The 57,671-nt window shown below is 68.7% G+C and carries 51 protein-coding genes (1 of these 51 running past the window's edge); 26 read left to right on the top strand and 25 right to left on the bottom strand.

Annotated elements, in window-relative coordinates; all coding sequences use genetic code 11:
• A protein-coding gene (locus P0W64_RS00260) for a hypothetical protein (RefSeq protein WP_275478042.1) crosses the window boundary here: on the top strand, positions 1–392 show its 3' portion. Its footprint begins 298 nt before the window's first position; only the last 392 of its 690 coding nucleotides appear in the window; its start codon lies beyond the left edge, outside the window; the stop codon is at positions 390–392.
• A gap of 226 nt (positions 393–618) precedes the next feature.
• Here the strand turns inward: P0W64_RS00260 and P0W64_RS00255 are convergent, their stop codons facing one another.
• On the bottom strand, positions 619–1,332 hold the full coding sequence (locus P0W64_RS00255) for an MspA family porin (protein WP_275478041.1): 714 nt from the start codon (positions 1,330–1,332) through the stop codon (positions 619–621).
• 73 nt (positions 1,333–1,405) lie between these two features.
• A complete protein-coding gene (locus P0W64_RS00250; RefSeq protein WP_275478040.1) occupies positions 1,406–2,089 on the bottom strand; it encodes an MspA family porin in 684 nt (227 codons plus the stop codon).
• Between the two features lie 396 nt (positions 2,090–2,485).
• Here P0W64_RS00250 and P0W64_RS00245 point away from each other — a divergent pair, with 396 nt between their 5' ends.
• Positions 2,486–3,520, top strand: a complete 1,035-nt coding sequence (locus P0W64_RS00245) for an AraC family transcriptional regulator (RefSeq protein WP_275478039.1) — start codon at positions 2,486–2,488, stop codon at positions 3,518–3,520.
• Between the two features lie 86 nt (positions 3,521–3,606).
• Here the strand turns inward: P0W64_RS00245 and P0W64_RS00240 are convergent, their stop codons facing one another.
• Entirely contained in the window at positions 3,607–4,500 is an 894-nt protein-coding gene (locus P0W64_RS00240) for a MerR family transcriptional regulator (RefSeq protein WP_275478038.1), read from the bottom strand.
• A 126-nt stretch (positions 4,501–4,626) separates the two neighbouring features.
• Between P0W64_RS00240 and P0W64_RS00235 the strand changes: the two genes are divergently transcribed.
• From P0W64_RS00235 to eutC, 4 genes are all read left to right on the top strand, one after another.
• Positions 4,627–5,241 carry a TetR/AcrR family transcriptional regulator gene (locus P0W64_RS00235; RefSeq protein WP_275478037.1) on the top strand — a complete coding sequence of 205 codons (615 nt, stop codon included), beginning with the start codon at positions 4,627–4,629 and terminating at the stop codon, positions 5,239–5,241.
• 100 nt (positions 5,242–5,341) lie between these two features.
• Positions 5,342–6,790, top strand: a complete 1,449-nt coding sequence (gene eat / locus P0W64_RS00230; protein ID WP_275478036.1) for an ethanolamine permease — start codon at positions 5,342–5,344, stop codon at positions 6,788–6,790.
• Positions 6,787–8,202 carry an ethanolamine ammonia-lyase subunit EutB gene (locus P0W64_RS00225; protein WP_275478035.1) on the top strand — a complete coding sequence of 472 codons (1,416 nt, stop codon included), beginning with the start codon at positions 6,787–6,789 and terminating at the stop codon, positions 8,200–8,202. Before eat ends, P0W64_RS00225 begins: the two co-directional genes overlap by 4 nt.
• Entirely contained in the window at positions 8,199–8,966 is a 768-nt protein-coding gene (eutC, locus tag P0W64_RS00220; RefSeq protein ID WP_275478034.1) for an ethanolamine ammonia-lyase subunit EutC, read from the top strand. Before P0W64_RS00225 ends, eutC begins: the two co-directional genes overlap by 4 nt.
• Before the next feature lie 50 nt (positions 8,967–9,016).
• On the opposite strand, the gene P0W64_RS00215 is transcribed toward eutC, so the two are convergent.
• Together P0W64_RS00215 and P0W64_RS00210 are read right to left on the bottom strand one after the other, a co-directional pair.
• Positions 9,017–11,107: a M13 family metallopeptidase gene (locus tag P0W64_RS00215; protein ID WP_275478033.1), complete on the bottom strand. Its 2,091-nt coding sequence runs from the start codon at positions 11,105–11,107 to the stop codon at positions 9,017–9,019.
• 14 nt (positions 11,108–11,121) lie between these two features.
• A complete protein-coding gene (locus P0W64_RS00210; protein WP_275478032.1) occupies positions 11,122–12,069 on the bottom strand; it encodes an EamA family transporter in 948 nt (315 codons plus the stop codon).
• A 139-nt stretch (positions 12,070–12,208) separates the two neighbouring features.
• Between P0W64_RS00210 and P0W64_RS00205 the strand changes: the two genes are divergently transcribed.
• Positions 12,209–12,430 (top strand): hypothetical protein, encoded by a 222-nt coding sequence (locus P0W64_RS00205; protein WP_275478031.1) that lies wholly within the window; start codon positions 12,209–12,211, stop codon positions 12,428–12,430.
• Between the two features lie 44 nt (positions 12,431–12,474).
• On the opposite strand, the gene P0W64_RS00200 is transcribed toward P0W64_RS00205, so the two are convergent.
• Positions 12,475–14,169: a DEAD/DEAH box helicase gene (locus P0W64_RS00200; protein WP_275478030.1), complete on the bottom strand. Its 1,695-nt coding sequence runs from the start codon at positions 14,167–14,169 to the stop codon at positions 12,475–12,477.
• Between the two features lie 115 nt (positions 14,170–14,284).
• On the opposite strand from P0W64_RS00200, the gene P0W64_RS00195 reads away from it, so the two are divergent.
• Positions 14,285–15,436 (top strand): YihY/virulence factor BrkB family protein, encoded by a 1,152-nt coding sequence (locus P0W64_RS00195; protein ID WP_275478029.1) that lies wholly within the window; start codon positions 14,285–14,287, stop codon positions 15,434–15,436.
• Here the strand turns inward: P0W64_RS00195 and P0W64_RS00190 are convergent, their stop codons facing one another.
• Positions 15,437–15,667: a DUF3039 domain-containing protein gene (locus tag P0W64_RS00190; protein WP_275478028.1), complete on the bottom strand. Its 231-nt coding sequence runs from the start codon at positions 15,665–15,667 to the stop codon at positions 15,437–15,439.
• A 38-nt stretch (positions 15,668–15,705) separates the two neighbouring features.
• Between P0W64_RS00190 and P0W64_RS00185 the strand changes: the two genes are divergently transcribed.
• The 3 genes from P0W64_RS00185 (at position 15,706) to P0W64_RS00175 (ending at position 18,625) form a co-directional block, all read left to right on the top strand.
• Positions 15,706–16,032: a DUF3099 domain-containing protein gene (locus P0W64_RS00185; RefSeq protein WP_275478027.1), complete on the top strand. Its 327-nt coding sequence runs from the start codon at positions 15,706–15,708 to the stop codon at positions 16,030–16,032.
• Positions 16,032–17,519, top strand: coding sequence for a methyltransferase (locus P0W64_RS00180; RefSeq protein ID WP_275478026.1), 1,488 nt, complete (start codon positions 16,032–16,034; stop codon positions 17,517–17,519). Before P0W64_RS00185 ends, P0W64_RS00180 begins: the two co-directional genes overlap by 1 nt.
• A gap of 137 nt (positions 17,520–17,656) precedes the next feature.
• A complete protein-coding gene (locus tag P0W64_RS00175; protein ID WP_275478025.1) occupies positions 17,657–18,625 on the top strand; it encodes a sigma-70 family RNA polymerase sigma factor in 969 nt (322 codons plus the stop codon).
• Positions 18,626–18,769: 144 nt separating this feature from the next.
• Here P0W64_RS00175 and P0W64_RS00170 read toward each other — a convergent pair whose 3' ends face one another.
• Positions 18,770–21,442, bottom strand: a complete 2,673-nt coding sequence (locus P0W64_RS00170; protein WP_275478262.1) for a bifunctional GNAT family N-acetyltransferase/acetate--CoA ligase family protein — start codon at positions 21,440–21,442, stop codon at positions 18,770–18,772.
• A 4-nt stretch (positions 21,443–21,446) separates the two neighbouring features.
• On the bottom strand, positions 21,447–22,688 hold the full coding sequence (locus tag P0W64_RS00165) for an acetoin utilization protein AcuC (RefSeq protein WP_275478024.1): 1,242 nt from the start codon (positions 22,686–22,688) through the stop codon (positions 21,447–21,449).
• Positions 22,689–22,792: 104 nt separating this feature from the next.
• On the opposite strand from P0W64_RS00165, the gene P0W64_RS00160 reads away from it, so the two are divergent.
• Both P0W64_RS00160 and galE read left to right on the top strand, forming a co-directional pair.
• On the top strand, positions 22,793–23,476 hold the full coding sequence (locus tag P0W64_RS00160; protein ID WP_275478023.1) for a metal-dependent transcriptional regulator: 684 nt from the start codon (positions 22,793–22,795) through the stop codon (positions 23,474–23,476).
• Positions 23,477–23,557: 81 nt separating this feature from the next.
• Positions 23,558–24,553, top strand: coding sequence for a UDP-glucose 4-epimerase GalE (gene galE / locus P0W64_RS00155; protein WP_275478022.1), 996 nt, complete (start codon positions 23,558–23,560; stop codon positions 24,551–24,553).
• 21 nt (positions 24,554–24,574) lie between these two features.
• Here galE and P0W64_RS00150 read toward each other — a convergent pair whose 3' ends face one another.
• The gene (locus tag P0W64_RS00150) at positions 24,575–25,723 is read right to left on the bottom strand and encodes a DUF4192 domain-containing protein (protein WP_275478021.1); all 1,149 of its coding nucleotides are present in this window, start codon (positions 25,721–25,723) and stop codon (positions 24,575–24,577) included.
• A gap of 231 nt (positions 25,724–25,954) precedes the next feature.
• On the opposite strand from P0W64_RS00150, the gene sthA reads away from it, so the two are divergent.
• Positions 25,955–27,367 carry a Si-specific NAD(P)(+) transhydrogenase gene (sthA, locus tag P0W64_RS00145; protein WP_275478020.1) on the top strand — a complete coding sequence of 471 codons (1,413 nt, stop codon included), beginning with the start codon at positions 25,955–25,957 and terminating at the stop codon, positions 27,365–27,367.
• An 88-nt stretch (positions 27,368–27,455) separates the two neighbouring features.
• Positions 27,456–29,348 (top strand): amino acid transporter, encoded by a 1,893-nt coding sequence (locus P0W64_RS00140; protein ID WP_275478261.1) that lies wholly within the window; start codon positions 27,456–27,458, stop codon positions 29,346–29,348.
• Between the two features lies 1 nt (position 29,349).
• Here P0W64_RS00140 and P0W64_RS00135 read toward each other — a convergent pair whose 3' ends face one another.
• On the bottom strand, positions 29,350–30,156 hold the full coding sequence (locus tag P0W64_RS00135) for an alpha/beta hydrolase family protein (protein WP_275478019.1): 807 nt from the start codon (positions 30,154–30,156) through the stop codon (positions 29,350–29,352).
• Positions 30,157–30,230: 74 nt separating this feature from the next.
• Between P0W64_RS00135 and P0W64_RS00130 the strand changes: the two genes are divergently transcribed.
• The 4 genes from P0W64_RS00130 (at position 30,231) to P0W64_RS00115 (ending at position 35,348) form a co-directional block, all read left to right on the top strand.
• Positions 30,231–30,734, top strand: a complete 504-nt coding sequence (locus P0W64_RS00130; protein WP_275478018.1) for a MarR family transcriptional regulator — start codon at positions 30,231–30,233, stop codon at positions 30,732–30,734.
• An 80-nt stretch (positions 30,735–30,814) separates the two neighbouring features.
• Positions 30,815–31,750: a PAC2 family protein gene (locus tag P0W64_RS00125; RefSeq protein WP_275478017.1), complete on the top strand. Its 936-nt coding sequence runs from the start codon at positions 30,815–30,817 to the stop codon at positions 31,748–31,750.
• Positions 31,751–31,773: 23 nt separating this feature from the next.
• Complete coding sequence (locus tag P0W64_RS00120) at positions 31,774–32,760, top strand: alpha/beta hydrolase (protein ID WP_275478016.1); 987 nt, start codon at positions 31,774–31,776, stop codon at positions 32,758–32,760.
• Between the two features lie 92 nt (positions 32,761–32,852).
• On the top strand, positions 32,853–35,348 hold the full coding sequence (locus P0W64_RS00115) for a DEAD/DEAH box helicase (protein ID WP_275478015.1): 2,496 nt from the start codon (positions 32,853–32,855) through the stop codon (positions 35,346–35,348).
• Between the two features lie 9 nt (positions 35,349–35,357).
• On the opposite strand, the gene P0W64_RS00110 is transcribed toward P0W64_RS00115, so the two are convergent.
• The gene (locus tag P0W64_RS00110; protein ID WP_275478014.1) at positions 35,358–35,756 is read right to left on the bottom strand and encodes a DUF5997 family protein; all 399 of its coding nucleotides are present in this window, start codon (positions 35,754–35,756) and stop codon (positions 35,358–35,360) included.
• 33 nt (positions 35,757–35,789) lie between these two features.
• Between P0W64_RS00110 and P0W64_RS00105 the strand changes: the two genes are divergently transcribed.
• On the top strand, positions 35,790–36,500 hold the full coding sequence (locus P0W64_RS00105) for a LysR substrate-binding domain-containing protein (protein WP_275478013.1): 711 nt from the start codon (positions 35,790–35,792) through the stop codon (positions 36,498–36,500).
• A gap of 98 nt (positions 36,501–36,598) precedes the next feature.
• Here the strand turns inward: P0W64_RS00105 and P0W64_RS00100 are convergent, their stop codons facing one another.
• On the bottom strand, positions 36,599–37,516 hold the full coding sequence (locus P0W64_RS00100) for a hydrogen peroxide-inducible genes activator (protein WP_275478012.1): 918 nt from the start codon (positions 37,514–37,516) through the stop codon (positions 36,599–36,601).
• Positions 37,517–37,652: 136 nt separating this feature from the next.
• Between P0W64_RS00100 and P0W64_RS00095 the strand changes: the two genes are divergently transcribed.
• The 3 genes from P0W64_RS00095 (at position 37,653) to P0W64_RS22525 (ending at position 40,103) form a co-directional block, all read left to right on the top strand.
• The gene (locus tag P0W64_RS00095) at positions 37,653–38,240 is read left to right on the top strand and encodes a peroxiredoxin (RefSeq protein ID WP_275478011.1); all 588 of its coding nucleotides are present in this window, start codon (positions 37,653–37,655) and stop codon (positions 38,238–38,240) included.
• A 3-nt stretch (positions 38,241–38,243) separates the two neighbouring features.
• The gene (locus tag P0W64_RS00090) at positions 38,244–38,783 is read left to right on the top strand and encodes a carboxymuconolactone decarboxylase family protein (protein WP_275478010.1); all 540 of its coding nucleotides are present in this window, start codon (positions 38,244–38,246) and stop codon (positions 38,781–38,783) included.
• Positions 38,784–38,894: 111 nt separating this feature from the next.
• Positions 38,895–40,103 (top strand): TerD family protein, encoded by a 1,209-nt coding sequence (locus P0W64_RS22525; protein WP_343232826.1) that lies wholly within the window; start codon positions 38,895–38,897, stop codon positions 40,101–40,103.
• Between the two features lie 12 nt (positions 40,104–40,115).
• Here P0W64_RS22525 and P0W64_RS00075 read toward each other — a convergent pair whose 3' ends face one another.
• The 5 genes from P0W64_RS00075 to P0W64_RS00055 form a co-directional block, all read right to left on the bottom strand.
• Positions 40,116–40,979 carry an RNA polymerase sigma-70 factor gene (locus P0W64_RS00075; protein ID WP_275478009.1) on the bottom strand — a complete coding sequence of 288 codons (864 nt, stop codon included), beginning with the start codon at positions 40,977–40,979 and terminating at the stop codon, positions 40,116–40,118.
• Between the two features lies 1 nt (position 40,980).
• Positions 40,981–42,018 carry an FAD-dependent oxidoreductase gene (locus tag P0W64_RS00070; protein ID WP_275478008.1) on the bottom strand — a complete coding sequence of 346 codons (1,038 nt, stop codon included), beginning with the start codon at positions 42,016–42,018 and terminating at the stop codon, positions 40,981–40,983.
• A gap of 93 nt (positions 42,019–42,111) precedes the next feature.
• Positions 42,112–43,734: a cation acetate symporter gene (locus tag P0W64_RS00065; protein ID WP_275478007.1), complete on the bottom strand. Its 1,623-nt coding sequence runs from the start codon at positions 43,732–43,734 to the stop codon at positions 42,112–42,114.
• Positions 43,731–44,105 (bottom strand): DUF485 domain-containing protein, encoded by a 375-nt coding sequence (locus P0W64_RS00060; protein WP_275478006.1) that lies wholly within the window; start codon positions 44,103–44,105, stop codon positions 43,731–43,733. Before P0W64_RS00060 ends, P0W64_RS00065 begins: the two co-directional genes overlap by 4 nt.
• Positions 44,106–44,207: 102 nt before the next feature.
• On the bottom strand, positions 44,208–45,443 hold the full coding sequence (locus P0W64_RS00055) for an aminotransferase class III-fold pyridoxal phosphate-dependent enzyme (protein ID WP_275478005.1): 1,236 nt from the start codon (positions 45,441–45,443) through the stop codon (positions 44,208–44,210).
• A gap of 88 nt (positions 45,444–45,531) precedes the next feature.
• On the opposite strand from P0W64_RS00055, the gene hrpA reads away from it, so the two are divergent.
• Entirely contained in the window at positions 45,532–49,440 is a 3,909-nt protein-coding gene (hrpA, locus tag P0W64_RS00050) for an ATP-dependent RNA helicase HrpA (protein ID WP_275478259.1), read from the top strand.
• A gap of 34 nt (positions 49,441–49,474) precedes the next feature.
• On the opposite strand, the gene nrdR is transcribed toward hrpA, so the two are convergent.
• Both nrdR and P0W64_RS00040 read right to left on the bottom strand, forming a co-directional pair.
• Entirely contained in the window at positions 49,475–49,933 is a 459-nt protein-coding gene (gene nrdR, locus P0W64_RS00045; RefSeq protein WP_275478258.1) for a transcriptional regulator NrdR, read from the bottom strand.
• Between the two features lie 147 nt (positions 49,934–50,080).
• Positions 50,081–50,743 (bottom strand): hypothetical protein, encoded by a 663-nt coding sequence (locus tag P0W64_RS00040; RefSeq protein WP_275478004.1) that lies wholly within the window; start codon positions 50,741–50,743, stop codon positions 50,081–50,083.
• A gap of 260 nt (positions 50,744–51,003) precedes the next feature.
• Here P0W64_RS00040 and lexA point away from each other — a divergent pair, with 260 nt between their 5' ends.
• Positions 51,004–51,714, top strand: a complete 711-nt coding sequence (gene lexA, locus P0W64_RS00035; RefSeq protein WP_275478003.1) for a transcriptional repressor LexA — start codon at positions 51,004–51,006, stop codon at positions 51,712–51,714.
• Here the strand turns inward: lexA and P0W64_RS00030 are convergent.
• Positions 51,698–52,615 carry a DMT family transporter gene (locus tag P0W64_RS00030; RefSeq protein ID WP_275478002.1) on the bottom strand — a complete coding sequence of 306 codons (918 nt, stop codon included), beginning with the start codon at positions 52,613–52,615 and terminating at the stop codon, positions 51,698–51,700. The genes lexA and P0W64_RS00030 overlap by 17 nt on opposite strands.
• A 120-nt stretch (positions 52,616–52,735) precedes the next feature.
• Between P0W64_RS00030 and P0W64_RS00025 the strand changes: the two genes are divergently transcribed.
• Positions 52,736–53,581 carry a LysR family transcriptional regulator gene (locus P0W64_RS00025; RefSeq protein WP_275478001.1) on the top strand — a complete coding sequence of 282 codons (846 nt, stop codon included), beginning with the start codon at positions 52,736–52,738 and terminating at the stop codon, positions 53,579–53,581.
• A gap of 11 nt (positions 53,582–53,592) precedes the next feature.
• Here the strand turns inward: P0W64_RS00025 and hflX are convergent, their stop codons facing one another.
• From hflX to P0W64_RS00005, 4 genes are all read right to left on the bottom strand, one after another.
• Positions 53,593–55,020 (bottom strand): GTPase HflX, encoded by a 1,428-nt coding sequence (gene hflX, locus P0W64_RS00020; RefSeq protein ID WP_275478000.1) that lies wholly within the window; start codon positions 55,018–55,020, stop codon positions 53,593–53,595.
• Positions 55,021–55,081: 61 nt separating this feature from the next.
• Positions 55,082–56,002 (bottom strand): diaminopimelate epimerase, encoded by a 921-nt coding sequence (dapF, locus tag P0W64_RS00015; RefSeq protein WP_275477999.1) that lies wholly within the window; start codon positions 56,000–56,002, stop codon positions 55,082–55,084.
• A 2-nt stretch (positions 56,003–56,004) separates the two neighbouring features.
• Positions 56,005–56,922 carry a tRNA (adenosine(37)-N6)-dimethylallyltransferase MiaA gene (gene miaA / locus P0W64_RS00010; protein WP_275477998.1) on the bottom strand — a complete coding sequence of 306 codons (918 nt, stop codon included), beginning with the start codon at positions 56,920–56,922 and terminating at the stop codon, positions 56,005–56,007.
• Positions 56,919–57,536, bottom strand: a complete 618-nt coding sequence (locus P0W64_RS00005; protein ID WP_275477997.1) for a hypothetical protein — start codon at positions 57,534–57,536, stop codon at positions 56,919–56,921. The genes miaA and P0W64_RS00005 overlap by 4 nt, the downstream gene beginning before the upstream one ends.
• Between the last annotated feature and the right edge of the window lie 135 nt (positions 57,537–57,671).

The following is a 57,671-nucleotide window of genomic DNA, read 5'->3' as shown; positions in this document are numbered from 1 at the left end:
TGTTGCTCGACGCCGATGACGAGGCGGCGTTGCTCGACGCTCGGTTGGCAGAGCCGGTCGACCCGTTCGACCTGGCCGTACTGTTCGACGAGCCGTTGTCGCCGGCGTTGCGCGCGGGAGCGGATCTGGGCGCGGCACGATTCACATCGCTAGAAGACGATCCCTGCGCGCGGGATGCCGACGAACCTGGATTCGATGAATTCGATCTCGCACCGCTTCCGGTCGCTCCCTGCGACGAGCCCGACGCTCGGCTATGGGAACCCGCCGACGAGCTCGATGCACCGGCCGCTCCAGTTCCCCCGCCGGCACCATTGGTCCCGCTACTGTGCCGCGGACCGGCGGCCGCTGGGTTGTCCGGGTCGAGACCACCCGTAGGGATACCGCCGGCGTGAGCGGTTCCCACGCCCAGCCAGACCGAACCGAGCATGACCGCCGCTACCGCCGGCCCCACCATGCGAGTCCTCGATACCGACGCCGGAGATTGGCTGTGCCGCCAAGTACGCTGCCACGAAGTCATGACCTTGCCTTCCGTTCTTTGTTCTGCTCGAGTGGTTATCCGGGTCTTACGAGGTGGAGGCGGGACGGTCGCGGCTGACCGGGAGCGAACGCCGGTCGCCGTCAGCCGAGGGTGAAGGGCTTACCCCAGAGCACCGCGGTGCCCTCGGCGTTGCCCACCTGGCCGGTCACGTAGGCGTAGAAGCGCGCCTGCGCGTAGCCGGCGCAGCCGTCCGTGCCGATGGTGGTGTCGGACCAGCTCAGCGAGCCGGAATCGCCGTCGAAGCCGAACGACTGGGACGGCGCCTGCCAGCCGTTACCGCCGCCGGTGGACGGGCTGAACTCAGCGCCCGCCTTGGGCCACTTAGGCTTGTCGAGGGTCAGCGCCTGGGTGCCGATCGTGCCGGCCGAGAGGTTGATCTCCCCGCCGGTCGTGCCGGCCACGGACGGCGAGAGGGTCGGCGACGTCCCGATCGTGACTCCCGAGTTGCCCGCCGCGCCGAGACTGATGCCGGTCTTGCCGACGGCGACCTGGCAGCCGACGACATAGCCGGCCTGGATCGAGCCGTTACCCGGCTCCTTACCCTTGATCGTCGCACGCACAGTGCCGGACACCCACGCATTGCGAGTGGTCGGCAACGCCACCATGCCCGGCGACAACTTCGCCGACTGACCGGTCGCAACGATCGTGATCGCGCCGGAACCGACGCGCTGGGTGACCTTGCCATTGGGCAGGGGAATGAACGTATCGGCCTGGGCCGTACCGGCCGCCACGCACGCGAGAGCGGTGCCGGCCGCCGCAGCAGCGACAGAGCCGCGGATGAGCGTCTTCTTCATGGGTCTCCTCTATCGGGTGGTGCGCCCGCACAACACGACACGGGCGAAAGATCTTTCGTCGTCGGGCTGTAGATCAGCCGAGGCTGAACGGCTTGCCGTACAGGTAGCCCTCGACACGGTTGCTGCCCTTGAGCTCCACCCACGTCACGACACGGGCCTGCGCGTACCCGCTGCAGTTGCCGTAGTTCACGTCGTAGTCCTTCACCGACACCGAATACGTGCCGTCCTTCTTGATCGCGATGTTGTCCAACACCGACGCCCACGGGTACTGCCCGGCATTGCCGGTGACACCCGAGGTGGTACCGGGCGACAACGGAATCGACAGGCCACCGTTCACACCACCCAGCGACACACCCGCCGACGGGGTTCCTCCACCGAGCAGGTTGCCGGTACCGGCATTAGCGCCGGGGCCGGTCACGCCGAGCGACACACCGATCGCGCCCGGGAACTGGCACCCCGACATCAGCGACAGGTTCAGCGTGCCGTTCACATCCTTACCGGCACCCTTGACATCCACCCAACCGGTCGACGTCACCCAGGTGGTGCGCGTCTGCGCCGTCGCCAGCGAAGGCAGGATCTTCGCGTGATTGTTCGTCGAACGCAACGTCACACTGAACTTGCCCGCCGTCGCGACCTTCCTCGTACCGTTCGGCAGCGGCACGTACACATCCGCATGCGCCACACCCGCCGTCGATGCCATCGCCGCGGCCACCACGATGCTGCTCACCGCGGCACGCGCCACTCGTCGTGCCCTCATCGAATTCCTCCATCCTGGTAGCGATCCCGGTCGTGTACGACCGGAACGCGACCTCCTCACGCGATTCTCGAAAGCAAATTTATGAGAGGCAGGCCACCGTGCGCTATCCCCTAAGCGACAGGTCTTATCCGGCTAGCGACGGCTGGCATAGGCACCTGCTTAAGAGGACGCTGATGGCGCCCGTAGGGGCTCGCAGAGCAATACTGGAGGTCAGAGAGGTCTCATGTAAGAGAATCGTACGATTGGTAACAAATCAGACATTTGGATGGATTGCATCACTCGTTTCTGTTTACACTTCACTGGCCTGAATTCCAGAAGGTGCCGCAGCCCGCTCGGCGCGAGCCTGCCGCAGTGCGATCCGATGCGGATCCGTGCCAGCTAGTGACGGGAGACGCGATGTCGGATACCACGGCACCCACGCCGCTTGTCGGGCACGAACGACTGCACGGCGCCGACATCCCGGAATTCCAGCGCACGGTGTCGGATCTGCTCGCCCCGCACCGGTTGCGCCGCAGGCGCACCGCTGAGGAGTTCGTCGGCGACGTCAGAGCGGCGCGTGTCGCGGACCTCGACCTCGTGTATCTGTCGCAGGGCGCAGCGGTCGACGTGCAGCTCCTCGAGCCCGTGGACTACTACGACGTCATCGTGCCCGTGATCGGTACCAGCAGCATCGCCGTCGACACCGACGATGCAAGCGACGGCACCGCGATCGGTCTACACAACGCAGCGATCCTCAGCCCCGGTATGCGCGCGAACATCCGCATGCACAGCGACGCCGCACACCTCCACATTCGGATCGGCACAGCGACGATGACCAGGCGCCTCTCATCGCTCCTGGGGCGCCCTGTCGAATCGGTGCCGGTGTTCGATGTCTCCCTGGGGCTCTCCACCCCCGCGGCCGCGTCGTGGAGCCGGCTACTTCGAAACGGTCTCGACGACCTCGACTCGGGAGTGCTCTCACATCCGTTGTCATCGGCCAGCTGGCGGGACCACCTCCTGACGGGCCTATTGGTCGGGCACCGCAACAGCTGCACCGAACAGCTGGATCGCACTGCGGCACAGCCCGGTTCGAGTCGCATCATCGCAGAGGTCCTCGGCTTCTGCGAAGCCAACATCGCCGCGCGGATCACATTGGCCGATCTCGCAGAATACGCCGGTACGACCGAACGCTCCCTGCAGCGTCTCTTCCGCGATCAATTGAACTCGTCGCCTATGCGAAGCCTTCAGGAGATGCGCCTGTCCAAGGTCCATGAGGAACTTCGCCTCCTCGATCACCACGCCGCCACGCCGTCCGTTACCGACGTGGCGTGGCGGTGGGGGTTCACCCACCTGTCGCGGTTCGCCGCCGCCTACCGTGCACGGTACGGCGAGAACCCGTCGGAGACACTGCGATCCTCGGTCCGGCAGCGAACGGGCGACGAAACACCCTGATCTGCTGCGCTCCCGCCGAGTGCATGCCGACAGCCGGTGCGGCGGGTATCCGGGTCCCGCCGCACCGCTCCGACAATGCCTCGGCCTCACGCAGAATGCGCGCGGAGCGCAGCGATCGCCCACTCGGCGCTGGCCACGGAGAACGTCGACTCGCGTGGCGGCCACCCGTTGAGTAGGCCCAGCAGCGCCCAGTAACGCTCGACCCGACGGTCACTGAACGTCGCCATCTGCTCCGCCAGAGCCGCGCGATCCGTGCCCGCAGGCACGATGCCGTCGAGAATCGTGGCGGCTTCAGCGGAATCCGGGGCCAGGCCCCGCGCCTCCGCGGCCGCTGCAGGCTCGAGGTCCACCATCACCGGCGCCTCGGTCCGGGCACCCTCGACCGCCATCTGACGGCAGCGGGCGCGGAAACCGGGATCGGCGACCAGCGCCGCCAACTCGATCCATGCCTCCACCTGCGCCGTAGTCGGCTCGTCCGGCAGCTCTGCCGGCATCGATCGCATACCGTTCGCGATATGCGCTCCGGGGGCATCGGCCGGAATGCCCGCGAAGGCCTCGTCGACGAACTCGTCGATCACTCGCTGCCGTTCCGCCGCGGAGACGTTCGCCATCTCGTTCATGATTCTCAACTCCTCTGTCGTGCTTCCACTTCGTGCAACCGCCCGGAGCACGGCGCGCCGCGTGCGCAACGTGCGGATCTCGGCGTCGAGGGCCAGCGCGTGCGCCGCGGCGACGTCGGCAAGGGTCTCCTGCCGGGCCAACACCTCGCGCACCGTAGGCAACCCGATGCCGAGCTCACGCAACGTCCGCACGAGATCCAGGCGCGCGGCAGCCTCGGCGTCGAAGAGCCGGTAGCCACCCGCGGTACGCTCCCGGACCGGCACCAGGCCCTCGTCGGCCCAGAACCTGACCGTCTTCACGCTCACGCCGGTGCGCCCGGCGAGGTCTCCGATGCTGAACAGTTCGTCTCGGTCGGTCACGACTACAGCGTGCAGTCTCCCGCCGCTGGAGAGTCAACACACCGGTCCCGCCGGATCTACGGTGCTGATCCCAAGGACATGCGAAGATCGAGTAATGTCCCATTTCCTCTCCTACAATCTGGACTCGTGACACGTCCAGGCGCCGCGCTCCCAGAGCTACTGAACAGGGCATTCGAGCAACGAGCAGCGGTATCGGACCAGGATGCCGACGTACTGCGGGCCGCGCTCGCGGTTCTGCGGCGCAAGGGGACTCGCAACGTGACGGTCGACGCCATCGCCGCTGAGGCCGGTCTCAGCCGGATGACGGTGTTCCGCCGATTCGGCGCCAAGGACTCGATCCTCGAGGCCGCGGTGAGGTGGGCCGTGGAGCGACTCCTGGCCGAGATCACGGAGGTGCTCGAGACGATCGAGGACACGGCCGAGCGGACCGTCGAGGTATTTGTGCGGTGCTGCCGGTACGGCCACACGCTACTGCTCGCCTCGCATCCCGACGACCGGGTCGCGCTGTTCACCGGCGAGGAGGATTCGCTGATCGACCTCGGGGTCCAGTTCGGGATGTACCAGATGACCACCCGACAGAATCGTGACGAGGACCCCGAGGACACCCGTATGCGCGCCGACGCCTTGGTCCGCCTGACGCTCGCGTGCCTCATCGAGGAGCCCTCACCGTTCGACCTCACCGACGAGCTGGCGGCACGGCGCTACGCCCGCATCGCGCTCGTGCCCATCGCGACCTCCTGAGTGCCCGACCGGCCTGGCAGGTATGCAACCTGCCTGCAACCGTCCCGATCGTAGTGTTCCCGCTCATACCCGAACCGCGATCAACGAGGAGCCGTCTCGCATGAGCACCATCCCCGACGGGCCCCGGCCGGCCACCCGCCACGACGGCGTCGACGAGACCGCCGAATCGGCCGAGTATCTTGCACGACGCCGGCTCCGCTCCGGCTCCGCCGGCTGGGTGCTGCTCGCCGGTCTCGGCGTCAGCTACGTCGTGTCGGGCGACTACGCGGGCTGGAACAACGGCCTGGCACACGGCGGCTTCGGCGGTCTGGCGATCGCAGCCGTAGTCATCGCGGCGATGTACCTGGCCATGGTGCTGGGCATGGCCGAACTGTCGTCGGCGCTCCCCGCCGCGGGTGGCGGCTACACATTCGCCCGTACCGCTCTCGGTCCGTGGGGCGGCTTCGCGACCGGCACCGCGATCCTGATCGAGTACTCGATCGCACCAGCCGCCATCGCAACCTTCATCGGTGGCTACGTGGAATCGTTGGGGCTCTTCGGGATCCACGACGGATGGTGGGTCTACCTGGCGGTGTATGCGCTGTTCATCGGCATCCATCTCACGGGTGCCGGCGAGGCGCTCAAAGCCATGTTCGTGATCACCGCGATCGCGCTGGTGGGTCTCGTGGTCTTCGCGGTGGCGGCAGTCGGCCGGTTCGATCCAGGGCGCCTCACCGATATGGCGCCGACCACCGACGCGGGCGCTTCGGCGTGGCTGCCGCACGGCTGGTTCGGCATATGGGCCGCCGTGCCGTTCGCGATCTGGTTCTTCCTGGCCATCGAGGGCGTTCCACTCGCCGCCGAGGAGGCACGCCAGCCGGAGCGCAACGTCCCGCGCGGGATCATCGTCGCTATGGCCGTCCTCATCGTCACCGGCACGACGGTCTTCCTGCTCGCAACCGGCGCGCTCGGTGCCCACGCCCTCTCCACGTCGAGTAACCCACTCGTCGAAGCGCTGGGCGACGGTGGCACCGCCAAACTCGTGAACTACATCGGTCTCGCGGGCCTGGTAGCCAGCTTCTTCTCCATCATGTATGCCTACTCTAGGCAGACCTTCGCCCTCTCCCGCGCCGGCTATCTTCCGAAGAGCCTGTCCGTCACCAACTCCCGTAAGGCGCCCACGCTCGCGCTCATCGTGCCAGGGGTTATCGGATTCGCGCTCTCGCTCACGGGTGAGGGCGCCAAGCTGCTGAACATGGCGGTATTCGGCGCGGCCCTCAGCTACGTGCTGATGATGATCAGTCACATCGTGCTCCGCCGTCGCGAGCCGCGGATGCGGCGCCCCTACCGGACACCCGGCGGAGTCTTCACCACAGGCTTCGCTCTGGTCGTCGCGGCCATCGCCGTCGTCGCGACGTTCCTCGTCGACCCGGTCGCAGCGCTGCTCACGGTCCTCGCGTTCGCCGCGTTCATGGCCTACTTCGCGCTGTACAGTCGGCACCACCTGGTGGCCAACTCCCCCGATGAGGAGTTCGCCGCGCTCGCGGCCGCCGAGGAGGAGCTCGAATGATCCGAACCCAGACGGTCGCCGGCACGACCTATACGTTCCACTCGATGGTGGAACTCCTCGCGAAGGCGACACCTGCACGCTCGGGCGACGAACTCGCAGGCTGCGCCGCCGAGTCCGACGCCGAACGTGCCGCAGCGCAGTGGTGCCTCGCCGACGTTCCGCTCACGGCCCTGCTCGAGGAACAGGTCGTCCCCTACGAGACCGACGAGGTCACTCGCCTGATCGTGGATACCCACGACCGGAACGCCTTCGCGCCTGTCGCCCACCTGACGGTCGGCGGACTCCGCGATCATCTGCTCGCGACCGTCACGAAGGCGGACGCAGCCCGGAGCCTCACCGCCTTGGCACCGGGACTCACCCCCGAGACGGTGGCCGCGGTGAGTAAGCTGATGCGCAACCAGGACCTGATCGCCGTTGCCCGGGCGGCCCACGTGCACAGCGCATTCCGTACCACCATAGGCCTTCCGGGAACGCTCGCGACGCGGCTACAGCCCAACCATCCCACCGACGATCCGCTGGGCATCGCCGCGGGCACCCTCGACGGCCTTCTGCTCGGATGCGGCGACGCCGTGATCGGGATCAACCCGGCCACCGACTCCCCCACGGCGACATCCGACCTACTACGCCTGCTCGACGAGATCCGCACTCGCTACGCCATCCCCACCCAGTCCTGCGTGCTGTCGCACGTCACCACGACGATGGGACTGATCGAGGCCGGCGCACCGGTAGACCTGGTCTTCCAATCGATCGCTGGCACCGAGGGCGCGAATTCGGCATTCGGCGTGGACATCCCACTCCTGCGCGAGGCGAACGCCGCGGGCCGCTCGCTGGGGCGTGGCACCGTCGGGAACAACGTGATGTACCTGGAGACCGGCCAGGGCTCGGCACTGTCGTCCGGCACCCACCTCGGCACGAGCGGGCTTCCCGTCGACCAGCAGACCCTAGAGGCTCGCGCGTACGCAGTGGCCCGCGACCTGGACCCCCTGCTGGTGAACACCGTCGTCGGGTTCATCGGACCCGAATACCTCTACGACGGAAAGCAGATCGTCCGTGCCGGACTGGAGGACCACTTCTGCGGGAAACTGCTCGGCGTGCCCATGGGCGTGGACGTCTGCTACACCAACCATGCAGAGGCCGACCAGGACGATATGGACACGCTCCTCACCCTGCTCTGCGTAGCAGGAGTCGCGTTCGTGATCACTGTGCCCGGCGCCGACGACGTCATGCTCGGTTACCAGTCACTCGCGTTCCACGACGCGCTGTACGCGCGTCGCGCGCTCGGCCTGCGCCCGGCACCCGAGTTCGAATCCTGGCTCCGTACACAGGGTATGGCGGATGCCGATGGATCGCTGCGAGACCTCGCCGTCGAGTCCTCGCCCCTGCGCGCGCTCGCGCAGGGGGTGGCACGATGACGACACCCGACTTCTGGCACGACCTCAAGACCGTCACGCGGGCCCGAATCGGTCTGGGGCGGGCAGGCGACGCGTTGCCTACGTCCCGCGTTCTCGAATTCGCCGCCGCTCATGCCGCGGCCCGCGACGCCGTGCACCAACCCCTCGATGTCGTCCGGCTCGCCTCATCCATAGGGGCTCTGGGTATCGGCGAGGCGACGGCGATCACGAGCCGGGCGTCGGACCGCAGCGAATACCTTCGCCGACCGGACCTCGGACGGCTGCCCGCGGACCTGAGTCCGCTCGCCGCCGTCGCGCGGGCCTCGGAGCACGACGTCGCCATCGTGCTCGCCGACGGTCTCTCGCCGCGGGCACTCTCCGAGCATGCGGTCGGGCTCGTGACGGCCATAGTCGGGGCACTCCCCGCGGATGTCACGGTCGCCCCGCCGGTCATCGCTACGCAGGCCCGGGTGGCGCTGGGAGACCATGTGGCGCAGCGACTCCGGACACCGACCGTGCTCGTTCTGATCGGGGAGCGCCCCGGACTCTCCGTGGCCGACAGCCTGGGGATCTATCTCACCCACGGCGCCGAGCCCGGATGCACAGATGCCCGGCGCAACTGCATATCCAACATCCATCCGCCCGACGGACTCGGCTACGCGGCCGCCGCCCGGGTCGCCGCGGGTCTCGTCGTCGGCGCCCGCCGGCTCGGCCGCTCCGGCGTGGACCTCAAGGACGACTCGCGGACGCTCGGCGCCACCGATCCCTCAGCGGAGCTAACCTGAGCCGTCCAGCCGGAAGCCGGCCTCGATTACCGAGCCCGGTGCGACTCGAGCTACCAGATGCGGACCCGGTCCTCGGGCGCCAGCCACATGTGGTCACCCGCGCGCAGACCGAACGTGTCCGCGAATGCAGACACGTTGCGCACCACTTGATTCGCGCGGAATTCCGCAGGCGAGTGCGGATCCGTGGCGAGCGCCTGGATCTGGGCCGCCTGCCGCATCTTCGACCGCCACACCCGGCCCCAGCTCAGGAACAGGTTCGTGAGGTCGGAACGTGGCCCGGCGGAGATCCGATACGCCGCAACGGCGATCGACACCCCACCCAGGTCGGCGAGGTTCTCCCCCACGGTGAGCGAGCCGTTCACGTGGTGGCTGGGCTCCAGCCCCTCCGGCACCAGCGCGTCGTACTGCCCGATGAGCGCCTTCACACGCTTGTCGAACGCCGCGCGGTCCGCCGCCGTCCACCAGTCCGCGAGGTTTCCGGCCCCGTCGTACTTGGAGCCCTGGTCGTCGAACGCGTGCCCGATCTCGTGCCCGATCACGGCGCCGATCCCCCCGTAGTTCACCGCGTCCTCGGCGCCCGGGTCGAAGAACGGCGACTGGAGAATCGCTGCCGGGAAGACGACCTCGTTGCGGCTCGGGTCGTAGTAGGCGTTGACAGTCTGCGGCGTCATCTGCCACTCGGTGCGGTCGACCTGCTTCCCTATCCGGCCGGCCTTGCGGTCGCTCTCGAAACGCGCTGCGTTGCGCACGTTGTCGACGATCGAGTGCGGATCGGTTCGTAGACCAGAGAAATCGCGCCACGTGTCGGGATACCCGATCTTCCGCGTGATCGCGTTCAGCTTGGCCACGGCGGCACGGCGCGTCGGCGGGCTCATCCAGTCCAGGTTCTCGAGACTCGCGCGGTACGCCTTGATCAGGTCATCGACCAGCGCATCTGCCGCCTTCTTCGCCTCGGGCGGGAAGTGCTTGTCCACGTACAGTTTCCCGAGCGCCTCACCTACGCAGTCCTCCACCTGCGCGAGCGCGAGGCGCCAGCGCTCCGGCTTCTGTTCGACGCCCTGCAGCGTCTTCGCCGTGAACTCGAAGTCGGCGTCGGCGAACGGGTCCGAAAGGAGTGCTGCGCGGCCGCGCAGCACGCATACCTGCACGTACTCCTTGAGCTCGCTCAGATCGGTAGCGCCCCAGAGCTTTGCGGCATCGGTCAGGAAACTCGGCTCCGAGACGACGACGGTACCCACCTTCGCGGTGTCGACACCGAGCGCTTTCGCCCAGGCGTCCCACGCGAATCCGGGTGCGGCGGAGGTCAGCTGCGACCACTGCCGCGGGTTGTAGGTGGCCTCGGCGTCGCGCTCGCGCACCTTGTCCCACTGGGCCTTCGCAAGCGCAGTCTCGAACTCGAGCACCCGTTTCGCGACGCCGGTCGGATCGGGGAGCGACGCCGCGCGCGCCAGCTTCTCGACGTAGCTGCGGTACGCCTCGCGAACATCCGCGGAGCCCGCGTCGATGTAGTACGACCGGTCCGGAATACCGAGGCCGGACTGAGAGATCGCGAGAGCGTAGGTCGTGGGCTTCTTCGGGTCCGGCTGAACGTCGACGGCGAGCAGCCCGTCGACGCCCGCACGCTGCAGGTCGCCGAGCACCTCCGAGAGGCGGTCACGGCCATCGGCACCGGTGACCGCCTTGAGCTCACCCTCGATCGGCGTCGCACCGTCGGAGGCGATGCGCTGGGTGTCCATGAACGAGCGGTACACGTCGCTGATGCGCTCGGAGTCGCTGCGCGGCCGCGGGTCGCGGAGTCGCTCGACGATGACGCGCAGGTCGTCCTGCGCTGCGTCCCGCAGCGCGGTGACGGTGGAGTACGAAGCCTTATCGGCCGGAATCTCGAAGGAGTCCAACCACTTCCCGTTCACGTGCCGGAAGAGGTCATCCGACACCCGGACCTTGGCGTCCACTCCGGACAGGTCCGGTCCGGTCCTCGCGACCGATGGCGCGGCACCCGATGACGGCACCGTGCTCGTGAGCCCGCCCGGCCCGGGCGCCGCGCATGCGGACAGCGCGCCGAGTCCGAGCGCCCCGGCGCCGGCGAGGAGCCCTCGCCGGCCGACGATCGATTCCAGAGGGCTACGAGGTTCGGTAGACATGGTCATGAATCTACTCAGCCTCCGGTGCCCGGCAGGCCGTCCCTCGCCGATGCGGACGCATCATCGTCGCCGGGCGGTGCGCCAGCATTCTGACCACCGGACGGCGTGTGGTCGTCCCGGCCCGACCCGGTGTCTCGTCCCGACACGGTGATCGCCACGACGACCAGCGCGATCCCGGCGAGCTCGGCCGCCGTCGGCATCTGGCCCAGCGTGACCGCCCCCACCACCGTCGCGGTGACCGGAAGGAGCGCGAGCAGCAGAGCGAATCGCGCGCGGCCCACCTGCGGCAGGACCACCTGATCGAGCGCGTACGGGATCACGGAGGACAGCAGCCCCACTCCCAGGCCCATCAGCCACACCTCCGGCCGCGCGAACGCAGACGTGTGGACGACGACGTCGTAGGACATCGCCGGGACCGCCAGCACCGCGGCGCCGAGCGCGAGCCCCACCCCCAGAACGTCGATGCCCGACCCCGCGTCGGCCACACGCTTACCGACCACGATGTATCCGGCCCAGCATGCCGCCGCCAGCAGCGCGAAGCCCACACCCGCGAGGCCGCCGCCCCATCGCACGCCTGCGACGCAGGCGACACCTGCGAGCGCGCAGACGACCGAGAGCCCGTCCGCGAGTCGCCGCGAGCCGAGCGAGGCGACCGCGATCGGCCCGAGGAACTCGATGGCGACGGCGGTACCCATGTCGATATGTGCGAGTGACGCGTAGAAGGCCATGTTCATGGCGATCGTGATGCAGCCGAAAAGGGCCGCGTGCCGTAGCCGCGCCGCGGGCCACTGCCCCCGCCACGGGCGCAGCGCGACGACCAGGACGATCCCCGCGCCGGCGCCGCGCAGCCACGCGACCGCCTCCGGAGACAGCCGGTCGAACAGCCCGATGCCGAGCGAAGCACCCACGTACTGGCTGACGGCGCCGACGACGAACACCAGCGGGATCGTGAGACGGTTCACCGCTACCACCCTAGGAACCCGCCTGAGAATCGTGGGAGAAGCCACATGTGAAACGGCGTGGGAACAATTCGCGATCACCAAACGTCTGACAGAGTGGGAAGCGCATCAGGTGACGAAGCTTCACCGGGACGGAGGAATCATGACCGCCAGGACGACCACGCACGAAGGCACCGCATCCACCGTCGAACTCACCGCGGCAGACCGGTGTGACCGCTGCTCCGCGGCGGCACGGGTACGGGCGACTCTTCCGTCGGGCTTCGAGCTGCTCTTCTGCAAGCATCACTACAACGAGCATGCAGCGCGGCTCGCCGAACAGGGTGCCGCCGTATACGAGGGCGCCGGAGAACCCGTCTCCGCCTAGCAGCCCCGGGCTCGGCGCCCGCCGGCCGATCGCCGCGCAGCCCGCTATTTCCAGCGGCGCAGCGCGGCGATCCTGTCTTTCAGCTGTTCAGCGGACGCCATGGCGGTGACCGGGCCTCCCAGCTGCGCCCGCAGTTCGTTGTGCACGACACCGTGCGGCTTGCCGGTCCGGTGGTGGTGCATGGCGACGAGTGAGTTGAGCTCACGGCGTAGATCGGAGAGTTGCTGCCCGGCGCTCACCCGCTCGGCGACCGCGGGCGGCGGGGTCGGTGCAGCGGTCGCGGTGGCAGTCCGTGCGTCGACCTGCTCGGCCTGCCGCTGCTCGAGCAGGGCCCGCATCTGTTCGGCATCCAGCAGCCCTGGCAGCCCCAGGTAGTCGGCCTCCTCATCGCTGCCCGAGAACGTCGCGGTGCCGTAGGAAGAGCCGTCGTAGATGAGCTGGTCGAGCTCGGCATCGGCGTGTAGGGACATGAAGGCCTTGTCCTTCTCGCCCTCCTCGTCCTTGGTCTTGTTCGCCTCGGTGAGCGCGGCGTCGTCTAAGCCGTCGGATTCGCGGTGCGGCTTGCCCAGCACGTGGTCACGCTGCTCCTCGAGCTTGGACGCGAGGTCCAGCAGGACCGGCACCGAGGGCAGGAACACGCTCGCCGTCTCGCCCCTGGTGCGTGAGCGCACGAAACGACCGATGGCCTGCGCGAAGAACAACGGTGTCGAGGCGCTCGTCGCGTACACGCCCACGGCTAGCCGCGGCACGTCGACCCCCTCGGACACCATGCGCACCGCGACCATCCATTTGTCCCGGCTCGCGGCGAACTCGCTGATCCGCTGTGATGCCGTCGGATCGTCCGACAGGACCACCGTGACCTTCTCGCCGGTGATGTCGCCGAGCAGTTCCGCGTAGTCGCGCGCCGTGGTCTGGTCTGTCGCGATCACCAGGCCGCCGGCGTCCGGCATGCGCGCGCGCAGCTGGTCGAGCCGCATGTTCGCGGCCTGCAGCACGGCGGGGATCCAGTCGCCGTGCGGGTCCAGTGCAGTGCGCCACGCGCGCGCCGTCTGCTCCTTGTTCAGCGGCTCGCCGAGCCGCGCCGTGAACTCCTCGCCCGCGCTGGTGCGCCAGCTCGCCTGCCCCGAATAGGCGAGGAATACGACGGGGCGCACGACGCCGTCGGCGAGCGCGTCCGAGTAGCTGTAGGTGTGGTCCGCCTTGGAGCGCTGGGCACCGCCCGGCTCGGGCTCGTACGTGACGAACGGGATCGGACTGTCGTCCGACCGGAACGGGGTGCCGGTGAGTGCGAGGCGCCGCGTCGCGTCGTCGAACGCCTCACGGATGCCGTCTCCCCAGCTCTTGGCGTCGCCGCCGTGGTGGATCTCGTCCATGACGACCAGCGTCTTGTAGGCGGCGGTCCGCGAGTGGTGCTTGTACGGGTGCATCGCCACCTGCGCGTAGGTGACGACGACACCATGGAAGTCCGACGACGTCACGCCTGTCGAGTTGGTGAAGTTCGGATCGAGATCGATCCCGCTGCGTGCTGCCGCTTCGGCCCACTGGTACTTCAGGTGCTCGGTCGGCGCGACGACGGTGATCTTCTCGACCGTGCGATCGGCGAGCAGTTCAGCGGCGACTCGCAGCGCGAAGGTCGTCTTGCCGGCACCCGGCGTCGCGACGGCGAGGAAGTCGCGCGGCTTCGTGGCCAGGTACTTCGTCAGCGCACGTCGTTGCCAGGCACGTAGCGAACTCGACATGTGGTGCGCGAACTCCTCTTAGGCCGGGGACATCGGGGCGAACGCGGCGAGTTTACCGGCAACACACGGCCCCGGCGCACCGCGAACCGCGCCGTCTGGGGAAGACTGGTACCTGATGATCGATAAACCGCTCGCTACGCTGCGCCTCATCCCACGGGTGATCTGGCGCACCGTGCTGAAGGCGTACCACGATTCGATCATCGGCCAGAGCGCACAGGCCGCGTTCTGGCAGACCTTGTCACTGCCGCCGCTGCTACTGGGTCTGCTCGGCCTCACCGGTTACGTCGGCGCGATCTTCGGCCCCGACACCCTCGACATAGTGCACGAGAAGATCCTGGCATTCGGGCACACCGTCTTCAGCCAGTCCGTGGTGGACGAGATCCTCGCGCCGACGGTGGACGATGTGCTCCGCCGTGGTCGGGGCGACCTGGTGTCGGTCGGCTTCGTCATATCGCTGTGGGCCGGCTCGTCGGCGATGTCGTCGTTCGTCGACTCGATCGTCAAGGCCCACGACCAGCACTCGCTGCGCAGTGGTGTGCGTCAGCGGTTCTTCGCACTCGGCCTCTATGTGGAGTTCCTGGCGCTGGCGGTCCTGACGCTGCCACTGGTCGCGCTGGGGCCGTCGATCATCGCCCGGCACATTCCGGCGTCGTGGCACCCCGCCAGCACGCACATCTTCGACATCGCCTACTTCCCCGCCGTGATCCTGTTGCTGGTGGGTGGGCTCGCGACGCTGTACCGCGTGGCGTTGCCCAAGCCGCTGCCCTGGCACCGGCTGCTGGTCGGCGCGGCTCTCGCGGGTTTGATCTTCATAGTCGCATCCGGGGTGTTGCGTGTGTACCTGGGCTGGGTGACAACGCGCGGTTACTCCTACGGCGCCCTCGCCACCCCGATCGCATTCCTGCTGTTCACGTACTTCCTGGGGTTCGCGGTCATGGCGGGGGCAGAGTTCAACGCCGCCGTCCAGAAGCAATGGCCTGCCAAAGAGACGCACGTCGAGCAGTGGCGGGGATGGATAACCGACCAGTTCTCCGCAGCGGGGATAGATACCCCGGGCAAAGCCGCCGAGCAGCTCAAGCGCATAGCGACGGGGCCGATCTCTCGCCCCACCCGGAGACCCCGGCCAGACGAGGAGGACGAGACTGCCGCCCCTCCGCCGAAGCCCATCGCCCGCACCGGCGATGTGGGTCCCGCCCGCACGGGGGACGTCGACGAGTCGGTGCGCGCGCGGCACGGCGCCCCACCGCGACACCGTGGGCCCGGCTGACTACTTCTTCATGCGGTTGTAGATCTTCTTGCACTCGGGGCACACCGGGGAGCCGGGCTTAGCAGACTTGGTGACCGGGAACGTCTCGCCGCACAGTGCGACCACGAACGTGCCCGTCACCGCGGACTCGGTGATCTTCTCCTTGCGCACGTAGTGGAAGAACTTGGGGGCGTCGTCGTCGGTGGTGTCGTCTTCGGTGACATCGGGCCGTTCCAGAGTCTTCGTGCTCATGACTTCATTCTGCCCGACGGAAGTGGGACAGTAGAGGTGTGGGAGAAACCAACCACGGTGCATACCTGATCACCGAAGCGCAGCCGTCGTACGAGGACCAGTACCGGGCCCGCGTCCGCCGCTATCTGCTCATCATGGCGTTCCGGATCCCGATGCTGGTGGCCTCCGCGCTGGTCTACACCTGGACACACAACGGACTCATCGCTCTCGCCGTCCTGGCGGTCTCGATCCCGATACCGTGGATCGCGGTGATCCGCGCGAACGACCGGCCGCGCCGCCGCCGCGGTGAGCCGAGCCGATTCGACGCGCCCAAGGCGGACCAGCTCGCTCTGCACGGCCACCCGATCCACACCATCGACAGCTAGTGACCGACTCCGCACCGCTGACACATGCGTGCCAGCGGCTCCGGCCTGCGCTCTTCGGATTCACCGAGGCCGCCGTCGCGGAACTGCTCGGCCCTGCCGCCTTCGGAGCGGTCTCCCGCGGCGAACCCGGCCCAGTCGAGGCCGCCGCACAGGGTCCGGCGCCCCTGGCGGTACTCACGCGGTTGTTCGTCGCGGGTTCGGTGGTGACATCGGAGGACGCCGCCGCCACCGTCGCGCCCGCCGGGGTGGACGAGTTGGTCGCGGTCGGGCTGTTGGAGCCGGTCGGTCCCGCGGGCGTGCGCGCCGCCCTGGGCATCCGGGCCCTGGACTTCCGGTCTCGAACCCTCCACCTCCTTTCCGACCTCGACGGCCGCATGCGGGCGACGGCCGACGATCCCGAGCAGATCATGGGCGTCGGTCACGCGTCGCTGTCGCTGCTGCGGGCGACCCCGACGAGTCCCGTCGAGCGCGCTCTCGACCTTGGCACGGGGTGCGGCGTGCAGGCGGTGCACGCGGCCGGGATCGCGCGATCGGTCGTTGCGACCGATCTGTCCGAGCGCGCGGCGGCATACGCATCGGCTTCCGCCGCTCTGTCCGGCGTCGACCTGGACGTGCGTACCGGCAGGTGGTTCCTGCCGGTACGCGGCGAACGCTTCGACCTGCTCGTCGCCAACCCGCCGTTCGTCGTCGGTGAGGGCTCGGTCGACCACACCTACCGCGACTCGGGGCTCGACCTCGACGGGGCATCCGAGCTGGTCGTACGCGAGGCCCCCGATCACCTCACACCCGGCGGGACGGCCGTACTGCTTGCGTCGTGGGTGCATCGAGAGGGCGAGACCTGGGCCTCTCGGGTGGGTTCCTGGATTCCCGCCGACGGTGTCGAGGCCTGGGTCTTGCAGCGCGACATCGCCGATCCGGCTCTCTATGTGGGGACGTGGCTGCAGGACGAGGGCCTCGATTCCCGCACCGGTCGCGGGCGTGCGAAGTCCGATCGGTGGCTCCGGCGCTTCACAGAGGCGGGCGTGACCGGGATCGGCTTCGGCTTCGTGTACCTGCGCGCGGTCGACGGGCCGTCGAGTGTGGTGTGCGAGGACCTGTTCCAGCCGTACGAGGATCCGCTCGGTGACGAGGCCACTGCGCACTTCGCCCGCATGGCGCACCTGCGCCGGCTCGAGGCGGAGGGAAGGGACCTCGGCTCCGCGCGGCTGCGGCTCACGCCCGACGTCGCGCTCGAGCGCGTCTCCACCCCCGCTCCCGACGGTGGCTGGGCCGAGACCGTGGTCCGGGTCAGCCGCATGTCGGGGCCGCGATGGACCCATGACATCGACGACCTGGGCGCACGGCTGCTGGCCGGCTGCTCCGGCCTGCTGTCGCTCGACGAGCTCGTCGCGCTACTGGAGGCCGTGACCGACGAACCCGGCCTCGCGCACTCCGCACTGGCGCTCGCGACCGATCTCTACCGGCACGGGTTCCTGGAGGTCGTCTGAGATCCGAAGTCGGCCTACTCTTATCAACTTCTCAGAACACCGATGTATTTACCCAGGTCAGCCCACCGAGGCTCGGGAACTCATGTCGCCATCCGGTCGTTGAACCGTATGTACCGAACGTGCACAGGAGGTCGTTCATGACAAGCCCCGCCACCACCCGGCCACAGCTCACCGAGGCGGATCTCGACGCCCAGAGCCCCGCCGCGGATCTGGTCCGTGTGTACCTCAACGGAATCGGGCGTACCGCACTGCTCACCGCGGCGGACGAGGTCGAATTGGCGAAGCGCATCGAGGCCGGGCTCTATGCCCAGCACCTGCTCGAAACCCGTAAGCGCATGGCCGCGTCACGCAAGCGTGACCTGGCTTTCATCGTCCGCGATGGCCAGGCGGCACGCGCCCACCTACTGGAGGCCAACCTCCGCCTCGTCGTATCACTCGCCAAGCGCTACACCGGCCGGGGCATGCCGCTGCTCGATCTCATCCAGGAGGGCAACCTCGGGCTGATCCGCGCCATGGAGAAGTTCGACTACGCCAAGGGGTACAAGTTCTCGACGTACGCCACCTGGTGGATCCGGCAGGCGATCACGCGCGGCATGGCGGACCAATCGCGCACCATTCGACTGCCTGTCCACCTGGTCGAGCAGGTCAACAAGCTCGCGAGGATCCGTCGCGAGCTGCATCAGCAGCTCGGTCGCGAGGCCACCGATGCCGAGCTCGCACGCGAGTCCGGCATCCCGGAGGAGAAGATAGCCGACCTGATGGATCATTCGCGTGATCCCGTGAGCCTGGACATGCCGGTCGGATCCGACGAGGAGGCGCCGCTGGGCGACTTCATCGAGGATGCCGAGGCGGCGTCTGCGGAATCCGCGGTCATCACAGGTCTGATGCACAGCGACGTCCGGGCCGTGCTGGCCACGCTCGACGAGCGGGAACAGCAGGTCATCCGGCTGCGGTACGGCCTGGACGACGGTCAGCCGCGCACCCTCGACCAGATCGGCAAGATGTTCGGCCTCTCGCGTGAGCGCGTTCGTCAGATCGAGCGTGAGGTCATGGCCAAGCTGCGCAACGGCGAGCGGGCCGATCGCCTGCGCTCGTACGCCAGCTAGAGACACTTCCGGGCGTTCCCGCCCCTCCCCCTTCCGGGAGCGTCCGGTGCCCCGGTGGCCCCGTCGCCTGTCCCCTCCGGCGGCGGGGCTGCCATACGTCTGGAGTCGGCGGGCGGACTGTACGTCTCGGGCGGGCGGACCGCCTCAGAGCCGCCGCGGTTGCGCCTGCTGACTGAGCGCGTCACCGGCCCCCGCCGGCCCGATCCCGATGCGGATGCTCAGCACGCCGAGACCATCGGTGGACGCCAGCACCGGTTGGCAGTCGATGCTGCGGATCTCGGGTACCTCGTAGGCGAGCGCCGCGACTCGTTTGATCACGTCCTCGAGGGCCCGGCGATCGACCCCGGCCTCACCTGCGAATCCGTCCAGGAGCGGCGCGGTCCGAACGGCCGACAGCAGTTCGGCCGCGGCCGCGTCGGTGAGCGGTAGCAGCCGGTGCACGCGGTCGTCGAGCAGAGCCGGCACCGCGCCGCTGAGCCCGAAGGACAGCAGTGGGCCGTACCGCGGATCGCTGGCGTATCCGATCGCACAGCCGATGCCCTTCACCGCCATGCGCTGCACGTGCAGCGTCGCCTCCCCGGTCGCGCCGGCGAGGTCGCGGAACGCCTCGGCGACGCCCTCGGGTGTGGTCAGATCCAGGCGCACCGCCGCCAGGTCGGCCCGCAGGCGCCACCGTCGCCCCATCGCCTTGAGTGCCACGGGATAGCCCAGGCGCGCCGCCGCCGCGACCGCCTCCTCAGCGCTCGACGTGACCTCGAAGGCCGCGATCTCGATCCCGTAGTGCGCCGCCAGCTCCGCACTCTGCGTGAAGCTCAGCTCACGCGCCCCGGCCCCGTCGGCGAGGAACTCGCGCACCATCGTCCGCGCGGCCTGGGAATCGACGTCCCCCGGACGTGCGACGGGCGACGCCGGACGCGCACGCCACTGCGCGTATCGCCACGCCTGCGCGAGGACGCGAGCCGCACGCTCGGGCTCGGGGTACGACGGGACCGATCCACGCACGCGGCGCCCGAACTCGTCGGACACGGCGAGCAACTCGGACACACCCTCGAACGCGAGGAAGGTGGAGACGATCGGCTTGATCTGCTTGCGCGAAGCCTCGAGCAGGACCGCGGCGTGCGCTTCGGGCGGCGCCTCCACCGGGGGGACGAACACCGCGATCACGGCGTCGACCTCGTCATCGGCGAGAGCCGCATCCAGGGCGGCCCCGAACTCCTCCGGGGTCGCCGACGCCCCCAGATCGACGGGGTCGCTGCACGCCAGCCCCTCACGGAGCCCCGTGTGCGTGGCGAGGATACCGAGCGCCGTCGAGTTACCGATCACGGCGACTCGTGGGCCCGCCGGCAACGACTGATAGCTGAAGAACGTGGCACAGTCGAACAGCTGCGGGATCGAATCCACTTGCACCACACCGGAACTCTCGAAGAGAGCCTCAGCCGACCGGGCCTGCTCGCGTGCATCCACGCCGCCACGGTGCACCGCGACGACCGGCTTGTCTCGGGCCAGCCGGCCCGCGATACGCGCGAACTTACGCGGGTTGCCGAAGCTCTCGAGGTACAGCAGCACCACCTCGGTCGCCGGATCCGTATCCCAGTACTGCAGCACGTCGTTGCCGGACACGTCGGCACGGTTGCCCGCCGACACGAACGTCGAGAGCCCCACGCCGCGGCTGCGCGCGGTGTCGAGGATCGCGATGCCCAGGGCACCCGACTGGCAGAAGAACCCGACGTTGCCGCGCCGCGGGACGACCGGGGCGAGGGTCGCGTTGAGCCGCACCTCGTCGTCGGTGTTGATGACGCCCAACGCATTCGGCCCCACCAGCCGCATGCCGTGAGAGCGCACCGCGGCAAGCAGCCGATGCTCTGATTCGGCCCCCTCGACGCCCACCTCCGAGAAGCCGGACGACACGACGAGCAGGGTCCGCACACCCTTGGCCAGGCAGTCGTCGAGGACCGCGTCCATATTGTCGGCCGGGACCGCGACCACGGCGAGATCCACGGGATCCGGGATCGCTCGAACCGTCTCGTACGCGCGGATCCCACCCACAGACCGGCGCTCGGGGTGCACGGGATACACGGGCCCGGCGAAGTCACCCGCCACGAGGTTGCGCATCACCGCGTGGCCGACCTTGGCCGGCGTCGCCGACGCTCCGATAACCGCTACCGACGTGGGCTGCAGGATGTTGCGGACGCTGCGCGCCTCCGACGCCCGCTCGCGCGCGTGGCGCACCGAGACGAGGGCCTCCGTCGGGTCGATACCGAACTCCACGTGCACGACGCTGCCGTCGAAGCTGCGCCGCAGCTCATAGCCCGCGGCCTTGAACACCGAGACCATGTACCGGTTCTCGGCGAGGACCTCCGCCTCGAACCTGTGGAAGCCGCACTCGGCGGCGGCCCCGGCGAGGTGCTCGAGCAGTATCGGCCCGAGCCCGCGCCCCTGGTGCTCGTCGGCGACGACGAAGGCCACCTCCGCCGACGTGGGTTTACCCGCGTCCGCGAGGCCCTCGTACAGGCCGACGGCGATGATCTTGTCCCCCAGCATCGCGAGTAGACACACGCGCTGGAAGTGGTCGACCGTCGTGGTCCGCGCGCCGTCGCGCGGCGGCATCGTCGGATACGGGCCGAAGTAGCGCAGGTAACGGGTGCGTTCGGACAGCGAGGAGTGGAAGGCGACGACGCGGTCGGCATCGTCGGGCACCACGGGCCGGATGTGCACGACGCCGCCGTCCGATGCGAGGACGTCGGCCACCCAGTGTGCGGGGTAGTCGTAGGGGCCGCTGGCCGGACCGCGCCGGGGTCGATCGGACTCGGGATCCATGGAATCAGTCACGGGGGTCCTCCGGGTCGAGGTCGTGCAGGGGGAACACGGCCGCGCGGGCCCGGCCGACGAACCGGTCCGCCACCGCATCGATCGAGGTGTCCGCCGGGTCCCCGCCCGGCTCCCAGCGCGTGAACGCGAGGTCGGCGCCGTCACCCATCGTGGTGGGCAGCGGGTCGCACCGCGTGAGGCGAGTGGGCAGGTGCGACGCGACCGTGCCGACCCACTCCGACGGAATCACGGTCTCGGGCGCGACGTCCCGACCCAGCCCCGCGGCCAGCAGGTGCGTCCAGATGCGCGGCACCACGTTCACCACCTGATACCCGCCGCCGCCTACCGCGAGCCACCGGCCGTCGCATAGCTCGTCGGCGAGGTCGCGCATCGCGTAGACCGCCGCGCGCTGCCCGTCGACGGTGAGCGCGAGATCGGTGAGCGGGTCGGTGCGGTGGGAATCGCAGCCACACTGGCTGACGATGATCTGCGGCCGGTACGCCCGTACCACCGAGGGAACCACCGCGTCGAAGGCACGCAGCCACAGGCGATCCGGACATCCACTCGGCACCGGGACGTTGACGGCCTCGCCGCGCGCCTGCGGCCCGCCGAGCTCCGACGGGTATCCGGTGCCCGGCCACAGCCGACGGGGGTCCTCGTGCAGCGACACGGTCAGCACGCGCGGGTCGTCCCAGAACGCGGCCTGAACCCCGTCGCCGTGGTGGGCGTCCACATCGATGTACGCGATCCTGTCGAAGCCGTTGTCGAGCAGCCACGAGATGGCCACGGCCACATCGTTGTAGACGCAGAAGCCGGATGCGTGGGTGCGCATGGCGTGATGCATGCCGCCGGCGATACTGACCGCCCGCACGGCGCGACCCTGCGCGATCTCGCGCGCGCCCGCCAGCGTGGACCCGACGATGCTCGCCGCCGCCTCATGCACCTGGGCGAAGATCGGGTTGTCGTCGTTGCCGAGCCCGTAGGCGGCGAGCACCCTTGCGGCAGAAGGCCTGTCCGCACCGATCCGTCCGGCCGCACGGACCGCGTCGATGTAGTCCCCCGAGTGGATCCGCAACAGCTCGGTGTCGTCGAACGGCCCGGGCCGCAGCGCCTCGACATCGTCCAACACCCCGAGGGAGCGCGCTAGATCGACGGTGAGCTCGAGCCTGATCGGGTCCATCGGATGCGACGGGGAGAACCTGTATCCGAGGACGGCCGGATCCCATATCACGCTCGCCCCGGCACCAGCACCCATGGCGCAACAGTAACCGGATCCCGGCGCGCCTCGCGGTCTGAACGGCAGGGCCTTCTGTACTCGCCACGAACCGGTAAGCTGGTCGGCGACGAAGGAGCGGCTTCTTGAACGATCTGGTTGACACGACCGAGATGTACCTACGCACCATCTACGAACTCGAAGAGGAAGGTGTGGTGCCGCTGCGCGCGCGCATCGCCGAGCGCCTCGAGCAGAGCGGACCCACCGTGTCGCAGACCGTCGCACGTATGGAGCGGGACGGGCTGTTGCATGTCGCGGGGGATCGACATCTGGAACTGAGCGACAAGGGGCGATCACTGGCTATCGCCGTGATGCGCAAGCATCGGCTCGCCGAGCGGTTGCTCGTGGACGTCATCGGACTGCAGTGGGAGAACGTGCACGCCGAGGCATGCCGCTGGGAGCACGTGATGAGCGAGGACGTCGAGCGCCGCCTCGTCGAGGTGCTGGGCAGCCCGACCACGTCCCCTTACGGCAACCCGATTCCGGGCCTCGAGGAGCTCGGGGTCAAGGGCACGACCCAGATCGCGGTTCCCGCGCGACTGACGGATCTGCCGAAGGGCGCACCTACGGCGGTCGTCATCAAGCGACTCGCCGAGCACGTCCAGGCCGACACGGACCTCATCGGGCGGTTCCGGGCCGCGGGCGTGGTGCCCGACGCGCGCGTCACCGTCACCGTCGGCCGGAACAGCGTCGTCATCTCGGCGTCCGGGCACGACGACTTCGAGCTGCCCGACGAACTCGCGCACGCCGTCTTCGTGGACGCCGCCTGACGCTCGCATCGTGCGGCGCGACGCGCGGGCGCACAGTGTCCGTACAGTGCGCGGCTGGTTCCGCTCGGTAGCCTCGTGCCCATGAAGTTGGTGGTGACCGGCGGCGCCGGGTACGTGGGAAGCGTCTGCGCGAAGGTTCTGCTCGAGCAGGGCCACGAGGTGACGGTGATCGACAGTCTGGCGACGGGCAACCGCGACGCCGTGCCGGAAGGCGCGGAGTTCGTCGAGGGCGACGTCGCCGATGTCGCCCTCGACGTGCTCGGCACGGACTCGGCGAGTCCGCGATTCGACGGCGTGCTGCACTTCGCGGCCAAGTCGCTCGTCGGCGAGTCCGTCACCACCCCGGAGGTGTACTGGAAGGGCAACGTCGTCACGTCGCTGGCCCTGCTCGAGGCGATCCGACTCTCCGGAACCCCCAGGCTGGTCTTCTCGTCCACGGCCGCCACCTATGGCGAGCCGGACGCCGTCCCGATCACGGAGGACGCGCGCACCGCGCCGACCAACACCTACGGCGCCACCAAACTCGCGATCGACGCAGCCATCACCTCGTACGCCGTGGCTCACGGCCTCGCGGCGGTCTCGCTGCGCTATTTCAACGTCGCCGGCAGTTACGCCGGGCTCGGCGAGAACCGGGAGATCGAGACGCACCTGATCCCCCTCGTCCTGCAGACCGCGCTCGGCCAGCGGCCGCAGATCTCGATCTTCGGCGACGACTACCCCACCGACGACGGCACCGCGGTCCGCGACTATGTGCACGTGAGGGACCTCGCCGACGCGCACCTGCTCGCGCTCGACCACGCGAAGCCCGGTCGCCACGAGATCTACAACCTGGGGTCGGGCACCGGCTTCTCCGTGCGACAGGTCATCGACACCTGCCGCGACGTCACCGGCGTCGACTTCCCCGTGGCCGAAGCGCCACGCCGGGCCGGCGACCCCGCGGTGCTCATCGCGTCCTCCCAGCGCGCTATCGACGAGCTGGGATGGCGCCCACGGCACACCGACCTGCGTTCAGTCGTCGTCGACGCCTGGGACTACACCCAGGCGCTCGGCGACCGCGCGCATGCCGCCAAGGCCTGATTACCGCCGGCGGATCCGCGCTCATCCCGGGGGCGCGGCCCCTCCCACCCCGGCCCTCGGTATGCGCGGCGGCATGTCGACCCCGAGTTCGCGCGCGATCTCATAACCGAGCTCGGTGATCGAGAACAGCGATTCGGGCGTCATACCACCGTCGAGCGCTTGCGCCAGCAGCTGCGCGGCACGGTATCCCGGGTCCGCCTCCAGTGCGCACTCGAGAGCCACGCCCACCATGGTCCCGAGCGCGCGGACGTAGCAGATCCCGGCGACGACGGTGGCGGCTGCAGCGCGCGGCTCGCCGCGCAGGCGGCGCGCGAGGTCGCAGAGCAGGTCGACCGCCGAGTCCGCTGCATCCGTGGCTGCGAGCGCGAAGACCGCGTCTCGGACGCGCAGCGACAGCAGCGCAGCGCCGAGACGCGCGACCTCGGCATCGGTGGGGGCCGACTCGCCGCAGACCGCAGCGAGTACCAGTCGAAGCCGTGTCGCATCCTTCGATGCGGCGTCCCGGCGCGCCCGCCCCTCGCCGCGTCGGCGGCGCACGGCTCGCTCCGCAGCTATGCATTGGGCCCACCCGATGCCGGGGCCGGTTTCGGCGAAATGGGCCGCGAGCTCTGTGCGCGAGCTGTGAATCGAGCCGCCGTCGACGACGCGCGCGAGCGTGACGGGGCTGATGCCCGGGTCGGGTAGGCGCCCGCGACCACCGTGCGTACAGACCCAGAGCTCCCCCTCAGCGATCCGTCGCACCAGGAACAGGTCTTCCAGCTCTGCATCCCAGTCGCCATCACCGTCGGCCATCAGGGCGACGAGCAGCCGGTCGTGGATGCGCTCCATCACCGGGGGTGTCACGCGATCGTCTACGACCGCCGCGAGGATCCGCAACGCGCCGTAGCGCTTGCACAGCCGAACGGTGTCGGCGATGCCGCGGTGTCCCGCCGACGTCAGGCCGCCCTCGCCGTCGAGCACTAGATCGAACCGCGCGACCGGACCGGTCCAACGGGTCACCTCGTCGTAACCGATGAGGACCATCGAGCGTTCCGGGTAGAAGCCGATGAGGCCGGGCAGCGCTGCCAAGAGATCCCCCGGCTCGGACAGCCGCACCAGCGGCAGACCCGCCGGGTCGTCCGGATCGGCGCCGGGAAGCGGGTACGGGTCGGGGCGATCGGTCGTCGTCATGTCCCCAGCCTGAGGCGCGTCACGACCGCACCCGACGGCGCGAGACACGTTCCGCACAGGGGCGGTTATACGTGCAGGACTGGTTATAGGTGAAGCGCTCCGCCTGTGAATAGACACAGAGCCGGTATGCCGCGCGGTATCCGCCCGATGGAGCGGCGGATGCGGAGAATTAACCTCCCGGTCTCGCAAACCGCCCATAACAAGTCAGCGATTCGGGGTAGTACATACGGCATGGGCGAGTACAACAGGTATGACCTGGCCGTGATCGGCTCCGGTCCCGGCGGTCAGAAGGCCGCGATCGCGGCCGCCAAGCTGGGCAAGCGCGTGGCGGTCATCGAGAAGGGCAACGAGCTCGGCGGGGTGTGTGTCAATACCGGCACGATCCCGTCGAAGACTCTGCGTGAGGCCGTTCTCTATCTCACCGGCATGAGCCAGCGCGAACTGTACGGCGCAAGCTACCGCGTCAAGTCCGACATCACGCCAGGCGATCTACTCGCACGCACCCAGCACGTGATCTCGCGCGAGAACGAAGTCGTCCGCGCACAGTTGCTCCGTAACCGCGTCGACATGTTCACGGGGGTCGGCAGCTTCGTGGACGCGCATACGGTGGCCGTCGACGACCCGTCGCACGGCGAGCGGATCACGCTGGAAGCCGACAAGATCGTGATCGCCGTGGGCACCGCACCACGTCGCCCTGGCGGCGTGCAGTTCGACGGTTATCGCGTCCTCGACTCCGACTCCATCCTCGAACTCAAGTTCATCCCGTCCAGCATGGTCGTCGTGGGTGCCGGCGTGATCGGCATCGAATACGCGTCGATGTTCGCCGCTCTCGGCACCAAGGTCACCGTCGTCGAGAAGCGACCGAACATGCTCGACTTCGTCGACCGCGAGGTAGTCGAGGCGCTCATGTTCCACCTGCGCGATCTCGCAGTGACGTTCCGGTTCGACGAGGAGGTGACCGAGGTGGCCGTCGGTAAGTCCGGCACCGTCACCACGCTGGAGTCAGGCAAGCGGATACCCGCCGAGGCGGTCATGTACTCGGCGGGCCGCTCCGGGCTCACCGACGCGCTGAACCTCCCCGCGGCGGGGCTCGAGGCCGATTCGCGGAACCGGATCTTCGTCGACGACAACTACCAGAGCAAGGTCGACCACATCTACGCCGTGGGTGACGTGATCGGCTTCCCCGCGCTAGCGGCGACGTCGATGGATCAGGGCCGGATCGCGGCGTACCACGCGTTCGGCGAACCCACGTCGAAGCTGACCGAGCTCCAGCCGATAGGCATCTACTCGATCCCGGAGGTGAGCTACGTCGGTGCCACCGAAGCCGATCTCACGAAGGAAGCGATTCCGTACGAGGTCGGGGTCGCCCGCTACCGGGAGCTCGCGCGGGGGCAACTGGCAGGCGACTCCTACGGCGTGCTGAAGTTGCTCGTCTCCACGGACGACCTGCGCGTCCTGGGCGTACACATCTTCGGTACGTCCGCGACCGAGCTGGTGCACATCGGCCAGGCGGTCATGGGCTGCGGCGGCACGGTCGAATACCTGGTGGACGCCGTATTCAACTATCCGACCCTCTCGGAGGCGTACAAAACGGCCGCTTTGGACGTGATGAACAAGATCCGGGCATTGCGGAACTTCGAATAGCGGATCCGATACGCGTGTGGCCTAGTGTGGTCGCGTGATACGCCAACCGGAGGCCGGTACGAAGTTCCGTGCCTGGTTCCTCAGCGGGATGTCCGAGCGCGCGGGAACGCACGTCGGCCCGCACGCTAGTGACACGGAGAAGCCACAGGCGTGGTGGAGGGTCATGTGCCTCACCGGCGTCGACTACTTCTCCACGCTGGGCTATCAGCCCGCGATCGCATTCGTCGCGGCCGGCGTCGTGTCGCCCTTCGCGACCCTGGTGCTCGTCGCCCTCACCCTGTTCGGAGCGCTCCCGGTGTATCGGCGGGTCGCCAAGGAGAGCTTCCGGGGCTCGGGATCGCTCGCCATGCTCGAACGGCTGCTGCCCTGGTGGGGCGGAAAGCTGCTCGTGCTGGTGCTGCTCGGTTTCGCCGCCACCGACTTCATGATCACGATCACCCTGTCGGCGTCCGATGCGGCCGCGCACGCAGTCCAGAACCCGATCATCAACCCGGTCGTCAGCGGTCACAACGTCCTCGTGACGCTGGGCCTGGTCCTGATCCTCGGCGGTGTGTTCCTCAAGGGTTTCCGCGAGGCGATCCGGGTGGCCGTACTGCTGGTGGCGGTGTACCTGGCGCTCAACATCGTGGTCGTGATCACCGCGCTCACCAAGGTCGTGCGTGAGCCGCACCGCATCGGCGACTGGTCGGACGCCCTGCTGTCCCAACACGGTTCGAACCCGCTACTCATCGCCGGTGTCGCCCTGCTGGTATTCCCCAAGCTCGCGCTCGGACTCTCCGGCTTCGAGACCGGCGTCGCCGTGATGCCACAGATCAAGGGATCGCCCGACGACGCGCCGGACCACCCCGCCGGGCGCATTCGCGGCACCGGGCGGATGCTGACGACGGCCGCGTTGATCATGAGCGTCATGCTCATCACGTCGAGCTTCGCCACGACGCTGCTCATCCCCGCCAAGGAGTTCGCCGCCGGCGGCCAGGCGAACGGGCGCGCCCTGGCCTACCTCGCCCATCAGGAACTCGGAAGCGGATTCGGCTCCGTCTACGACATAAGCACGATCGCCATCCTGTGGTTCGCCGGTGCGTCGGCGATGGCCGGACTCCTCAACCTCGTACCGCGGTACCTGCCCCGCTACGGCATGGCCCCCCGGTGGGCGTCGGCCGTGCGGCCCCTCGTCGTGGTGCTGACGCTGATCGCGATCGTCATCATCCTGATCTTCCGCGCGAGCGTGGACGCGCAGGGCGGCGCCTACGCGACCGGCGTATTGGTCCTCATGATGTCCGCAGCGGTCGCGGTGACGATCTCCTGCCACCGCAAGAACGAGCGCGTTCTCACGTGGGTCTTCGGCGTGATCTCCGCGGTGTTCATCTACACCACAGTGGACAACGTCATCGAACGCCCGGACGGCGTGCGGATCGCGGCCTTCTTCATCGCCGCGATCATGATCGTGTCCATAGCGTCTCGCGTGCGCCGGTCGTTCGAGATCCGTGCCAGCTCCATCACATTCGACGAGAAGGCGCTCGAGTTCATCCACGCCGACGCCCAAGCGCAGCACGCCATCCGCGTCGTCGCCCACGAGCCGGACGTCGACACCAAGAAGGAGTACCGCGACAAGGTGCGCGCCGAGCGGCGCTTCGGACACATCCCAGGGCGCTCCCGCGTGATCCTGCTCGAGGTATGGCCCCGCGACTCGTCGGACTTCGAGGAGGACCTCGAGGTCCGCGGCATCGAGAAGTTCGGCTACCGCCTGCTCAAGGTCAACTCGGGCACGGTTCCGAACACGATCGCCGCCGTGCTGCTGCACATCCGGGACGAGACCGGGATCGTGCCGGAGATCTACTTCCAATGGGCCGAGATGAATCCCGTTGCGAACATGGGAAAGTACCTGGTGGAGGGCGTCGGCGAGGTCGCCGCTGTGTGCCATGAGGTCCTGCGCCAGGCCGAACACGACCCCAAGCGGCGCCCGTCGGTGCACGTCTCGTAGCTCACGGCCGCCACACGAAAGGCAGCTCGTGATGGCTTGCGTCGACCGTCTCGACCACGATCCACGGGTGCTGCTCCGCGAGCGACGCGGCCACGCGCGTCGCGTCGTGGTAACGGCTGCGGCGCGCGAGCACGACGCGGATGCCCCCGGGCAGCGCACGCAGCGCCTCGATCTCGGCCGGCTTCGGGCGTGGGAGGAACAAAGGGCGCATGCGCATAGCTGCGGCGGATGTGGTGAGTTCGAACCAGACGGGATCGAGCGTGGCACCGCGGGTCTCCCAATTCAGGAAGCGCCGCCATCGCGCCCCACTGGGCGCGATCAACTGCGGAAGGGCATGAACCGCGACCGCCGGGGCGACCCGCGCGAACACACCGTTGGGATCGAGCAGTGTGAGACCCGCGATGCGCGCGGGGCTCTGGAGCGCCCACCGCACTGCGAGCTGGGCGCCATACGAATGGCCCACGACGGTGACGGCCTTCCTCCCCGGAACACCGGCCGCGGCCAGCACGTCCTCGCACCAGTCCGCGACGTCCCTGGCGCCGCGCAGCCCGCGGCGGCGCTCGGAGTACCCGGCATCGGCAGGCAGGTCGGGTGCGATGAAGGCACCGTCGGCGGCCGCTACCTGCGGGAACCACACGACCGACGACGCGCCGCCACCCGGCAACAGCACCGTCGCCGCGCCGGCCCCGCGCGGGTCGCCGACGACGTTGACCCGGGTGCGGGCGCGTGGCGTGTCGGCCGTCCGGGCGACGGCGGCCCTCCCCCAGCGCGCCAGCAGTTCGCGGTACGCGTCGTCGAAACCCGCCACAGCGCCATCCTCTCGATAATCAAGATGATCGGATATCGAGAAGAATACTGCTGTGCGCGACTATCCTCCCCCTGATGGAGGACCTCCGCGAGACGCTCGTGCACCTGCTGCGCGAGGTCGCGCTGTCATTCGACGCCGCCATGACGGATTTCGGCCGGCGACACCGCCTAGGGCCCCGCGACGTACGGGCGCTCGTCCTGCTCCTCGACGCGGAGCGCGCCGGCACAGTCGCCACCCCTGGATGGCTCGCTCCCCGGCTGGGCGTCAACTCCGCGTCGTGCACGGCGCTCGTCGATCGTCTCGTCGCCGCCGGACACGTGGCACGCACGCCGCTCGACACGGACCGGCGCAAGGTCGCGCTGGGCGTGACCGCGGACGCCCGCGCGCTCGGCGAGAGCTTCTTCGACCCCGTCCTCGCCCCCGTGCGCGCCGCTGCGCGCGGCCTCTCGGAGCAGGAGGCCCGCGCCGTCACGGACTTCCTGGCCGCATGCGCGCCCGGATCACGGCGCCACGACGTCGCCCCGCCCGCCCGATCTGTTCGCTCTGGGCGCACAACGCCGCGTCGCGGGAATCGGTAGCGTGGGGCGTCTGTTCCAATGGGTGAGTAGGGAGCATGAGAGCCTCACGGGCACGCTCTCAATCAGCTGAGGAGGACGACGTGGACGAGCAGTCGCACATCTACGAACTGGAGTTCCCGGCACCGGCGGTGTCCGACCAGGACGGCAACGGCCCGGTACTCATCCACGCCCTGGACGGCTTCGCGGACGCGGGGCATGCGGTACGGATGCTGGCCGAGCACATGAGAGAGAACCTGACGGCGGAGCTCGTGGCGTCGTTCGACGCGGACGAACTGATCGACTACCGGTCGCGCCGCCCCACCATGACATTCGACGACAACCGCTTCGTCTCCGCCGACACGCCGGAGCTCAACCTGTACGCGGTCAAAGACAGCACCGGTCGGCCGTTCCTGCTGTTGTCGGGCGCAGAACCAGATCTCAAATGGGAGGCCTTCGTGAACGCCGTGGGAGGGCTCGCGGAGCGCTTCGGCGTGCGGCGCGTGGTCGGCCTGCACTCGGTGCCGATGGCGGTTCCGCATACCCGGCCGCTCACGGTCAGCGGGCACGGCAACACCCCCGCCCTGCTGACCGACGTGCGCACGTGGGACACGAAGATGAAGATGCCGGGCAGTGCCTCGGCACTGCTCGAGGTGCGGCTGGGAGACAGGGGCTACGAGACTCTCGGCCTCGCGGTGCATGTGCCCCACTACCTGGCGCAGAACGGGTACCCGGACGCGGCACTCGCACTGTCGGCAGCGCTGCGGCGCACCGTCGGCCTCCAGGTTCCGGACGGCGAACTGCCCACCGAGGCGTCCGACCTTCGCAAGCAGATCGACGAGCAGGTGGCGTCCAGCAGCGAGGTGTCGGCCGTCGTGTCCGCACTCGAGACGCAGTACGACGAGTACGTGCACGCGGGTGAACCCAAGGAACTGCTCATAGCCGAGGGCGAGACCATCCCGACCGGCGACGACCTCGCGAGCGAGTTCGAGAAGTTCCTCGCTCAGCAGGCGGAGGACGAGGATCCGGGAGAGGATTAGGCCCTACCGACAGGGAGGTACCGATGCCGTCATCGCTCACCTCCCTGCGCTTCGCCCATGTGCACGGCTATAGGCGTGCGTTCCGCATCGGCGGAAGCGGCCCGGCGCTCCTGCTGTTGCACGGTGTGTCGGACAACTCGTTGGTGTGGGAGCCGCTGCTGGACCCGCTCGCCCGGCGGTACACCGTCATCGCGCCGGACCTACTGGGGCACGGCCTCTCGGACCGCCCGCGCGCCGATTACTCGATCTCCGCGTTCGCCAACGGGATGCGGGACCTGCTGACGTACCTCGGAATAGATCGCGTGACCGTGGTCGGTCACTCATTGGGCGGCGGCGTCGCGGGGCAGTTCGCCTACCAGTTCCCGGAGACCGTCGAACGGCTGGTCTATGTGAGCACCGGCGGTGTCAGTCGCGACGTCTCCCCTGTCCTGCGCGCCTTGACCCTGCCCTTCGCCGAGACACTGCTGACGTCGTTGGCTGTCCCGGGTGTCCTACCCGCCGCGCGCCTCGCGCTCGCCGGCCTCGCCCAGGTGCCGCTGCCGGCCTTCCGCGACAGCGCCGAGCTCGTACGCGTCCTGGAACGGATGCCGGAGCGCGGATCGCCCGCGGCGTTCGGGCGGACTCTACGTTCCGTCGTCGACTCCCGCGGCCAGGTGGTGACGATGCTGGACCGCATCTACCTCACGGCCGACATCCCCACGCTCATCGTGTGGGGCACGGCCGACAGTGTGATTCCCGTGGCGCATGCCGAGATGCTCCACGGCGCGACCGCAGGCTCGGAACTAGAGCTCTTCGACGGTGCCGGACACTTCCCGTTCCGCGAACAGCCCGAGCGCTTCCTCGCGCTGCTAACCGACTTCGTGGACCGGACGGTGCCGGCGCGAGTCACCACCGCCGATCTCAGGGAGATGCTGCGACGCGGCATAACCGAGGCCGACATCACCGGCGACGACGGCACGCGGCTCGCGGTGCTCGAAGAACTGGGCAGTGCGGAGCGGTCGGCGACCTGAGGCGTACGGTTGCGGCCCTATGCCGCGAGGAAGCGCACCCGCCGGCCCGGGAGCTGACAGGCTCTGTGCACCTACCGGTAGCCTCGGTGGACGTGAACCTCGCCGACCTGGTGCCCACCTCCCGCGACCCCGACGCAGTCTTCGACGCGTTCGAGGCGTGGGTATCGGGGCGTGGCATCAGCCTGTACCCCGCGCAGGAGGAGGCGCTGCTCGAGGTGGTATCGGGCAACAACGTCATCGTCGCGACGCCCACGGGCTCCGGTAAGTCGATGGTCGCACTGGGCGCGCACTTCGCAGCCCTCGCAGCGGGTCTCCGCACCTACTACACCGCGCCGATCAAGGCGCTGGTGAGCGAGAAGTTCTTCGACCTGTGCGCGGTCTTCGGCTCCGAGAACGTGGGCATGGTGACGGGTGACGCGACAGTCAACGGCGACGCACCCATCGTTTGCGCGACCGCGGAGATCGTCGCGAACCTCGCACTCCGCCAGGGCGCGGACTCCGACATCGGCCAGGTGGTCATGGACGAGTTCCACTACTACAGCGAGCCGGATCGCGGCTGGGCTTGGCAGGTTCCGCTACTGGAGCTCCCACGCGCGCAGTTCGTCTTGATGTCGGCGACGCTCGGCGACACGTCGTTCTTCGAGAAGGACCTCACGCGCCGCACCGGCCGCGAGACGGTGCTCGTATCGGGGGCGGAACGCCCTGTACCGCTCCACTTCTCGTACTCGACAGATCCCGTCCACGAGACGATCGAGGAACTCGTGAAGACGCATCAGGCTCCGGTGTACGTGGTGCACTTCACGCAGGCCGCCGCCGCCGAGCGCGCGCAGGCGCTCACATCGGTGCCGCTGTGCACGCGCGAGGAGAAGGACCAGATCGCCCGCGCCATAGGCGATTTCCAGTTCACCACCGGATTCGGCAAGACTCTCTCACGCCTGGTGCGGAACGGGATCGGGGTGCATCACGCGGGGATGCTCCCCCGATACCGACGGCTCGTCGAGAAGCTGACGCAGGCGGGGCTGCTGAAGGTCGTGTGCGGCACCGATACCCTCGGGGTGGGCATCAACGTGCCGATCCGCACCGTATATCTCACGGGGCTGACCAAGTACGACGGAACTCGCACCCGGCACCTGCGGGCGCGCGAGTTCCATCAGATCGCCGGGCGGGCGGGCCGCGCAGGGTACGACACCGTCGGTACCGTGGTCGTGGCTGCGCCCGAGCACGAGATCGAGAACGCTCGGCTGGAGGCGAAGGCGGCCGGGGACCCTAAGAAACTCAAGAAGATCCAGCGGAAGAAGCCACCCGAGGGTTACGTCTCGTGGGGGCGCGGCACGTTCGACCGCCTCATCGCGGCATCACCCGAGCCGCTCGTCTCCCGGTTCACCGTGACGAACTCCATGCTGCTCAACGTGATCGCGCGACCCCAGAACTGTTTCGACTCGATGCGCCACCTGCTCGAGGAGAACCATGACACACGGCCGAATCAGTTGCGGCACATACGCACTGCGATCTCGCTGTTCCGCGGCCTCGAGAGTGGCGGTGTCATCGAGCGCCTATCCGAGCCCGACGAGTTCGGCCGCCACGCACGGCTCACCGTCGAGTTGCAGCCGGACTTCGCCCTGAATCAGCCGCTCGCGCCGTTCGCGCTCGCGGCATTGGAGCTACTCGACGAGGACTCCCCCGAGTACCCACTCGATGTGATCTCCGTGATCGAGGCGGTCCTCGACGACCCGCGCCCCGTCCTACGCGCACAGGAGAACGCCGCGCGCGGCGAGGCGGTGGCACGTATGAAGGCCGACGGCATCGATTACGACGAACGGATGACGCTCCTCGAGGAGGTCACCTACCCGAAACCGTTGGCGGACATGATCTACCCCGCCTACGAGACGTACCGCGCGGGCCATCCCTGGGTGTCTCAGTTCTCGCCGTCGCCGAAGTCGATCGTGCGCGAGATGATCGAGCGGGCCATGACGTTCTCCGAGTTCGTGTCCAAGTATCAGCTGGCCCGATCCGAGGGGGCGGTCCTGCGCTACCTGTCGGACGCCTACCGGACGCTGCGTCACACGGTCCCCGAAGCAGCCGGTACCCAGGAGCTCGACGACTACATCGCGTGGCTCGGCGCCCTCATCCGGTACATCGACAGCTCCCTCGTGGACGAGTGGGAGGAGATGACCTCCCCGGACCCCGTTGCGGCGCACGCGACCGCACCGGAGTCGGGACGGTCGCAGTCGATCGTCGCCGACGAGCGTGCGTTCGCGGTCATGGTGCGCAACGCCATGTTCCGGCGTGTGCAGCTGGTCGCCGATGAGGAGTACGACCTGCTCGACGAGATGGACGAGGGAGTCGACTGGTACGCCGCGTTCGACGGCTACTACGAGGAGTACGACGATATCGAGACCGGCGCGGACGCCCGCGGACCGCAACTGTTCTCGCTCGACACGTCGATGCCGCGCGCGTGGCGCGTCCGTCAGACCATCGCCGACCCCGACGGCGACCATGGCTGGGCCATCACGGCCACCGTGGACGTGCCCGGTTCCGCAGACAAGGGTGAGGTGGTCCTCGCCGATGTGGCGGTGGTGGCAGGCTGAGGCTCGGGATCAGTCCTCGAGTGCCCCGCGGCGCCGCTGCTCGGCGTGTAGGGACTTGACGCGCCGCTCGTCACGCAGGGTCTCCTGGTAGGTCGCGCGCTCGGCCACGAGCCACTCCGGCTCCTCGGCGACGACCGCCTCGATCTCCTCCGTGGTCAGAGCCTCCCCGACCCCGCCCCGCTGCAGACCCGAGATCGAGACGCCGAGCTTGGCGGCGACGAGGTTCTTGGGATGCGGGCCGTTCTTACGCAGCTCGCGCAACCATGCCGGCGGATCCTCCTGCAACGCAGCCAGTTCCGCGCGAGTGATCGAGTTCTCCCGAAACTCCGCCGGGGTGGCCGGCAGGTAGACGTCCAACTTCTTCGCCGCGGTCGCGGGCTTCATCGACTGGGAGTCCTGCCTGTTCATGGCTTCCAGGGTATCCGGCGATACGCTTGTGAGGTGACCTCGCCCCGGACCTTCCGCCTCGCGTACGTGCCCGGCGTGACGCCGGCGAAATGGGTGCGCATCTGGAGTGAACGGCGACCCGACGTGCCCCTCGAGCTCGTCGCGTGCGCCGCAGCCGAGGCGACCTCGATGCTCAGCGATCGCCGTGCGGACGCGGCCGTATTGCGCCTCCCAGTCGGCCCCGGCGACGCCGGCTACCTACACACCGTCACTCTGTACGCAGAGGCGACCGTTGCCGTCGTTCCCAAGGACCACGTCATCACGGCCGCCGATGAGATCACTGCCGCCGACCTCGCCGACGAGCAGGTCGTGACGCCGCGCGACGACACGCTCGCATGGCCGGTCGGTGAGCCCGTGTCGCATCGACCGGACAGCACTCCCGACGCACTCGAGCTGGTCGCCGCCGGCGTCGGGCTGGTGGTCGTCCCACAGTCCCTCGCGCGGATGTACCACCGTCGCGACCTGACGTACCGGCCAGTCAAAGACGCACCGTCCTCAACAGTCGCCCTCGCATGGCCACGTCAGACGGAGTCCGAACTGGTCGACGAGTTCGTCGGCATCGTCCGCGGTCGAACGGCGAACTCCTCACGTGGACAGGACGGCCCGCAGCCGAAACGCACGGCGCGCGAGAAGACCCTCGCGAAGCAGGCTGCCCGCGCCGCCGCGGGCAAGACACCTCCGACGCGCGCGCGGCGGCGCCGTTAGCAGGCGGTCGGCGCAGATTCGAGCCGCCCCACGGCCCCGCACTCCTCCGACGGGAGGAGCGGACCGGACGCAACCGTCGAGATCGCGGGTCCACCAGCTCACGCCCTCGATGCGGCCCTGCGCGCGATCTCCGCCAGCAGGGCGAATCCATCCGCCTTCGCGCTGGACGAGCGATACACCAGGCCGATCTTCCGACCTGGCACCGGGGCCGCGAAACGCGCAGTGGCGAGCGCTGTTCCGCGCAATTCGACGGCAACGGCGGGCTCCGGGAGGAGCGTGACGCCCAGGCCGCCGGCGACGCACTGCACAATCGTCGCGAGCGACGCCGCGCGAGTGTCGCCGAGTACGTCGGGGGTCGCGCCGGACCGGCGACAGAGATCGAGCGCCTGATCGCGCAGGCAGTGCCCCTCGTCGAGTAGGAGCAGCGGCAGGGCTGCCAGATCGTCCGGGGTCAGGTCGTCGCGACCGGCGAGTGCGTGCCCGGCGGGGACCACTAGCGTGAAATCCTCGTCGTAGAGCGGGAGTTCTACGACACCGGAGCTCAGCGCCGGCAGGGCCATCACGGCGGCGTCGATGCGGCCGCCGCGCAGCTGATCCAGGAGCCTGGCCGTTTGATCTTCGACGACCGTCACCGAAAGGTCCGGGATCCGGTCCCGGAGCGCGGGTAGCAGTGCTGGTAGGCGGTAGGGAGCGACCGTCGGGATCAGGCCCAGACGCAGCGTGCCGCGGAGTTCGCCCGAGAGGCCCTCCGCCGAGGACACCAGGGCCTGCGCGGAGGCGACGATAGCCGCCGCCTGCTCGAGCAGGGCCGTCCCCGCCTCCGTGATCAGCACCTTTCGCGTGCTGCGTTCGACGAGCTGCACGCCGAGCCCGGATTCCAAGGAGGACAACGCCTGCGACAGCGTCGGCTGGCTCACGCCCAGGCGTTCGGCAGCGGCCGAGAAGTGGTGCGTTCGTGCCACAGCAACGAATGCACGGAGCTGTGCCAGGGTCGGCTGATAAGACTGATCGGACATTCCTATGAGTCTAGTGGGATCCATCACGATCCTTTGCTTTCTGGACTCGTTCCAGGCAGGATCGTTCACGACGCAACCACCGCCGCCGCACCGCCACAGCGGACCGGGCGGCGCCCCCCAGTAAGAAGGAGTCATCTTGCCTCTCTTGACTATCGGCGATCAGTTCCCCGAGTTCGAGCTCACCGCGGTGATCGGTGGCGACCTCTCCAAGGTCGACGCGCAGCAGCCCGACGACTACTTCACGACCGTCTCCTCGAACGACTTCGCCGACAAGTGGAAGATCGTCTTCTTCTGGCCGAAGGACTTCACCTTCGTGTGTCCCACCGAGATCGCCGCCTTCGGCAAGCTCAACGAGGAGTTCGCGGACCGCGACGCGCAGGTGCTCGGTGCCTCGGTCGACAACGAGTTCGTGCACTTCCAGTGGCGCGCACAGCACGAGGACCTCAAGACCCTCCCCTTCCCGATGCTGTCGGACCTCAAGCGTGAGCTTTCCACGGCCACTGGCGTTCTCAACGCCGACGGTGTCGCGGACCGCGCCACCTTCATCATCGACCCGACGGGCGAGATCCAGTTCGTGTCCGTCACCGCCGGCTCCGTGGGCCGCAATGTCGACGAGGTCCTGCGTGTCCTCGACGCACTGCAGTCGGACGAGCTGTGCGCCTGCAACTGGCGCAAGGGCGATCCGACCATCGACGCCGGTGAGCTGCTGAAGGAGAGCGTCTAAACCATGTCGATCGACAACCTGAAGAACTCCGTCCCGGAGTTCGCGAAGGATCTCAAGCTCAACCTGAGCTCGCTGGCACGCTCGACCGAGCTCAACGAGCAGCAGCTGTGGGGCACGTTCCTCGCTGCCGCCGCCGCGACCCGCAACGCCACCGTGCTGCGCGAGGTCGCGGAGGAGGCTGGCGACACGCTCTCCGCCGAGGCCTACCAGGCCGCGCTGGCCGCCGCGTCGATCATGGGCATGAACAACGTCGCGTACCGCGCCAAGGGTTTCTTGGGCTCGGACTACGCGCAGGTCCGCGTCGGGCTGCGGATGAATGTCATCGGCAACCCCGGCGTCGACAAGGCCGACTTCGAGCTGTGGAGCCTCGCGGTCTCCACCATCAACGGCTGCGAGCACTGCGTCGGTGCCCACGACGACGTCGTCCGCAAGGCGGGGCTGACCAAGGAGCAGGTGTGGGAAGCCGTCAAGGTCGCCGCCACGCTGCAGGGTGTCGCCCAGGCTCTCACCGCCGCCGAGACGCTGGACTCCGTCGACGCGTAATCCGCGTCCGCGAGATCCGAATCCGACTGCGCCCGTCCCATATCCGGGGCGGGCGCAGTCGTGTCCGGACAAGTCGCAGCGAGGCTGCGCCGAGTCGTGCACCATCTAGACATGACCTCACTCACGCGCGGACAGAACACACTGCTGCCGTCGACCACGTTCGGTGTCCGGGTCGACGGGGTGACGCCCGGTCATGTAGACCTATTGGTCTTCCAAGTGACCGCCGACGGCCGCGTCCGCACCGACGCCGACCTCGTGTTCTTCAATCAGCCCGCGTCAGCGGAGGGCGCGGTGCGACTCGTCGGCCCCGGCGACGTGGCCGTCGACCTCACGCGCGTGCCACCAGGGATAGAGACGCTGCGCCTGGCCGCCTCCCTCGACGACGGTGTGCCCGGCACGCTGGCACAGATTCCTGGGCTGGCGGTCACAGTGGACGGAATCGATTGCCCTGCGATCGGTCTCACTACCGAACGTGCAGCCGTGCTTGCCGAGATCTATCTCCGAGGCGGCGCATGGAAGGTACGGAACGTCTCCGCCGGCTGGGACACGGGGCTCACCGCACTCGTGACGGAGCACGGAGTCACCGTGGACGGCGCCGCGGCGCCGGCACCACCCGCAGCGCCCGCGCCGCCCGCACCTGTCCGACCGGCCCCGTCTGTGCCCGCGGCAACGTCTGTGCCCGCGGCAACGCCCCCACCACCACCGGTACACACCTCCCCACCCGTATCGCTCAGCAAGATCACCCTCACGAAGGACCGTCCGACGGTGTCGCTCGACAAGCGAGCCTCCGGCGGCGGTCTCATGCGTGTGAACCTGAACTGGACCCAGGGCAGACGCGGGATGTTCGGCGGAGGCTCCGCGGTCGACCTCGACCTGGCGTGCCTGTACCAGCTCCGGGGCGGCGACAAGGGGATCGTTCAGGCACTGGGCAATTCCTTCGGCGATGTCCGCCGGCCGCCGTACGTCGCCCTCGACGGCGACGACCGCTCGGGCAGCGTGTCGGGCGGCGAGAACCTGCACATCAATCTGGACCACTTGGACGAGATCGCGCGAATCCTGATCTTCGCGTACATCTACCAAGGCGCACCGAACTGGGCCGCTGCAGACGGCGTGGTCACCCTGTATCCGCCTGCCGGTCCGGAGATCGAGGTACGCCTCGACTCTCCGGACCGTAAGGCACGGTCATGCGCGATCGCGATGCTGACCAACGACCGCGGTCGACTCACCGTCGACCGCGAGGTCCGCTACATCCAGGGGACGCAGTCCGAGGTCGACGCCGCATACGGCTGGGGCCTGCGTTGGAAGGCCGGCCGCAAGTAGACCGTGCCCGGCTCAATGCCGGAGCGCGGCCAGCTTCTCCGGGTTGCGCACGGTGTAGATACCGGTGACCTGGCCATCGCGGACCTCGATGCACGTGACGTTGTCGAGTTCGCCGTCGAGCGTGACCACCCACGCCGGCATGCCGTTGTAGACGCCGAACGACATACCGACCTCGCCTAGTCTCGCACCCTTGGTGAACAAGCCGTGCACCAAGCGACCCACCTTGGCGGACCCGTGCACCGGCCGGGCTCCCGCAGAGACGACACCACCGCCGTCGCCGAGGTACACGACATCGGGCGCGAGCAGATCCATGAGCTCCTGCAGCTCGCCCGTCGCGATAGCGGCGAAGAAGCGCTCGGCGACCGTGCGCGCCTCCTCGGGCCGGGCGACGGCAGTCTGTCGCCGAGCGTGCACATGCGCCCTGGCGCGATGCGCGATCTGCCGAACCGCGGCCTCCGACTTCTCCACCGCCCGAGCGATCTCCGGATAGCCGAACTCGAACACCTCGCGCAGTACGAAGACCGCACGCTCGGTGGGCGAAAGCGTCTCGAGCACCAGCAGCATGGCGGTGGTCACCGCCTCACCGGTCAGGACGTGCTCGGCGCCGTCGGCCGACGTGTCCAGCGGCTCGGGCAACCACGGCCCGACGTAGTCCTCGCGCCGCCGAGACGCGCTGCGGAGTGAGTTGAGAGCCTGCCGGGTGACGATCCTCGCGAGGTACGCGCGCGGGTTCTGCACCGTGTCAGGGTCCACCGCCCGCCAACGCAGATAGCTCTCCTGCACGACGTCCTCGGCATCGGCGACACTACCCAGGATCTCGTAGGCGATCGAGAACAGTAGCGGCCGGTACTCGCTGAAAACGTCGTCGGAGTCCATCTCACGCCCTCCCCAAGGTCGGCACCGGCAACCCCTTGCGCGCCGCGACCAGAACGCCTCGGCAGACCAGTTCCTTACTCACGACGGCCGGGCGGCCCCACAGCCATTGCCGCCGCGGTGTGTCGTCGGGATGGCACAGCTGCAGCACCGCCGCCTGCCTGCCGAGCGAGACGCACTGCCCTGCATAGCCGATCGCGAAAGGCTCGAGCTCGCGTCCTGCTGCGATACGCGCGAGATTCCCGGCCGCATGCGAGCCGGCCGGCATAGCCGTCGCGCACGCGAGCCTTGCCTTCGGCACCGCGGCCGCATCGCCGACGGCGAACACCCTCGGGTCGCTCACGCTCCGGAGGTACGGGTCGACGATCGCGCGTCCCGCCTCGTCCACTGCGAGGCCGCTGGCCTCGGCCAGACCGGACACCGTCGACGCTATCGCCCATAGGACCAGGTCCGCGCCGTCCGGAGAGTACCGGCCGACCTCCACCTGCACGCCGAGGTCGTCGAGAACGTCGAGGATCCGCTGCCGCGCGGCCGGCCCCACTGACGGCGCGATCTCATCGCTCACGAGCCGCACCGCCAGACCGGGACGCGCCTCGGCCACCTCGGCCGCGGTCTCGACACCTGTCAGGCCTCCGCCGACGACGGTGACGCGGGCTCCATCAGGTAAGGCCGCCAGCGCGGCGCGCGCCTCGTCGGCCGACTCGAGCTCGCCCACCGCCACGGTGCCCGACGGTGCCCGCACCGCACCGCCGGCCGCATACAGCAGATAGTCGTGCCCCACGACGTCCCCATCCGCCAGCGAGACGGAGCCGTCGCCGATCTTGTCCACGCTGCCGATTCGCAACGCGACCGACGGCGCGAGCATCCGCCGTAGCGGCACCGTCGCATCGTCGTTGCCCGCAATCCTCTGGTGCAGGCGCACCCGATGAACGAAGTCCGCACGCGGATTCACTACCGTCACCTGTGCCGACGGGGCCTGCCGCGCCAGCCGGTTGGCCGCGATCGTGCCCGCGTATCCCGCTCCCACCACTGTGATCCTCATATCCGCCTCCTGCGGTCGCTCGTGGATCGGTCTGTCGCACATGGGACACCGGCCGGGTGCGCGCTGTGACAGGGGCTCCGCCGTGGGGCTCTTTCAGTGCTCGATTGCCTTCTCCACCCCGACGCCGGTGAGGGAGCGGACCTCCATCTCGACGGCACGATCACGCAGGTCGTCAGGCCTGCCCAGGAGGGTCCCGACGATTCCGAGCGCGAACGCCAGCGGGATCGATACGATGCCGGGATTGCTGAGTGGGAACCAGGCGAAATCGACGCTCGGGAACATCGACGTCTTCGAGCCGGAGACGGCCGGCGAGAAGACGATCAGACCGATCGTGGCGATGAGGCCGCCGTACATCGAGCTCAGGGCGCCCGCGGTGTTGAATCGCGGCCAGAAGAGCGAGAACAGGATGGTCGGGAGGTTCGCCGAGGCCGCCACAGCGAACGCGAGCGCCACGAGGAACGCAATGTTCTGCCCCAGCACTCCGATGCCGAGCACGATCGCGACGATCCCGATCACCACGACGGTGATGCGCGAGACCCGCACCTGCGCCTCGGCACTCGCCCGGCCATGCTTGATCACGCCGTTGTAGATGTCATGCGCAAAGCTCGCAGACGCCGTGATCGCCAGCCCGGCAACGACCGCGAGGATCGTGGCGAATGCCACTGCCGACACGACTCCCATCAGGATCTCGCCACCGAGCACGAACGCGAGCATCGGCGCTGCCGAGTTCTCCTTGCCGGGTGCTGCGCCGATCACGTCCGGTCCCACGAAAGCAGCAGCACCGTAACCTAAGACGAGGGTGAACAGGTAGAAGGCACCGATCAGGCCGATCGCCCACGTGACCGACCTTCGCGCCTCGCGCGCGGTGGGCACGGTGTAGAACCGCATCAGCACATGCGGCAGCCCGGCGGTACCGAGCACCAGCGCGAGACCGAGGGACAGGAAGTCCAGCTTCGTGGTCTCCGTCTTCCCGTACTTGAGCCCGGGTTCGATCATCTTCTCCCCCGATCTACTGCCATCGATGGCCTTCTGCAGCAGCTCCGAGAAATTGCCGCGGACCGCGGTCAGGACGAGCACACACATGACCAGCGTGCCCAGGATCAGCAGCACGGCCTTGACCATCTGGACGTACGTGGTCCCCTTCATCCCACCGATCAACACATAGACGATCATCAGTACACCCACGACGGCGACCACGGCCGCCTGCCCGAAGTCCCCGTTCACGTTGAGCAGCAGCGCCACCAGTCCACCCGCACCCGCCATCTGCGCTATCAGATAGAACAGCGACACCGCCAGCGTCGCGAGCGCGGCCGCCATGCGCACCGGGCGCTGACGCAGGCGGAAACTCAACACGTCGGCCATCGTGAATCTGCCCGTATTGCGCAACCTTTCGGCGACCAGGAGGAGCGCGACCAGCCACGCGACGAGGAAGCCGATCGAGTAGAGGAACCCGTCGTACCCGGCGACCGCGATGGCCCCGCAGATACCGAGGAAGCTCGCCGCCGAGAGATAGTCACCCGCGATGGCGAACCCGTTCTGCGGGCCCGAGAACGCCGAGCCGCCCGTGTAGAAATCCGTGGCCTTGGTAGTGGTCCGGCTCGCCTTGATCACCAACCCCAGGGTGATCGCGATGAAGACAAGGAATATACCGATGTTCAGGCCGGGAGAACCGACCTTCTGCCCCACATCCAGTGTGCCCAGCGCATAGCCGCTCATGCCGGGCGCCCCTCGGCGGCCGCACTTCCCGGGTCTGCTCCGCCGCCGCGGGCGAGATCAGCCTCCACCGCCTCACGGATCGCCCTGGCACGCGGGTCTACAACGCGGTTGGCGAATCGCACGTACCACCAGGTGATGCCGAACGTGGTGACGAACTGGCCGAGCCCGATGAGCAACCCGACGTTGATGTTGCCCCACACCTTGATCGACATGAACCCCACGGCGTACGTCGCGAGCAGGACGTACACCAGGTACCAGGCCAGGAAACCCGCGGATACCGGCAGTACGAAGCGCTTCAGCCGGCGCCGCAGGTCACGGAATTCGGCGCTGTCGTACGCCCGCTCGTACGCCGCCGTCTGCTGTTCGTTCACGCCGGTAGTGTGACACGGACCACTGACAGGTTTGACCCGTTTCCGGCCGATAAGACCGCTGTCGCACGATCACGGTCGCATGTGACCCGGCGATGGGCCGGCTCAGGCGTCGAGCGCGCGCGCCGTGGCGGCGGCGATCTCCGCGACCTGCTCGTCGGTGGTGACGAACGCGGGCGAATACTGCAGCGTGCCGAGCCCTGCCGCGCGTCCCGAAACCCCTTGTGCACGAAGCTTCTTGACCATCGCCGCAGCCTCCGCGGGGTCGTTCAGCTGCACGCCTGCGACCGCGCCGACACCCGCACGCACCTCCTTGACCTTGGGGTGCTCGGCCAGTGGCCGCAGCTCACGCGCGAGGGTGCCCTGCAGGCGCAGAGCCTCATCGAGCAGATTCTCGCGCTCGTTGATGTCGAGGACCGCCATCGCGGCAGCGGCTGCTGCGGCGTGCCCACCGTAGGTATAACCGTGCCGGAACCAGACCCCGCCCGCATAGAACGGTTCCGCGATGCGCGGCGCGGCGAAGACGGCGCCCATCGGTACGTACCCGCTCGTGAGGCCCTTGGCAGTGGTCATGAGGTCCGGATCCAGCTCGAAGCGCGTCGAGGCGAACCATGAGCCGCCGATGCGCCCGAAGCCGGTAACGACCTCGTCGGCGATGAACAGGATGTCGTGCTCGCGGCAGATGTCGCGGACCTCGCGGAGGTAGCCCTCGGGAGGTGGCATGATGCCGCCCGCGCCGATGACGGGCTCCGCGACGAACGCGGCGATCCGCTCCGCTCCGACACGCTCGATCAGCCCGAGGAACTCCTTCGCATCGTCCCACGCCACCGTGGCGGTGTCGCCGAACAGCACGCCGCCGTAACCCTCGGCATTCACGGGAATACCGCCCAGGCTGGTACCGCCGACATGCATGCCGTGGTAGGCGTTGGTGCGGCCCACAACGAGCTTCTTCTCGGGTTTGCCGAGCTCCACCCAGTACCGCCGCGCGAGCTTGATCGCGCTGTCGATCGAGTCCGAGCCTCCCGACGTGAAGAACACCTTGCTGCCGGGCACGGGCGCGATAGCCGACAGGCGGTCGGCGAGTTCGACCGTGACATCGGTCGCCATGTCGCCGAAACCGCTGACGTGCGCGACCTTGACGAGCTGATCGCGGACGGCTTCCGCCACTTCGGTGCGGCCGTGGCCCACGTTGGTGAACCAGAGCCCCGCGGTGGCGTCCAGGTAACGGTTGCCGTCCGTGTCGAAGATGTACGAGCCCTCGCCCTTGGCTACGACGAACGCGCCCCCGCGCTCGACCGCACCCATGTCTGCGAAACCGTGCCACAACGCCGAGGAAGTCATGCCCCTTAAACTAGAGCAAGTGAATGCCGACCGGCCCCGCGGGGACAGCACCCGAACTGCAGGAGGTGCTCCGGCGCGACGGGAGCTCCTGGGACGGCTCGGTACCCGGGAGCAGCCCGCAGTCACGCTCCGCGACCACGCCCGCCTGTCCGCGCGCATCAAGCGTGCGAAGCCCGCCCAGCTGGTCGCGCTGTCCCGCGAGGTCGACGTAGCACGGGACCGGCTCGCCGCCCGCGCCGCTGCGGTACCGGTGGTCACCTATCCCGAAGAGTTGCCGGTCAGTGCCCGTCGGGACGAGATCGCGGAGGCCATAGCTGCGAACCAGGTCGTGATCCTGGCCGGCGAGACCGGCTCGGGGAAGACCACGCAGCTGCCCAAGATCTGCCTGGACCTCGGGCGCGGCGTGCGGGGCATGATCGGCCACACCCAGCCCCGCCGACTCGCCGCTCGCAGCGTCGCCGAGCGCATCGCAGAGGAGACCCGAACCGAGCTGGGAGACACCGTCGGATACGCCGTCCGGTTCACCGACAAGGTCGGACCGACCACCTCGGTCAAACTCATGACCGACGGGATCCTGCTACGGGAGCTGACACGCGACCGCCTGCTGCGCGACTACGACACGATCATCATCGACGAGGCACACGAGCGCAGTCTGAACATCGACTTCATCCTCGGCTACCTCAAGCAGATCCTGCCGCGTCGGCCCGACCTGAAGGTCATCGTCACTTCCGCGACGATCGAGCCCGAGCGGTTCGCCGAGCACTTCGCCGCCCCGGACGGCACTCCCGCACCGGTCATCGAGGTCAGCGGCCGCACCTACCCGGTCGAGGTCCGCTACCGACCGCTCGACGAGTACGCCGGCCCGGGCGACGACGGCGATCGCGCCGCCGAGCCTCGCGATCAGATCTCGGCCATCTGCGACGCCGTGGACGAGCTCGGGCGCGAGTCCGACGGGGACGTGCTCGTGTTCCTGTCCGGCGAGCGCGAGATCCGCGACACCGCAGACGCACTCGCCGCCCGGGTACGACCCGGTACCGAGATACTCCCGCTCTATGCCCGCCTGTCCGCCGCCGAACAGCACCGGGTGTTCACGCGGCACAGCGGCCGGCGGATCGTGTTGTCCACCAACGTCGCCGAGACGTCACTGACCGTCCCGGGCATCAAGTACGTGGTCGACCCGGGCACCGCGCGCATCTCGCGCTACTCGATGCGCACGAAGGTCCAGCGCCTCCCCATCGAGCCGGTCTCGCAGGCCTCCGCACGGCAGCGGTCCGGCCGCTGCGGCCGGACCTCGGACGGCATCGCGATCCGTCTGTACTCGGAGGACGACTTCGAGGCTCGGCCGGCGTACACCGACCCCGAGATCCTCCGCACCAACCTGGCGTCGGTGATCCTGTCGATGACGTCGCTCGGACTCGGCGACGTCGCAGCGTTCCCGTTCGTGCAACCGCCGGACGCGCGGGCGGTGCGCGACGGCGTCGCCCTCCTGGAGGAACTCGGCGCGCTCGCCGACGCGGACGCCGCACACAGGTCACTCACACCCGTGGGACGCCAGCTCGCGGACCTCCCCGTCGACCCTCGCCTGGCTCGCATGCTGGTCGCCGCGCGCGAAGCCGGCTGCCTGCCGGAAGTCCTGGTCATCGTCGCCGGTCTATCCATCCAGGACGTGCGCGAACGGCCCGCCGAGTATCGCCAAGCCGCCGACGAGAAGCACGCCCGCTTCGCCGATCCAGGGTCGGACTTCCTCGCGTACCTGAATCTGTGGCGATACCTGCGCGAGCGGCGGAACGAGTTGAGCTCGAGCGCCTTCCGGCGCACCTGCCAGCGCGAGTTCCTGCACTACGTCCGCATCCGCGAGTGGCAGGACCTGCACGGACAACTGCGCCAGATCTGTCGCGACCTCGGGTGGGACGTGCCGAACCTCGCGACCCCCGAGGCCGGGGCGAAGCTCGGCGACATCCACCAGGCCCTGCTCGCCGGACTGCTCTCGCACATCGGCCTGCGCGAGGGCGAGTCTCGCGAGTTCCTAGGGGCACGCAACACCAGGTTCCTCGTATTCCCCGGATCTTCGCTGTACAGGAAGCCACCGCGCCTACTCATGGCCGCCGAACTGGTCGAGACGTCCCGGCTCTTCGCTCGAACCGTGGGCCGCATCGAGCCCGAATGGGCCGAGCGGATCGCGGGTCCCCTCGCCAAGCGGCAATACTCCGAACCCCACTGGTCGACGAAGCGCGAGGCCGTGCTCGCGAAGGAGCGCGTGACTCTGTACGGTGTGCCGCTCGTGGCGGATCGGACCGTCGACTATGGTCCGATCGACCCCGCCGTATCGCGGGAGATGTTCCTGCGACACGCGCTGGTACAGGGCGAATGGCGCACGCGCCACGCCTTCTACGCGCGCAACCGAGCCCTGCTCGACGACGCCGGATACCTCGAGGACAAGGCCCGGCGGCGCGACATCGTGGTCGACGAGGACACGCTCTTCGATTTCTACGACAGGCGGGTGCCGGACGGGATCGTGTCCTCACGCCATTTCGACAGGTGGTGGAAGAAGACGGGGCGCGAGGACCCCGCACTCCTCGACTTCACCGAAGAAGACGTGCTCGCGGCAGGCGCCGCCGACGTGACCGCACAGGCCTACCCCACGACATGGCTGCAGGGCCGTATCGAGGTGCCGCTCGAGTATCGCTTCGAACCAGGCGCAGCCGACGACGGCGTCACCGCGGAGATACCGGTGCGCGATCTCGCGACCGTGCGCGCCGACGGCTTCGACTGGTTGGTCCCCGCGATGCGCAACGAATTGGCGACCGGGTTGATCAAGACGCTGCCGAAAGGCCTGCGACGCGAGGTCGTGCCGGCGCCCGACTTCGCGGCCGCTGCACTCGCACGCCTGTCCGCCCGCAGCGAGCCGCTCACCGACGGACTGGCGCGCGAGCTGACCCAGCTGTCCGGCACCGTCATCCGGCCCGACGACTTCCGCCCCTCCGAGCTTCCCGAGCATCTGCGGGTCACATTCCGCGTGGTCGACGACGAGGGGCGCGTCCTCGCGGCAGGCAAAGACCTCGACGCACTGAAGCAGAAGCTGGGCCGTGCCGTGCAGAAGGATCTGTCGCGTCGCACGACGGAGTTCGAGCGCCCACTCGCCACCTCGTGGACCGTGGACACGCTCGGGAACGTTCCGCACACGGTCCAGACACGGGTGGACGGAAGGGATGTCACCGGGTACGGCACATTGCACGTCGCCGGCAACGGCGTCGGCGTGCACGTCGTGGCATCGGAGACCGCGCAGCGGCGCGACATGGCCGCGGGGCTCGACCGGCTACTCGATCTCTCCCTGCCCGCCGCACACAAGTCGGCACTCGGATCGCTGGGCACCCGCGAACGGATAGCCTTGTCGCAGAGCCCATACCGAACGCCCCAGGACCTCCTCACGGACTGCCGTCGGCGCGCAATCGCCGACCTCCGCGCGGCCCGGCCATACGCCTGGAATCCGGACGAGTTCGCCGACCTCACCGCCTCGGTCCGGGCCGAACTGGGCACGACGACCCAGCGATACCTGAGCTGGGTCGCCGAAGCCATCGCGACCGCCACCGACGTCCGCGGAGCGATCGCAGTGCTGCCCGACAACTCCCCCGCGCGGGACGCCGCCGACGATGTGGCAGAACAGCTCGACTCGCTACTCTTCGCCGGTTTCATCGCGGCGACTTCCGGCTCCCACCTCCGACATCTACCGCGGTATCTCAACGCAGCACGCATACGCATCGAATCGTTGCCTGGCTCCCTGGACCGGGACGATCGAGGCATGGCCGTACTCGACCGCGTCTACGCGGCACTCACCGGCCGACTCGACGCATTGCCCGAGAATCGACGTGATGCCGTCCACGAGCAGGTGCATTGGCTCATCGAGGAATTACGCGTGAGCCTGTTCGCGCAGTCCTTGGGAACCGCCGAGTCGGTATCGGAGAAGAAGATCCTGGGCGTGATCGCGCAGCTGAAGTAGCCGCCCGCCGGCATACGCCGCAGAGCTACTCGACTCAGGCGCGCGCCTCCCGGTCACGCTGCAAGTCTCGGATCGCCTTCTCGAAGTCCTCGATGGAGCTGAAGTCCTGATAGACCGAGGCGAACCGAAGGTAGGCCACCTCATCCAGGTCGCGCAGCGGCCCCAGGATAGCTAAACCGACTTCGTGCGAAGGGATCTCGGCCGCACCGCTGGAGCGAACCGCATCCTCGACCTGCTGGGCGAGCTTGTGCAACGCCCCCTCGGCGACCGCTCTCCCCTGACATGCTCGCCGGACGCCTTGCATCACCTTGTCGCGACTGAACGGCTCTGTGACGCCGTTCCGCTTCACCACCGCGAGGACGGCGCTCTCGACTGTGGTGAAGCGACGCCCGCATTCCGCGCATGCACGCCGCCGACGAATGGCCTGACCGTCGTCGAATACGCGCGAGTCCACCACACGGGTGTCCTCGTTCTTACAAAACGGACAATGCATGCGTTCACTACCCTCACGATCCGCACCGGGTCTACGCCGGTAGGGCACCACCACGGTGACGCCGGGCGATCCGGTTGCCGGACTAGAGGATACCCGGACAGGCAGCGGGACCACTGTCGCGCGCTCCATCGTCTGGGCCGCCTGCCGTCAGTACCGCGGGGTGACGAGGGTGCGACCCGCGAGCGCCGAGCCGTCTGCCACCCCGTTGATCTCCGCGAGCTCTGCCACCACCTGCGCAGTCGGGCGACCGGGCGCGACCTCCGCCGCCACATCGGCGAGCGACTGACCGGCACGCACGGTCACGAGACCGGTGCCCGAGTGCACCTGCTGCGCCGCGGCCGCCGGGGCCGACTCGGCCCCGGCGCCGCCGAAGCCCGCGAGCGTCCCCAGCCCCAGGAACACCAGCACCGCTGCGCCGCCCACTGCGGCGCACAGCCGAGCCGACGGCACGCGCCGGCGCACACACGCACCCTCGCGTGAGGCTCGTCGTGCGGCGCGACCGCGCGCCTCGGCGGCACGCGCCAGGCGTTCGACACGGCCCGATCGCTCCGCGCGCCAGCCGGCGATCTGAGCGCCGGATCGACCGCCGGGCTCCGTTCGAACATCGGCACGGCCGCCGCTTATCGCACCCGTGGGCGACTGGCCGTGCCCGCCCGCAGCTGCCACTCGGGACTGCCGCTCGCGCTCCTCCAGAAGACGCGGAGAGAGTGCGCGGGCGCGTGCCGGAACGCGCCGCGGATCCTGCCGCACGCGCGCGTCGCCGCGCTTCTGGTCTGCATCGATACCGTTTCGATCGATCGTGGTGGTCATTCCTCTGCCTCCTGCCGGTCAGCCATCTCTCGGCTACGGAAACGTTGTACCGCGACCCACCGACAAGTTTCGGAGACCGGCCACGGATCGCTCACACGATTCGTTCCTGTGTTCGAGAGAACTTCTGTTCGATGTCTACCACAGGTCGAGACTAGGCGGAAGACACGCCGCCGAATTCCTCGAACAGATGTTTGTCGTTGCCCTAGTGTTCGGCTATGGTGAGACGAACAGCACAAGGGTGTGAGGAGGAACGGGACCAGATGAGCGAGATCGAGACACCGAAGCAGCGCTACCGGACGCCCAAACACGGTGAGGAACAGGTCTCCGAGGACCACCTGACACGTCGGCAGAAACAGGTACTCACGGTGATCCGGAAGTCCGTCCGCGAGCGCGGCTATCCCCCGAGCATCCGCGAGATCGGCGACGCCGTGGGGCTCACGTCCACGTCGTCGGTCGCGCACCAACTGCGCACACTGGAACGCCTGGGCTTCCTCCAACGCGACCCCAACCGTCCGCGTGCCGTCAACGTGCAGGGTGCCGAAGAGCGCACCGCCAAGGTCATCCAACATGTCATGGAGGACGAGGAGCGGATGCCTGAGCCGGCGTTCGTACCCGTTCTAGGACGCATCGCCGCAGGCGGTCCCATTCTCGCAGAGGAGGCCGTCGAGGAGATCTTCCCGCTGCCTCGTGAACTCGTCGGGGAGGGGTCGCTGTTCCTGCTCAAGGTGGTCGGTGAGTCGATGACGGACGCCGCGATCTGCGATGGCGACTGGGTGGTCGTGCGCCAGCAGTCGGTGGCGGACAACGGCGACATCGTCGCCGCCATGTTGGACGGAGAGGCCACCGTCAAGACCTTCCGCCGCACCGGCAGGGACGTCTGGCTCATGCCACACAACCCTGCGTTCGACCCGATCCACGGTAACGATGCGGTGATTCTGGGCAAAGTGGTCACCGTCATGCGTCGGATCTGACGCTCGCAGAGCGTGCAGAGCGCATCGTTCCCGCGCGCCGCTCACCGCGATGCCCGCCAGCTGCCACGAGGCAGGAGATCGCACCGAGCGCGAGCCCGACCCAGGTACCCGCGGTCGGGCGGTCTCCCAGCAGGAAGAACGCGAACAGTGCCGTGACGGCGGGGATCACGGCGAACACGGCGGCGGCACCGGCTGCGCCCGACGTTGCCACCAGGCGTACGTACAGCGTCGTCGCCACCAACGAGCTGAGCAGCACCATGGCCGTCACCACCACGAGCGCGCGGGGCACGTTGTAGACATGCGCGCCCAGCAGCACGGTGAGGGCGCATGTCACGGGGGTGGCCACGACGAGTCCGATCGCGTTGCCCGTCACGGGATCGGTTGCCTTGCAGAACCGTTGCTGGTAGAGACCGCCCGCCACAAGCCCCACGAGGCCCAGGAGCGTGAACCCTATACCCGCGCCCACGTGGGCGAGGTGGGGTACCGCCGACCAGCACGCCGCCACCACCGCGGCCAGACCGACCGTCGCCGCGACTACGCGCCTGCGCGTCAACTCCTCGCCCAGGGCGATGCGGGCAGCGATCGTCGTCGCTGCCGGGTTCACTGCGATGACCAGGGCTGCGACCGACGCAGGAACACCCGCGTACAACCCCAGGTACAGTCCCACGAACTGGCATGCCTGAGTGAGTAGACCGGCGACCGCGGCATGCGCCAGAGCCCGGCCCCGCGGCAACCTCCGGCCCGACGCCGCCACGAAACCGCACATCACCACCGCGGAGAGGCCGAACCGCAGGAACAGCAGCAGCATCGGGCTCATGGCCGAGACCCCCAGCGCGCCGAGCGGGTAGCCGAGCGCCCACAGGACGATCACCGCGACCGTCAGACCGGATCGATTTCTCATGCCGTCGATCGTGATCGCGAAATACTCTGCAGTCCAACGATGATTCCCGATCACGATCGATCGTGAATTGCAATCGATCGTGTAGGGCGATCGGGACCTCGCGAGCGCATACTGAGATGCGTGGGAACCGTACTCGACATCGTCCCTCTGCGCAGCGCAGTAGCCGTCGCGCGCTGCGGGGGCGTTCACCGTGCCGCGACGGCTCTGCATCTCACCCAGTCGACGGTCAGCGCGCACCTGCGCCGCCTCGAACAGGAGACCGGTTCGCAGATCGTCGAGAAGGCGGGACGCGGAATCCGCTTCACGCCGCATGGACAGCGGCTCCTCGCCGAGGCACAGCTGATCCTCGATGCGCACGATGCCGCCGTAGCCGCCCTCACCGCGCCCGCGCCCAAGGAACTCGTCATCGCCACCACCGAGCACGGCGCCGACCAGATGATCCCTGCGCTGTCACAGCGTCTGGCGGAGCTGCCGGGCGGCTACACCGCGCGGTTCCGGCTGGACCGCAGCGCGCACGTGGCCCGGGCCATCGGATCCGGGATCGCGGACATCGCGGTCTTCCTCGCGCCCGCGGGGCACGAGGACGCCGTCGGGCCACTCCCCCTGAGCTGGTACGGCGCCAAGGACCACGTCATCACAGACGGTCCCCTCCCCATAGTCCTGTTCGATGAGCCGTGCGTCCTGCGTGCCCCCGCGCGCCGCGCCGCCGACCGCCTGGACCGTGGAGCGACCGTCGCCGCCGAGGCGGCCGACCTCGCCGGGCTGTACTCCGCCGCACGGTCCGGTCTCGGCGTGACGCTGCTGCCGGAGATCGACGCGGGTGTCGACGGCCTGCGCCCCGTCGAGGGTCTGCCCGTTCCCGAGCCACTCGCCTTGGCCGTATCGTTCACCGACCGCGTGCCGGAGCGCGTACGCAAGGCCGTGCGCCGCGGTGCCGGAAGCCTCACCTCGAAGCCGAGCCCCTGACGAGGGTCGGACTAGGCGACGTACTGCGCGAGTATCCCGGCGAGCGGACGCGGGACGCGCGCGGTGACACGGGTGCCGTCGGCCTCGTGCTCGGTCGCGACGACGGTTCCCTCCGCGTGCAGACGCGCCAGGAGGTCGCCGCGCGCATACGGTAGGCGCAACACGACGTCCACGTCATCGGCGGTCATCAGCTCGGTCATCCGGGCACGTAGTTCGTCGAGTCCCTCACCACTGTGCGCGGACACGAACACCGCGTCGGGAAGCGAGTGGCGGAGCTGGGTGAGGACGAGCGGGTCCGCTGCGTCGATCTTGTTGACCACCAGCAGCTCCCGCGGAAGCGCATGATTCTGCTCACCCGCCACCTCGCGCAGGACCTGGCGCACCGCCGCGATCTGTTGTTCGGGTATCGGGTCGGAGCCGTCGACCACGTGCAGCAGCAGGTTCGCGTCGACGACCTCCTCCAGCGTCGACCGGAACGCCTCGACGAGCTGCGTCGGCAGGTGCCGCACGAATCCGACGGTGTCTGTGAACACCACGTCGCGACCATCGTCCAACCGCCCGGCACGAGTCGTCGGGTCGAGGGTCGCGAACAGGGCGTTCTGAACGAGCACCCCGGCGTCGGTCAGGGCGTTGAGTAGGCTCGACTTCCCCGCATTGGTGTATCCGGCGATCGCGACCGACGGCACCGCCGTGCGCCGCCGCTGCCCACGCTTGGTCTCACGGGCCTGCTTCATGCCGCGGATCTCTCTGCGCAGCTTGGCCATCCGCTCGCGGATGCGTCGCCTATCGGTCTCGATCTTCGTCTCGCCCGGACCGCGCAGGCCGACGCCTCCGTTACTGCCGGCACGGCCACCGGCCTGACGGGAGAGCGCCTCACCCCAGCCGCGCAGTCTCGGCAGCATGTACTCCATCTGCGCCAGGCTCACCTGCGCCTTGCCCTCCCGAGAAGTGGCGTGCTGCGCGAAGATGTCGAGGATCAGGGCCGTGCGGTCGATCACCTTGACCCGAACGACCTTCTCCAGCGCGTTCAGCTGCGCGGGCGTGAGCTCACCGTCGCAGATCACCGTGTCGGCACCGGTCGCGAGGACGATCTCGCGCAGCTCGTGCGCTTTCCCAGAGCCGATATATGTCGACGGATCCGGCCGATCGCGACGCTGGACGACGCCGTCGAGCACCACCGATCCGGCTGTCTCGGCAAGCGCGGCGAGCTCGCTCAGCGAGGAATCCGCCTGCGCGGCGCTGCCCTCCGTCCAGACGCCGACCAGGACCACCTGCTCTAGGCGCAGCCTGCGGTACTCGACCTCGGTGACGTCGTCGAGTTCGGTGGAGAGGCCGGTGACGCGTCGCAGCGAGGTGCGTTCCTCGAGCTGCAACTCACCGACGGTCGGTTCCGGAATCCACTCGTCGTCCGCCGGTTCCCAGGTTCTTGCGTCTGTCATCGTGACACCCAGTGTGTCACGCGCGGGGGTGCCTGGTCACCTCGATATTCGACGGTGCAGGCTACTTCGCTGTGAGTGCACCGGCCCGCACGGTGCCGGACGCGACGAGCCGGCTGGGGCCACGCAGCGAACTGCTGCCGTCGGACCGGACCGTCACGGTGACCTCGCCGCCCGGCACGCATACCTCGACCACACCCTCGGACATCCCGGCCGCGGACAGCGCGGCCGCCGCGGCGGCGACGGTGCCGGTCCCGCACGAACGAGTCTCGCCCGAGCCGCGCTCGTGGACCCGCATGTGCACCGCACCGGCGGCGAGGGGCGTCAGGATCTCCACGTTCGTACCGTGCGGGAAGAACTCGTGATCGAACACCGGCGGTGCCGCGACGTCCAGTTCAGCGAGCGCTGCGGCGTCGAGCCCGTCGACGACGCACGCGAGGTGCGGATTCCCGACGTCCACGGCGACACCGGTGAATTCTCGACCCGGTGCGAGCTCCACACCGCCCACGGTCCGGCGCCCGATCGTGGTCGTCGACTCGCCGAAGAGCCGGACCGGCCCCATGTCGACCTCGACGTCGGCCACCTCGGGACCCGCGCTGTGCACGACGACGGGCCGTCCGCCGGCACGAGACCCGACGGTGAACCGACGGTAGGGAACGAGCCCGGTCGCGACCACGAAGTGTGCGAAGACGCGGACACCGTTGCCGCACATCTCGGCGACCGACCCGTCGGCGTTGCGGTAGTCCATGAACCAGTCACCGCGATCGACGCCGCCGGGTAGCCCGTCGAGCACCCCCGCGTCGACGAGGTCCCCGGCTCGGGCGACGCGCAGGACACCGTCGGCGCCGAGCCCCGCGCGACGGTCGCACATTGCCGAGACCAGGGCGGGGGTGAGGTCGATGTCTACACCGGAATCGGCGAGGATCACGAAGTCGTTCTCGGTCCCGTGTCCCTTGACGAAGTCGAAGGCTGCGGCGCTGTCCACGGTCACGATGCTATCGCGCCATACGCTTCCAACGCCGCCGCGAGGAGGTCCGGGCGGGCTGCGTCGAGCCAGACCACGCGATGGTCCCGTCGGAACCAGGAACGCTGCCGACGGACATAGCGTCGAGTGCCGACGAACGTCGTCTCGCGCGCCTCGTCCAGCGTGCACGCGCCGTCGAGATAGTCGAGAACCTGTGCGTACCCGATGGCGCGCGACGCGGTCACGCCGTGGCGCAGGCCGCGCTCGGTGAGCGCCTCGACCTCGTCGACCAGCCCGCTCGTGAACATGAGGTCCGTGCGCCGGGCGATGCGCTCGTCGAGTTCGGCGGTGTCACGGTCGAGCGCGATCACTGTCGAGCCCCAACGAGGCCGGCCGATGACGGGAGCGGACGCAGCGAACGGCTCACCCGTGATCGTGACGACTTCCAGCGCGCGCACGATCCTGCGGCCGTCCGTAGGCCGGATGCCCTCGGCGGCAGCGGGGTCGACCGCCGCGAGCTCGGCGTGGAGGGCCCCGGGCCCCACCTCGGCGAGCCGGGCCTCGAACCGGGACCTCACTTCGGGATCCGTCGCCGGGAAACGCCAGTCGTCGAGCAGGGACTGGTAGTACATCATCGACCCACCGACGACGATCGCTGTACTTCCCGCGGTGCGCAGTCGCTCGATATCCGCACGGGCGCGTCGCTGATAGTCGGCGACCGTGGCGGTCTCCGTCACGTCGAGCACGTCGATCTGATGGTGTGGAACGCCGCGACGCTCGGCCACCGGCAGCTTGGCCGTGCCGATGTCCATTCCGCGATACATCTGCATCGCATCGACGTTGACGATCTCGCCGTCGAGCCGCTCCGCGAGATCGAGCGCCAAGTCGGACTTGCCAGTCGCGGTAGGCCCGACCACGAACACCGGTCGTGGAGCGGTCATGCCGTAGCCACCAGGTACCCGACGCCGAACGGCGCCCCTCGGTAGAGAACCTCGACGTCACGGTCCCGGCACGCGGTCGCGGCAGCCGCCCACGCCGGGGTGAGACCGGCGACGGGGCCGCCGGAACAGACCGCATCGACCTGCCGCGCGAACACGCCGGTGTCCTCCGGCCGGTGCCCGCCCGGCGCCTTCGCCGTGAGCGTGTTCGGCCCGTCGAGGACGAACAGCAGTCCGTCGCCGGGCTCGGGCGGCCCCGCGGTGACCGTCGCGTGCGGTGCGGCCACGCCGCGCAGCCACCCGGCGACCAGCGCCCACGCGGGCCAGGTCGGGTCCGCGGGTCCCCGCTCTCCGGGAGCGAGCGTCACGTCGACGTCGGCGCCGAACCCGCGGAGGGTCCCCACACCGTCGGGCACCGACGGGACGGGTCCTCCCTCGCCGGTCGTGACGACCCGCCACCGCGCGGCGCGGGCCCCGAGCCGACGGGCCGCAGCGACGGCCGCCGCGCGCAGGTCGTCGGCATCGGGGTCCCCCGGCGCACCCACGAGCTCGGGCACGAGAAGCGGCGCCCCGGGCACGACGACGACCGGAACGGCACCTGTGGATACGGAATGCACGGAACAAACGCTAATCGATCTCCACAACGCCACTGGAAGAGTGCTTGAATGGGTGCGGTACCCGCCTTGGCGCGGGCCGCAACGCCAGGCAGCCGTGACGCGCGGCGCGAGTCGAGGGAGCCCTCATGTCAGATA

This window comes from Tsukamurella sp. 8F, from assembly GCF_029167375.1.
Taxonomy (GTDB): domain Bacteria; phylum Actinomycetota; class Actinomycetes; order Mycobacteriales; family Mycobacteriaceae; genus Tsukamurella.
Note: the sequence above shows the minus strand (reverse complement) of the source record. Positions and strands in the feature narration are given on the sequence as shown.

What these genes read in the sequence shown, in the direction of transcription:
- P0W64_RS00255 (WP_275478041.1), bottom strand. Translation starts at nt 1,332, where the DNA reads ATGAAGAAGACGCTCATCCGCGGCTCTGTCGCTGCTGCGGCGGCCGGC.
- P0W64_RS00250 (WP_275478040.1), bottom strand. Translation starts at nt 2,089, where the DNA reads ATGAGGGCACGACGAGTGGCGCGTGCCGCGGTGAGCAGCATCGTGGTG.
- P0W64_RS00245 (WP_275478039.1), top strand. Translation starts at nt 2,486, where the DNA reads ATGTCGGATACCACGGCACCCACGCCGCTTGTCGGGCACGAACGACTG.
- eat (WP_275478036.1), top strand. Translation starts at nt 5,342, where the DNA reads ATGAGCACCATCCCCGACGGGCCCCGGCCGGCCACCCGCCACGACGGC.
- P0W64_RS00225 (WP_275478035.1), top strand. Translation starts at nt 6,787, where the DNA reads ATGATCCGAACCCAGACGGTCGCCGGCACGACCTATACGTTCCACTCG.
- eutC (WP_275478034.1), top strand. Translation starts at nt 8,199, where the DNA reads ATGACGACACCCGACTTCTGGCACGACCTCAAGACCGTCACGCGGGCC.
- P0W64_RS00215 (WP_275478033.1), bottom strand. Translation starts at nt 11,107, where the DNA reads ATGTCTACCGAACCTCGTAGCCCTCTGGAATCGATCGTCGGCCGGCGA.
- P0W64_RS00205 (WP_275478031.1), top strand. Translation starts at nt 12,209, where the DNA reads ATGACCGCCAGGACGACCACGCACGAAGGCACCGCATCCACCGTCGAA.
- P0W64_RS00200 (WP_275478030.1), bottom strand. Translation starts at nt 14,169, where the DNA reads ATGTCGAGTTCGCTACGTGCCTGGCAACGACGTGCGCTGACGAAGTAC.
- P0W64_RS00195 (WP_275478029.1), top strand. Translation starts at nt 14,285, where the DNA reads ATGATCGATAAACCGCTCGCTACGCTGCGCCTCATCCCACGGGTGATC.
- P0W64_RS00190 (WP_275478028.1), bottom strand. Translation starts at nt 15,667, where the DNA reads ATGAGCACGAAGACTCTGGAACGGCCCGATGTCACCGAAGACGACACC.
- P0W64_RS00175 (WP_275478025.1), top strand. Translation starts at nt 17,657, where the DNA reads ATGACAAGCCCCGCCACCACCCGGCCACAGCTCACCGAGGCGGATCTC.
- P0W64_RS00170 (WP_275478262.1), bottom strand. Translation starts at nt 21,442, where the DNA reads ATGGATCCCGAGTCCGATCGACCCCGGCGCGGTCCGGCCAGCGGCCCC.
- P0W64_RS00165 (WP_275478024.1), bottom strand. Translation starts at nt 22,688, where the DNA reads ATGGGTGCTGGTGCCGGGGCGAGCGTGATATGGGATCCGGCCGTCCTC.
- galE (WP_275478022.1), top strand. Translation starts at nt 23,558, where the DNA reads ATGAAGTTGGTGGTGACCGGCGGCGCCGGGTACGTGGGAAGCGTCTGC.
- P0W64_RS00150 (WP_275478021.1), bottom strand. Translation starts at nt 25,723, where the DNA reads ATGACGACGACCGATCGCCCCGACCCGTACCCGCTTCCCGGCGCCGAT.
- sthA (WP_275478020.1), top strand. Translation starts at nt 25,955, where the DNA reads ATGGGCGAGTACAACAGGTATGACCTGGCCGTGATCGGCTCCGGTCCC.
- P0W64_RS00140 (WP_275478261.1), top strand. Translation starts at nt 27,456, where the DNA reads ATGTCCGAGCGCGCGGGAACGCACGTCGGCCCGCACGCTAGTGACACG.
- P0W64_RS00130 (WP_275478018.1), top strand. Translation starts at nt 30,231, where the DNA reads ATGGAGGACCTCCGCGAGACGCTCGTGCACCTGCTGCGCGAGGTCGCG.
- P0W64_RS00120 (WP_275478016.1), top strand. Translation starts at nt 31,774, where the DNA reads ATGCCGTCATCGCTCACCTCCCTGCGCTTCGCCCATGTGCACGGCTAT.
- P0W64_RS00110 (WP_275478014.1), bottom strand. Translation starts at nt 35,756, where the DNA reads ATGAACAGGCAGGACTCCCAGTCGATGAAGCCCGCGACCGCGGCGAAG.
- P0W64_RS00100 (WP_275478012.1), bottom strand. Translation starts at nt 37,516, where the DNA reads ATGTCCGATCAGTCTTATCAGCCGACCCTGGCACAGCTCCGTGCATTC.
- P0W64_RS00090 (WP_275478010.1), top strand. Translation starts at nt 38,244, where the DNA reads ATGTCGATCGACAACCTGAAGAACTCCGTCCCGGAGTTCGCGAAGGAT.
- P0W64_RS22525 (WP_343232826.1), top strand. Translation starts at nt 38,895, where the DNA reads ATGACCTCACTCACGCGCGGACAGAACACACTGCTGCCGTCGACCACG.
- P0W64_RS00075 (WP_275478009.1), bottom strand. Translation starts at nt 40,979, where the DNA reads ATGGACTCCGACGACGTTTTCAGCGAGTACCGGCCGCTACTGTTCTCG.
- P0W64_RS00070 (WP_275478008.1), bottom strand. Translation starts at nt 42,018, where the DNA reads ATGAGGATCACAGTGGTGGGAGCGGGATACGCGGGCACGATCGCGGCC.
- P0W64_RS00065 (WP_275478007.1), bottom strand. Translation starts at nt 43,734, where the DNA reads ATGAGCGGCTATGCGCTGGGCACACTGGATGTGGGGCAGAAGGTCGGT.
- P0W64_RS00055 (WP_275478005.1), bottom strand. Translation starts at nt 45,443, where the DNA reads ATGACTTCCTCGGCGTTGTGGCACGGTTTCGCAGACATGGGTGCGGTC.
- nrdR (WP_275478258.1), bottom strand. Translation starts at nt 49,933, where the DNA reads ATGCATTGTCCGTTTTGTAAGAACGAGGACACCCGTGTGGTGGACTCG.
- P0W64_RS00040 (WP_275478004.1), bottom strand. Translation starts at nt 50,743, where the DNA reads ATGACCACCACGATCGATCGAAACGGTATCGATGCAGACCAGAAGCGC.
- lexA (WP_275478003.1), top strand. Translation starts at nt 51,004, where the DNA reads ATGAGCGAGATCGAGACACCGAAGCAGCGCTACCGGACGCCCAAACAC.
- P0W64_RS00030 (WP_275478002.1), bottom strand. Translation starts at nt 52,615, where the DNA reads ATGAGAAATCGATCCGGTCTGACGGTCGCGGTGATCGTCCTGTGGGCG.
- hflX (WP_275478000.1), bottom strand. Translation starts at nt 55,020, where the DNA reads ATGACAGACGCAAGAACCTGGGAACCGGCGGACGACGAGTGGATTCCG.
- miaA (WP_275477998.1), bottom strand. Translation starts at nt 56,922, where the DNA reads ATGACCGCTCCACGACCGGTGTTCGTGGTCGGGCCTACCGCGACTGGC.